Source organism: Streptomyces sp. NBC_00878, assembly GCF_026341515.1.
In the GTDB taxonomy this organism is placed as follows: Bacteria; Actinomycetota; Actinomycetes; order Streptomycetales; family Streptomycetaceae; genus Streptomyces.
Map to the genome: position 1 here is coordinate 10,031,079 of NZ_JAPEOK010000001.1, position 57,096 is coordinate 10,088,174.

Genomic DNA, 57,096 nt, shown 5'->3' on the forward strand with positions numbered 1-57,096 from the left:
ACCGCCCTGGCCCGCGCCCTGCACGCCGAGACGGCCCGCGCCCGCGCCCGTCCGGCGACCGGGGTGCGCACCCTGATCGACCTGCGAGACCTGCGCTTCATCGACGTCGGTGCGCTGCGCCTGCTGGTCTTCACGGGCCTGGACCTGTCCGCGTCCGGCGGCACCCTCGTCCTCCACGGCGTCGCCCCGCACATCCAACGGCTGATGCGGGTCACCGGCTGGGACCGCATCCCCGGACTGCGCGTCGAATAAGGGGACTTGGCGGAAGAAGCCGCGCGGTGAATACAGCGACCTGGTCACTCGGACCCCGCGGGCTCCGTGCAGTACGGGAACGTCAGAGCGCGGTGTAGACGGCGTCTATGAGCGCCATCTTCCGTGGGTCGTCGACGATGTTCGGGCCCATGCGATTCATGACGTAGCCCAGCGAGACCCCCGTCTCCGGGTCGGCGAGACCGCAGGAACCGCCGAAGCCGTCATGTCCGAAGGCCCTCGGATTCGGACCGTAGGAGCGGCTGGGCCCGCTGAGCAAGTGGCCGAGGCCGAACTCCGTCTCGTTCTCGAAGGCTGCTCCAAGGACCAGATCACGGCAGGCGCCCTGTCCCTCGCGGACCCGCTCGGCGGCCTCGGAGGACAGGACGCGCCGCGAGCCGTACGCCCCCCGCCCGGCGAGGATCCCGTACAGCGCGGCGACCGCGCGGGCCGTGCCGTGTCCGTTGGCGGCGGGGATCTCGGCGGCCCGCCACGCCGCCGTGTTGGCCTCGGCCGCGCCCACCGGCGGATTGGCCAGGGCGGCCACCGCGACCGGAGCCAACTGGCCGAAGGCCGCGCCCTGTTCACTGGACGCCGCGGCCGGCGGATGCACCAGCTCGGCCGCGCGTCCGGCTTCCTTCTCCGGCAGCCCGATGGCGAAGTCGATGCCCAGCGGCCCGGTCACCTCCCGCTCCAGGAACGCGCCCGGCAGCAACCCCGAGACGCGCCGCACCACTTCACCGACCAGGAACCCGTACGTGAGAGCGTGGTAGCCCGAGGCCGTCCCCGGCTCCCACCAGGGCTCCGTCGCCGCGAGCCGCTTCGTGGTCAGCTCCCAGTCGCAGAGCTGCTCCAGCGAGTGCGGCTCACGCAGCCCCGCCAGCCCCGCCCGGTGTGACAGCAGATGCCGTACGAGCACCGACTCCTTGCCCGCCGCCGCGAACTCCGGCCAGTAGGCGGCCACCGGCGCGTCCAGGTCGAGCAGTCCGCGGTCGGCCAGGATGTGCGCGCACAGCGCCGTGGGTCCCTTCGAGGTCGACCACACGTTGACGAGCGTGTCCCGCTCCCATGGGAGCGTCCGGGCCGAGTCCGCCCAGCCGCCCCACAGGTCGACCACGGTCTCGCCGTTCAACGTGACGCTCACGGCCGCGCCCAGCTCGTCGCGATCCCGGAAGTTCTCCTCGAACGCGGCACGCACCGCCTCGAAGCGTGTCTCGCAGTGGCCCTGAATCTGGGACATGGGTCCTCCGTCTTACGCCGAAACGCAGGGCGCGGAAGGGGCACCCGGCTTCCCCGAACATACCGACTGGTCGGACCGGCGGGAAGGGGTTGGTCAGAAGCGCTGCGGCAGCCAGGCCAGCTTGACCGCCTCCTGGTAAGGGCCGCCGCCCTCGTGGTCGTTGAAGTCGTACACCTCGATGGCCTTGTCGTCGTGCCCCCACGCGTTGAAGGCCGCGAAGATCGTCGACGGCGGGCACGTCTGGTCCTCCAGCGCCGCCGAGAACAGCGCGGGCGCCCGGCCGCGCGTGGCGAAGTGCACCCCGTCGAAGTACGAGAGCGTGCGCAGAACCCGCTCGGTGCGGCCGCGGTGCGTCTTGAGGTAGTTGCCGATCTCCCGGTACGGATCGCGGTCCGTGAGCGTCGTCGCGCGCGGGTAGTCGCACAGGAACGGCACGTCGGGCGCGACCGCCGCGAGGTCGGGCACCAGACCGCCCACCGCGATCGAGATGCCGCCGCCCTGGCTCGAACCCACCACCGCGGTGCGCGCGGCGTCGACGAGTTCATGCGAGCGGGCCGCCTCCACGGCCCGCACCCCGTCGGTGAACACCCGGCGGTAGTAGTAGTTCTCGGGAGCGTCGATACCCCGCGTCATGAACCCGGGATACGCGGGCGCGCTGCCCACCGGGTCGGGCGTGTCACCGCCGCCGCCCCACGCGCCGCCCTGCCCCCGGGTGTCCATCACGAAGTGCGCGAAGCCCGCCGAGGCCCACAGCAGATGCGTATGCGGAAGGCCGCGTCCGCCGCCGTAGCCGATGAACTCGACGACCGCCGGCAACGGATTGCTCGCCCAGGCCGGAAGCGTCAGCCAGCCCTTCACCGGGTGACCGCCGAACCCGGCGAACGTGACGTCGTACACCTTCACGTTCTTCAGATGCGTCTCGACGGCTTCGAAACGGGCCTCCAGGCTGTGCTCGCGGGCCTCCTGAAGCGTCTTGCCCCAGAAGGCGTCGAAGTCCTCGGGCTCGACCGACGCGCTGCGGTATTTCCGGAGCTGATCGAGAGGGAGGTCGAACAAGGCCATGGAAGACCGCCTTTGCTACGAATTGGGGTGCGGGTGATCACACCGTACGGCGGCGGACGGAGAGCCGCCAGGCCTTCTCCGCCGACCGGCCGGTGCTGGCTACGATGACGCCATGCCGCCTGCCGTGGACCTGCTGGTCAAGGACGCCGAACTGCTCGTCGTGGACTTGGAACGGGAGATCCCGGGCGGCTGGGTGGCCGTCACGGACGGCCGGGTCGCCGCCGTGGGCGGGCCCGGGACCGAACCGGAGGCCCGCTCGACGGTGTCCGCGGCCGGCCGGATCGTCACGCCCGGACTGATCAACACGCACCACCACATCTACCAGAACCTCACCCGCTCCTACGCGCCCGCGGTGAACGGCTCCCTCTTCGACTGGCTCACCACGCTGTACCCGCTGTGGGCCGCGCTCGACGAGGAAGCGGTCTACGTGTCGGCGTACGTCGGCATGGCCGAGCTGCTGATGGGCGGCTGTACGACCTCCTCCGACCACCTCTACGTCCACCCGCGACCGCGTCTCGTGGACGCCGAGATCCGCGCCGCGCGGGACATCGGGTTCCGCTTCCACGCCACCCGCGGTTCGATGACCCGGTCCGCGGAGGACGGCGGCCTGCCGCCCCGGAGCGTCACACAGACCGAGGACGAGGTCCTCGCCGACAGCGAGCGGCTGATCAAGGCCCACCACGACCCGGAACCGGGCGCGCTCGTCCGGGTCGCGCTGGCCCCCTGCTCGCCGTTCTCGGTCACCAAGGAGCTGATGACGGCGACCGCGGAACTCGCCGAACGGTACGACGTACGACTGCATACGCACCTCGCCGAGGACCGCGACGAGGACACGTACTGCCTGGAGACGTACGGTTGCCGGCCCGTCGAGTACTTCGAGGACACGGGCTGGCTCAGCCACCGCAGCTGGGTCGCGCACTGCATCTACCCGAACGACGCCGAACTGCGGCGCCTCGCCGGGGCGGGCGTCGGCGTGGCGCACTGCCCCAGCTCCAACATGCTCATCGGCGGTGGCACGGCCCGGGTGAAGGAGATGCGCGAACTGGGCCTGCCCGTGGGTATCGGCTGCGACGGCTCCGCATCCACGGACCACGCCTCGCTGTGGATGGAGACCCGCGGCGCGCTCCTGCTCGGCCGCTACCGGGGCGGACCCGGCGCGATGACCGCACGCGACGCCCTCGACATCGCGACTCGCGGTTCGGCCCAATGCCTGGGCCGCGCCGACGAGTTGGGGCATCTGCGGCCGGGCGCCTGCGCCGACCTGGTCGTCTGGGACCTCCACGAGGTCGCGCTCGCGGGCGCGCTGAGCGACCCCGTCGAGGCCTGGCTGCGCTGCGGGCCCGGCCGAGCCTGGACCACGGTGGTCGGCGGCCGTGTCCTCGTCGACCGGGGCGAGCCGGTGCTGCCCGGGCTGCGTGACGCGCTGCGGGAGCACGGGCGCATCGCGCGGCGCATGCAGCGACTCGGGTGAGGCTCGGCGCGTGCTGAGCACGGGCGGCGCGATTCCGTTCCGGGGTCGGCGGCCCGGTGCCACCATCGCCCGGCGCGAGACCGGGCGTGGTTCACCTCTGCCCGGGTCCGCTCAGGTGGGGTGCCGCCGCCACTCGGGCCCCGTACGCGTCCACTCCTCTTCCCACTCGGCCAGGCGATGGCGCGTGGCGACCCGCCGTACGACGACATACGTGACCAGCACACCGGCCGCGACCAGGCCTGTGGCGCAGGCACCCGCCGTCACCGTGTACTGCCAGACGGCCGTGCTGTCCGCGGGGGCGGGCACGGTCTGGCCCTCGTCGTCCAGCCAGATGTACGTACGGTCGCCGATCCTCGTGCCGGCGGGCACCCGTGCCTTGTCCGTACGCGGCGGCTCGCCCGGCTCGGCCCAGCGGACCGTCACCCGGTAGGTCGGCTGGGCTTCGCCCTCGGAGGTGGGCACCGCGGCGGGCACGTGCTGGGTGACCTCGGCGCGCACCCGGTGGCGTTCGGTGCGCTGCACCGCGGCCGTGGCCCGTGCTTCGTCGTACGCCCACCAGCCCGCGGCGATCCCGGCCAGCGGGCCGCCGACGCACAGCAGAATCGCGAGGCCCAGCGCGGTCCACGCCTCCAGTACGTCCGAGCGGCGCCGCAGCGGATTGCGCCGCCAACGCCAGCTCCGCATCAGCGTCCGCATCTCCCGGCCTCCTCACCGCTCGGCCGCTCAACAGCTCGACAGCTCGGCCGCTTGCTCGCGTGCCCGCTCTCGCCTTTCGGCACAGTTCGTGAGTTCCCGCTCTCCTCTCGCCCTCACGGGCGCCCGTCGCCCACGTTTCCACGGTCCTCTTGGTCGGGCGTCTTCGCCAGCCGCCCACGACTGATCCGCGCCCGGTGTGGAACCCGCGGAGCGTGTGTCGGAGCGGGGCGGGCGTCCTGGACGGCGAGAGGGACGGCTCGGGGTGATCAGCCGAAGCGTTCGATCCGGATGCGGTCCACCGGCTGGCCGGCTTCCACCAGCAGACGCGAGGCGTGTTCGGCGAACCCGTTCGAGCCGCACACATAGGCCTCCCAGTCACCTTCGGGCCGGTCGGCCTGGAGAGTCGCCACATGTGCGGCCGACACACGTCCCACGGGCACACCCTCCGGCGCGGTGCGGGTGAACACGGGGGTCGTCTCGGCGCCGTACTCCGACGCGTAGATCAGCTCCTCGGGGCCGCGAGCCGACACGAGCAGCCGCAGCGGCACCGACAGTCCCCGCGCGCGATGGTGGCGGACCATCGACATCAGCGGTACGACGCCGGAGCCCGCGCCGATGAGCAGGGCGGGCCGGTCGCCCGGCCAGGCGAAGAAGCCGCTGAGCGGACCGCGCACCTCCACCTCGTCGCCGGGTTTGGCGACCGTGTGGAACCAGCCGGACACCTCACCGCCGTCGACATGGTCGAGGGTGAGCTCCACGTGCCCGGTGTCGTCGGGCGGTGAAGCGATCGAGTAGTGCCGCTGGGCGACATAGCCGTCCGCCGCCCGTAGCCGCAGCATCAGGTGCTGCCCAGGCACATGGCCCGCCCAGTCCGGCACGGCGAACCGGAAGGTCGCCGCGTGCGAGGTCTCCCGGCGGATGTCGGTGAGCGTGGCGCGCTGCCAGGTGCCCGCGGTGCCGTTGGGCACGGAGATCCGGCCGGGCACGGCGAACCGGGTCGGCGGCACAAACGACGAGGACGGCGAGGACGAGGAAGACCCGGAGGCTGTGGACGCGGAGGACCCGGAGGCTGTGGAGGGTATGGAGGTCTCAGTCACCGGAGTAGCGCTGCTCTTCCCAGGGATTGCCGCGGTGGTGGTAGCCGTTCTGCTCCCAGAAGCCCGGCTCGTCGTGGTCGAGGAGCCTCAGACCCGCGACCCACTTGGCACTCTTCCAGAAGTACAGATGCGGCACGATCAGCCGAGCCGGGCCACCGTGCTCGGCGGGCAGCGGCCCGTCCCCGTACTCCCAGACGATCCAGGCGCGCCCGCCGGTGAGGTCCGCCAGGGGGAGGTTGGTCGTGTAGCCGGTGTGCGCGTACGCGACGGCGTGCGTGGCCTCCGGTGCCGGGCGGACCGCGTCGAGGAACGCGTCGAGCGACACGCCCCCGAAGCGCACCCCGAACTTCGACCAACTCGTCACGCAGTGGATGTCGCCCTCGTACGCGGAGGGCGGCAGTGCGTGCGCCTCGTCCCAGCCCCAGGTGCGCTCCTCGGCGACCAGGCCGTCGACCGTGAACGTCCAGTCCGCGGGCGCCAGGTCCGGCGTGACCTCCGCGGACAGGACGGGCCAGTCGTCGCCCGCGTCGTACTGGCCGGGCGGCAGCCCGTCGTTCAGGACGCGCGGGCGCCCGGTGAAGCCTCGGGTGACGTTCATACGGGAGGTGCCTCCAGGCCTGCCGATCGGCGGCCCTTGATCGTTGCGTACGCCGTCCACGGTACCGGGCCCGCCGGGGAGACCCGCCCGGGATCATTGCGGCCGCATGAACACTCCAGGGTCCTGGGAATAGCTTCCCCTCGATCTGTCTTGCCGCTAGGGCCAGGCGTCGCCCGACGGACGGGAAGGTGACGACAGGCCCCAGAGCCCACCCGGTGCGAAGGAGAGTGACGGAGCAATGCCCAAGGCGTACGTCTTCACCCAGTACGGCGGCCCCGAGACCGAAGCCCTTGTCGACCAGGACCGCCCGAGCCCCGGACCCGGCGAGCTGCTGGTCGCCGTACGAGCGGCGGGTGTGAACCCGGTCGACTGGAAGCAGCGCACCGGTTACCAGCGTCCCGGCCAGCAGCGGCGACCCGTGCCCGCGGTGTTCGGCAACGAGGCCGCCGGGGTCGTCGAGGAGGTCGGCGAGGGCGTCACCGGCTTCGCGGTCGGGGACGAGGTCTTCGGCAACCCGGTCGCCGGGGCGTTCGCCCAGTACGTGCTGCTGCCCGTGACGGTGACCGCGCACAAGCCGGCCGGGGTCTCCTTCACGGACGCCGCGGCCCTGCCGGTCGCCGCGGCGACCGCGTACGACGGAGTCCGCCAGCTGGACCTGGCGGCCGGTTCGACCCTCCTCGTCACGGGAGCGGGCGGCGGTGTGGGCGTCTCGGTGGTCCAGATCGCCCGCGCCGACGGCGTGAACGTCATCGGTGTCGCGAGCGCGGGCAAGAAGGACCTGGTCGAGTCGCTCGGGGCCGTCCACGTGCCGTCGGGCCCGGACTTCGTCGACGGTGTACGGGCTGTGGCGCCCGACGGCGTGGACGCCGTCTACGACCTGGTCGGCGGCGCGGTCCTCGAAGCCGCCTCCGAACTGGTCGCGGACCGGACGAAGCTGATCACCGCGGGCGGCAAGGACATCGTGGCGCGGCTCGGCGGCGCGCCCGTCGCACGGGCCCGTACGGCCGCGGTGCTCGAACAGGTGGTCCGGCTCGTCGCCGACGGAGCGCTGGACCCCTTGGTGACACAGACCTTCCCCCTCGAACGGGCCGCCGAGGCACTGCGTACCGTCGAGGAGGGCCACGCGCGCGGCAAGGTCGTGATCGAGGTCGCCGAATGAGCGGTGCGCGGCACCCGCTGGACAATCCCGCGCTCGCCTCACTGACCGGCCCGCACGCGCACTTCGCCGAACGCCGCGGTCGTGTGCTGCGCTACCCCGTTGACGTGTCGCCCTGGCTGGCCCTGCCGGACGAGCCCGACGCCGACGACTGGGCGGACCTCGCGGCGCTCGTCGGACCGGGTGAGGAGCTCGCGCTGCCCTGCTTCGGCGGGCAGCTCCCGGCGGGCTGGGACGTGACGCTCAGCGTGGACGGTGTGCAGTTCGTGTTCGACGGGCCCGCCGCACCGGACCCGGAGGCCGTGCCGCTCGGCCCGGCCGACGTACCGGAGATGCTGGACCTGGTCGAGCGCACCAGACCCGGCCCGTTCGTGCCGCGCACTCCCGAACTCGGCACGTATCTCGGGATACGCCGGGGCGGCGCCCTCGTCGCCATGGCGGGGGAGCGGTTGCATCCACCGGGCTGGACCGAGATCAGCGCGGTCTGCACCGACCCGGACTTCCGCGGCGAAGGCCTCGCCGGCCGGCTGACCTTGGCCGTCGCCCACGGCATCCGCACCCGGGGCGAGACCCCGTTCCTGCACACCGCCGCCGGCAACACCGCGGCCATCCGGCTCTACGAGTCACTGGGCTTCCGACTACGACGCGGGACGACGTTCCTGTGGGCGCGAGTTCCCGAGCGGTTGGGGAACCGGCAGACGTCGGGGGTCGCGTAACGGCGGTGGCCGGCGTGAGCCCGCACGGCATGTGCCCGCACGGCGTGAGGCGGCGGGCATCACAGGCTTGAAGGCGTTGGGGCGGCGGGTCTGAGGGCGTGGTGGGTTGCACGGCTACGCCCTTCGGCTCAAGTGCCCGCCGCCATGCCTCAGCCGCGCGCAGGCAGGACACTCCCAAGTGGTTGCCTGATGCGACTGGAGGTGGCCCGGGCGCGCGGCGAGGACGGTCGGGAACCGGGCACCGACCGGACTCGGCGCCGTGTAATGTTGCTGTCCGGCTGTGGACGGACCCAGCCGTGAACGGACCGAGGAGGTGAGCCCCATTACCGCTGTGTCAGCGCGGGTGCTCTCGCCTCAGGACCTCACCGGCATCAGGTGACCTAGAGGGCGCCCTTCGGCTTCCCGAAAGGCTCTCGGCTTCCATGCCACCTTCCTACGTACATGTCGTCACCGTGCTCCGCTCCGCGGGCTGTGTCTTCGCCGAGGACGAGGCGCGACTGATCCTCTCCACCGCCCGCACGCCCGCCGAACTCACCGCCATGGTGGACCGCCGCGTCGCGGGCCTGCCCCTCGAACACGTCCTGGGCTGGGCCGAGTTCAGCGGTCTGCGCATTGCCGTTGAACCCGGCGTCTTCGTGCCCCGCCGCCGCACCGAGTTCCTGGTCGAGCAGACCGTCGCCCTCGCTCCCGAGGCCCCCGTCGTCGTGGACCTGTGCTGTGGCTCGGGCGCGGTGGGTGCGGCGCTCGCCGCCGCGCTACCCGGCGCCGAGCTGCACGCCGCCGACGTCGACCCGGCCGCCGTGAAGTGCGCGCGCCGGAACGTCGGCGCGGGCGCTCGCGTCTACGAGGGCGACCTCTTCGAGCCGTTGCCGCACACCCTCCGAGGACGCGTCGGCATTCTGGCCGCCAACGTGCCGTACGTGCCCACCGACGAGGTCGGGCTGCTGCCGCCGGAGGCCCGTGACCACGAACCTCTCGTGGCGCTCGATGGGGGAGGAGACGGGCTCGACATCCTGCGTCGGGTCGCGGTGGAGGCGCCGCGGTGGCTGGCGCCGGGCGGGAGTCTCCTCGTCGAGACGAGTGAGCGCCAGGCGGGCCTGGCCGTCGAGATCATTGCCGGTGCCGGGCTGATACCGCGGCTGGAGGTCTCGGAGGAGTTGTACGCGAACGTCGTCATCGGCACGAAGGCTCTCTGAGGGGCGCGGGACTGAGGCTGCGGGTTGTTCGTGGCTGGTCGCGCCCACGAGGCGGAGCCGCATATGTCACAGCCCCGCGCCCCTTTGGGGCCGCCATTGTGCAACTAGTTGCAAAAAGCCCCCTCGTCGTCTACAAACAAGACAGACGACACCGCGTACGGAGGGCCCCATGAGCCGTTACCCGCATCTGCTGAACCCGCTCGACCTGGGCTTCACCACGTTGGCGAACCGCGTGCTCATGGGCTCCATGCACGTCGGCCTGGAAGAGGCCGAGCGGGGCTTCGAGCGAATGGCGGAGTTCTACGCCGCCCGTGCGCGCGGCGGCGTCGGCCTCATCGTCACCGGCGGCATCGCCCCGAACGAGGCGGGCCGCCCGTACGAGGGCGGTGCCAAGCTGACCACCGAGGCGGAGGCCGAGGAGCACGCCGGGATCACCGCCGCGGTGCACCGCGAGGGCGGGAAGATCGCGATGCAGATCCTCCACTTCGGGCGGTACGCCTACCACCAGGACCTGGTCGCCCCGAGCGCACTCCAGGCGCCGATCAGCCCGTACCCGCCGCACGCGCTCACCGACGACGAGGTCGAGCGGACCGTCGACGACTACGCCAGGGCCGCCCGCCTCGCGCGGCAGGCCGGCTACGACGGCGTCGAGATCATGGGCTCCGAGGGCTATCTCATCAACGAGTTCATCGCCACGCAGACCAACAAACGCGAAGACCGCTGGGGCGGTTCGTACGAGAACCGCATGCGGTTCCCCGTCGAGATCGTCCGCCGGGTGCGGGAGGCGGTCGGCGAGGACTTCGTCATCATCTACCGGCTGTCGATGCTGGACCTGGTGCCGGGCGGATCCTCGTTCGACGAGGTGATCACGCTCGCCCAGGCAGTCGAGGCAGCCGGAGCCACCATCATCAACACCGGTATCGGCTGGCACGAGGCCCGGATCCCGACCATCGCCACCTCGGTGCCGCGCGGCGCGTACGCCTGGGTCACCAAGAAGGTCATGGGCGCCGTGTCGATCCCGCTCGTGACGACGAACCGCATCAACACCCCGGAACTCGCCGAGGAGTTGCTCGCCGAGGGCCACGCCGACATGGTGTCGCTGGCCCGCCCGATGCTCGCCGACCCTGACTTCGTGGCCAAGGCAAAAGCCGGGCGCCCCGAGGCCATCAACACCTGCATCGGCTGCAACCAGGCCTGCCTCGACCACACGTTCAGCGGCAAGATCACGTCGTGCCTGGTGAACCCGAGGGCCTGCCACGAGACGGAGCTCGTCCTCTCACCGACCCGCCTGCGCAAGCAGGTTGCCGTGGTCGGCGCCGGCCCGGCCGGACTCGCCTGCGCGGTCAGCGCCGCCGAGCGTGGCCACGACGTCACCCTCTACGACGCCGCGCACGAGATCGGCGGCCAGCTCAACGTGGCCCGCAAGGTCCCCGGCAAGCAGGAGTTCGACGAGACGATCCGCTACTTCCGTACGCAGCTCGAACTGCACGGCGTGGACGTGCGGTTGAACACCCCGGTCACCGCCGAGGACGTCTCCGCGTACGACGAGGTCGTCGTCGCCACGGGAGTCAGCCCGCGCACCCCCGAGATCCCCGGCGCCGACCACCCCAGCGTCGTCAGCTACCTCGACGTGCTGCGCGACGGCGCGCCGGTCGGCGACCGTGTCGCGATCCTCGGCGCGGGCGGCATCGGCTTCGACGTCGCCGAGTACCTGACCGACAGCGGCGACAAAGCGAGCGAGGACCCGGCGACGTACTTCCGGCACTGGGGCGTCGACATGGAATACCGGGCGCCCGGCGGCCTCGGCACCCCCGAGCGGCCCGCCCCGCCGCGCACCGTCCACCTCCTGCAGCGCAAGACGTCCAAGGTCGGCGCGGGCCTCGGCAAGACCACCGGCTGGATCCACCGCGCCGAACTCAGGCACCGAGGCGTCACCATGGTCCCGGGCGCCCAGTACGACCGCATCGACGACGCCGGCCTGCACGTCACCGTCGACGGTCGGAGTTCCGTCCTGCCGGTCGACACGATCGTGCTCTGCACGGGCCAGGAACCGCGCCGCGACCTGTACGAGGCGCTGCGCGCCGACGGCCGCAGCGTGCACCTCATCGGCGGCGCCGACGTGGCGGCCGAACTTGACGCCAAGCGCGCCATCAAGCAGGGCACGGAGCTGGCGGCGACGCTGTAGAAGCCCTACGGCCCGTCCTTAGGATGACTCCATGTCACTCCCGCACGCGATCCTCACCGCTCTGCTCGAAAAGCCGTCGTCCGGGCTCGAACTGACCCGGCGCTTCGACCGGTCGATCGGCTACTTCTGGTCGGCGACGCATCAGCAGATCTATCGCGAGCTGGGAAAACTGGAGGCCCAGGGGGACATCAGGGCCCTCCCGTCGCAGCAGCCGGCCCGGGGCCAGAAGAAGCGGTACGAGGTCCTGCCGGCGGGCCGCGCCGCACTGGCCAGGTGGACCGCCGCGTCCCAGGACCCGAAGCCGCTGCGCGACACGCTGCTGCTGCGACTGCGGGCCGCGGCGGTGGTCGGCACGGAGGGCATCGAGACGGATCTGCGGCGCCATCTCGACCTGCACCAGCGGCAATTGGCGGAGTACGAGGAGATTCAGGAGCGCGACTTCCCGCCCGGCAAGGACGCGCCGCAGGACCGCCTGCAGCATCTCGTCCTGCGTGCGGGGATCGACCTGGAGACCTTCTGGACCCGCTGGTTGACGCACGCGCTGGAGGAGTTCGAGCGGCTGCCCGCGGCGGACCCGGCGTCCTGACGGTCGAGGTTTGCGACGGTCGGCACGGGACCGGGATTCGGGTGGTCGGCAGCGGCCCGGCTGCCCCGTCGAGACCGGTGTTCCGGCCATCGAGAACGGGGTGCCGGGCCGCCGCCGTGCTCACAGCCGGTGCGGCTTGGCGCGTCGGCGCAGGGCCCAGACCGCGGCTCCGACGCCCACCGTCACCAGGACACCACCCGCGGCGTAGGTGACGGCGCCGTAGTCCTTCGTGGCGCCGCCGATACCGCCCATGACTCCGCGCGACGGTGACGCCGTCGCAGTGGGTGTCGCTGTCCTTGTTGCCGTCGCCGTCGCGGAGATCGTGGGACTGGAGACGGGGGAGACGGTGACGGACTGGGTGCCCGCCGTCCTGCCGTCGGCGCAGACCACGATGACGGTATAGGTGCCGGTGGTGACGCTGGACCAGGCCGCGGACTGGCTGCCGCTGGTCCCGGACAGGGTCACCTGGCGCCCCTGGGCGAAGTTGGCCTGACCGCTGGAGAGCAGTGAGGCGTTGCCCATCGAGCCGTTGGCTCTGGTGGCGCAGTCGGTGGTGGTCACCTGCACCGTCGTTCCACTGGTGGTCACGTTGATGACCGTGTTCACCGCGGCGGCCTCTCCGGCGGTGAGGGTCAGCGGCAGCGCGGCGGCGGCCGCCACGGTCAGGCCGGAGCGGACGAGCATCTGAGTAATACGCATAGGACTGCCCTCCGACAGCACGGTTGGCGGTACATCCCATGCGCCGCCGAGGATTGGGAACGTCCGTGTGCCTTCGGACCGAGCCAATGCGACGATCACCGGTTCCGCATGCGGGCCAGGACCGGGCAGGTGACGAATTCCTTCGTCCGGCCGACCGACGACGGCGTGCCACAGGCCGACCGGCGACCTCCCGTAGGCGGAGCGGTCTCCCACAGACACCCGCCATACCGCAGCACTACAGCGCCACCGCCCCGCCCTACGGCCGCGCCGCTCCCGTCGTCACCGTCCGCTCCGCCGAGAAGGCGCCCCACGTCCCGTCCGGCAGCTTCGCCCTGATCCGCACCCGCTGGGTGACCCCGGCCTCCCGCCCCACGTAGAAGCTGTACGTGGCCTTGTCGCGCGGGGCGGTCCCGCCCCAGACGAGCGAGGTGGTGGGCTGCCGGTCGAGCTGGATCTGATACTCCGTGATCACCCCGTCGAGCAGCTCGGAGTTCGGCGGAATCCAGGCGAGGTCGAGGTAGTACGCCCCGTCGGTGCGGTGCGTCGTCGCCCGGAAACCGGTCGGCGCCAGGCCCGAGCCCGACCCCGTGTCCGTGCCCTTTCCGTCGTCGGAGCCAGGGGAGGTCGTGATCCGTACGGCCTCGCTCGCGGGCGAGACGTTGTCCGCCGCGTCACGCGCCCGGACCGTGAAGGAGTACCGGGTGCCCGGCCGCAGCCCGGTGACCACGGTCGCCGTCTGTGCGCCGCCCACACTGTGGATCTTCGTATCGCCCTGATAGACGTCGTACGAAGCCACGCTCCGGTCGTCCGTGGACTTGTCCCAGGACAGCTGGGCGGCCCGGCTCCCGGCCGCCTTGCCGTGGGGGCGTTTCGGGGCGCTCGGGGCGCGTTCGTCGGCGGCGGTCGCGGCCGGCGTGGCGGCCCGCACCCGCTCGCTGGGCGGTCCGAGCCTCCCGTCGGTGCCCCGCGCCCGTACGGAGAAGGCGTACATGGTCGACGGCTTGAGCCTGGTGATGTCGACCATGTGGTCCGAACCCGGCACTTCCTTCACCTTGGTGGTGCCGCGATACACCTCGTAGTGGGCGACCTTGGGCTCCCCGGTAGCCAGGTTCCACATGACGTGCACGCTGGTGGAGCTGCCCGCCGCCGCGGTGACGCCCGCCGGGGCCCCGGGCGGTCGGCCGGCCCCGTCCGAGTCCTGGCCGCCCCAGCCGCAGGACACCGCCATGAGCAAAGCGCCGGGGACCGCCACGGCTCGCAGGAGTACGCGTCGCACAGCTCTGCCCTCCCTTGAACGGGATTGGTCCGGACCAATATGGCCTGGTCGGCGTGCCCACATCAAGAGGGCCGTGTTCGCGGTATCGATCGGACGTTACGTATGCTGATGCTCTTGGCGGCTGAACTCGCCTTTGTCGCAGGGCAGTTCACGCCGACGGTGCGGAACGCTGTCGTCGCTGATCCCGCGCCGGCGAGGGCGGCCGGGCGGCCGGAGCCGACATCGGCTCCGGCCGCCCGGCCCCCGACGAAACGTCACCGGGCCTGCTCCGTACGGCCCCCCAACGGTGGCCGCGTGCTCGAACCCCCACCAGATTGGGCTGAGTGTTCGTCAGTACCCGTCCAGGAGAGGGTCTCTTATCGTGCATGCCCAGTCCCGGTCGCTGACGCTGGCCGCGGCCGGTGCTGCCCTGCTCACCTCCACCACGATCGCCGCCGTCGCTCCTTGGCCCGGAGCCGTGCACGAGCGCGCGGGAAACGAGGGGAACGCGGGGCGCGCGGGAAACGCGGGGCCGCAAGGGAATCCCGGGCGGGAAGGGAACGCGGGGCCGGAGGGGGATCCCGGGCACGACGGGAGGAGCGTCCGGGCCGCGGACCTTCTGGCCGTGGTGCGCGACTGCGTTCCCGTCTCACGCGGCTTCTTCCGCAGAGACGACGGGGCGCCCGCGGACATCCCCGTCTGCGGCAAGTACGGCGCGGTCTTCTGGAAGGCCGACATGGACATCGACTGCGACGGCCGCCCGGGCCGGTACTGCAACCAGACCACCGACCCGTTCTTCTCCGACACCACGTCCTACCGGCAGTCCGACGGCCGCTATCTCAGCGCCGAGACGCTTCCGTACATCGTCGTGCCCGCCGCGAGTGACATCTGGAACCACCACGCGCACAGCGTCCGGCGCGGCACGGTCGCCGCCGTGATCCACGGCGACCGGGTGCAGTACGCGGTCGTCGGCGACGTCGGTCCCGGGGACGTCATCGGCGAGGCGTCGTACGCCACGGCCCGGGGCCTCGGTATCCGTCCCGACCCCAGCGGTGGCGGGGCGGCCTTCGGGGTCACGTACATCCTGTTCGAGAACTCCAGCGCGTCCCCCATCGAGAACCCCCGGGCGGCCGTCGCCGTGGGCGAGCGACTTGCCCGGGAGTTCGTCCGGCGGAACCGGGCGATCGCGGCCCATGAGGACGCCCGGCTCACACCTTCCGATCACACCTTCCGATAGCTGTACGCCTCCGCGGCGGCCGCCTCCACCGCCGCCAGGTCGGCTCCCGTGGACGCCGTGACGACCGCCGCGACCGCGCCCTCGACGAAGGGCGCGTCCACCAGACGGGTGCCCGCCGGGAGTTCGTCGCCCTCCGCCAGCAGGGCCTTCACGGTGAGAACCGCGCTGCCGAGGTCGGTGAGGACGGCGACACCGGCGCCGCGGTCCACGGCGGCGGCCGCGGCGGAGATCAGCTCGGCACTGGTGCCGAAGCCGCCGCCCTCGATACCGCCCGCGGGCGCCACCGGAGCGGTCGTACCGCCGCCGGCGAGCCCCGTCGCCAGTTCGGCGACCGAGGCGGCCACCGCCGCGCTGTGCGACACGAGCACGATGCCCACCAGCTTCTCCACGCTCAGCTGCTCCCCGCCGCCCGGCGCATTCGGCACGTCACTCACCGGCCGCCTCCGCGAGCGCCGCGATCAGGAGGGCCGAGGAGGTGGCACCCGGGTCCTGGTGCCCGATGCTGCGCTCTCCCAGGTAGCTCGCCCGGCCCTTGCGGGCCTGCAACGGCGTCGTCGCGAGGGCGCCCTCCTCGGCGGCGGCCCGCGCCGCGGCGAAGGACTCGCCGAGCGCGTCGACCGCGGGCACCAGCGCGTCGATCATGGTCTTGTCGCCGGGCGCGGCCCCGCCGAGCTGCATCACCGCGTCCACACCGGTACGCAGCGCCTGAGCGAGCTCCTGCTCGCCGACCTCGGCCGCGTCACCGAGCGCCTTGCCCGTGCGGCGCAGCAGTGTCCCGTACAACGGCCCCGACGCGCCGCCCACCGTCGAGATCAACTGCCGTCCGGCGAGCATCAGGACGGCACCGGGCGTGTCCGGCGCCTCCTTCTCCAGCGTGGCCGCCACGGCCGTGAAGCCGCGCCGCAGGTTGCTGCCGTGGTCGGCGTCGCCGATCGGCGAGTCGAGGGCGGTGAGCCGTTCCGCCTCGCGGTCCACGGACGCGGTGGTCGCCGTCATCCAACGGCGGAAGAAGTCGGCGTCGAGCACTGGATCTCCTTGCTGGGTAAGGGAGTTGACCGGTCGTACCGGCGCTGGGGCGGGGAGCGTCACAAGCCCCGGCGTCACACGCCCCAGCGCAGGCCCGCCGTACGTACCGGCGCGTCCCACAGCCGCAGCAGTTCCTCGTCGACCTGGCACAGGGTCACCGAGGCGCCGGCCATGTCGAGCGAGGTGACGTAGTTGCCGACCAGCGTGCGCGCCACCGGGACCCCGCGCTCGGTCAGTACCCGCTGCACCTCCGCGTTGAAGCCGTACAGCTCCAGGAGCGGTGTGGCGCCCATGCCGTTCACCAGGACCAGGACGGGGTTGCGGGGGTGCATGTCCTCCAGGATCGCGTTCACCGAGAAGTCGGCGATCTCCCGTGAGGTCATCATGGCCCGCCGCTCCCGGCCCGGCTCACCGTGGATGCCGACGCCCAACTCCAGCTCCCCGGGCGGCAGATCGAAGGTGGGGCTGCCCTTGGCCGGAGTGGTGCACGCGCTCAGCGCGACACCGAAACTGCGCGCGTTCTCGTTGACCTGCCGGGCGAGTGCCTCCACCCGCTCCAGCGGCCGGCCCTCCTCGGCCGCCGCGCCCGCGATCTTCTCCACGAACAGCGTGGCACCGGTCCCGCGGCGGCCCGCGGTGTAGAGGCTGTCGGTGACCGCAACATCGTCGTTGACGAGGACCTTCGCGATCTGGATGCCCTCGTCCTCGGCCAGCTCCGCCGCCATGTCGAAGTTGAGTACGTCACCGGTGTAGTTCTTCACGATGAACAGCACGCCGGCGCCGCTGTCCACGGCAGCCGCCGCCCGCACCATCTGGTCCGGCACCGGGCTCGTGAACACCTCGCCGGGGCAGGCCGCCGACAGCATCCCGGGGCCCACGAACCCGCCGTGCAGCGGCTCGTGCCCCGAACCGCCGCCCGACACCAGCCCCACTTTCCCGGCCACCGGAGCGTCCCTCCGTACGATCACCCGGTTCTCGACATCCACGATCAGCTCGGGATGGGCGGCCGCCATGCCTCGCAGTGCGTCCGCGACAACGGTCTCCGCGACGTTGATGAGCATCTTCATGGATACCTCCTGGTGAGACGTGCATCTGTGCTTCCGGCCTGCGTATTGCCTGGTCGGATACGGTAAGGGAAGCTTTCGGTCTTGGCGATCGGTGGCGGTTGAAAGCGGGGGCCGGCGGGGCTGATGCCGAGCCGATGCCGACCTTGCTGACAGGTCGTCAGGCCCATGTGTTGGATGGATCCGCAGTCCTGACAGCCTGCTCTCGGAAGTATCAGCCTTGGGGCGGCGATGGTCACGTGTGCCGGCGCTCTTGGGTGTCCGGGGGTCGCAGGGCCCCATTCCTCACGCCGACCTCGGCCGGCCGGAGCCGTCCCGGGACGATGTGCCTCTGCTGTGTGCAACCCGGCGCTGATGTGGCCGAGGAGCACCTGTGAGGCAGTTGTTTACATCGTGTAAAGGTGCATGTCGCCCTCGCGCTATGCCTGTTCAGGCGTGAACGACAAGACCTCATTCCGGACAACTATTTGTTCAGGCCATGACACTGGCGGCCTTTCAGTGTGAAGATCTCCACGCCGCGCGGCACGACCCCCCATGCACGTTCTCCCTGGATGGCTGACCACCATCGGGATTTCCCACACGGCTGCCATCGAGCGGCCGGAAGGAGCAGGAGTGCCGAGATCCTTGCGTCCCCGCAGACCCAGACTGTCTCGTAGTCCCCAGCGCGTCACGGGAAGCGCGCTGTTTGTCGTGACCGCCCTCATCGCCGCCGCGGCCACGCCGGCGACCGGAGCGTCCGCCCAGCCGAACCAGGCCCAGGCCCCGGCCCGGATCGCCGCGGAGACCAGGGCGGGCGCGGCTCCCGTCCCGCTCACCCCCGCTCAGCGCAGCAGCCTGCTGAAGTCCGCGGCGAAGTCCGCCACCGTCACCGCCGGTGCCCTCAAGCTGGGCGCCGAGGAGAAGCTGCTGCCGAAGGACGTCATCAAGGACGCCGACGGCACCGTCCACACCCGCTACGAGCGCACCTTCGCCGGACTCCCCGTCCTCGGCGGTGACTTGGTGGTCCATCAGCGCGGCGCCGGCCGGACCGTCAGCAAGGCGACCGACGCTCCGGTATCCGTGTCGACGACCGACGCCACGGTCGCCGCGTCGACGGCGAAGAAGTCGGCGCTTGCCGCCGCCAAGGCCGACGGCACCGGGCAGGTAAAGGCGGACGGAACACCGCGACTGGTCGTCTGGGCAGGCGACGGCGCGCCCGCCCTGGCCTGGGAGTCCGTGGTCACCGGCGTCGAGGACGACGGCTCTCCGCGCGAGGTGCATGTCGTCACCGACGCGAAGAGGGGTAAGAAGCTGCGGGAGTTCGAGACCGTCCACCCCGGCGTGGGCAAAGGCCAGTTCAACGGCGAGGTGAACCTCGGCAGCACCCGCAACGGAGACGTCTTCGAACTGACCGACACACAGCGCGGCGGCCACAAGACGTACGACCTGGGCGGCACCACGACCGGCACCGGCACGCTCTTCACCGACGCCGATGACATCTGGGGCGACGGAGCCCCGTCCAACCGCCAGACCGCCGCCGTGGACGCCGCGTACGGTGCCCAGCAGACCTGGGACTTCTACCACGACCAGTTCGGCCGCAACGGCATAGCCAACGACGGCGTCGGCGCCTCCTCCCGGGTCCACTACGGGAACGGCGTGGTCAACGCCTACTGGGACGACGACTGCTTCTGCATGCTCTACGGAGACGGCAAGGACAACGCGAACCCGCTGACCGCGCTCGACGTCGCCGCCCATGAGATGACCCACGGCGTCACCAGCGCCACCGCGGACCTGTACTACTACAACGGCGAGTCCGGCGGCCTGAACGAGGGCAGCAGCGACATCATGGCCGCCGCCGTGGAGTTCTTCACGAACAACCCGAACGACGTACCCGACTACGAGGTCGGCGAACGGATCGACATCAACGGCGACGGCACCCCGCTGCGCTACATGGACCAGCCCTCCAAGGACGGCGACTCACAGGACTACTGGTCCACCGCCACCGAAGGGCTCGACCCGCACTACTCCTCCGGCGTGGCGAACCACTTCTTCTACCTCCTCGCCGAGGGCAGCGGCCAGAAGACCGTCAACGGCGTCGGCTACAACAGCCCCACCTACGACAGCGAGCCGGTGCCCGGCCTCGGCCTGCACAACGCCACGAACGTCTGGTATCGGGCGCTGACCACCTACATGACGTCCACCACCGACTACGCGGGCGCCCGCGTCGCCACCCTCCAAGCCGCCGCCGACCTGTTCGGCCGGTCCAGCGAGGCGTACGAGGCCGTCGGCAACACCTGGGCAGCGGTGAACGTGGGCCCGCGCTTCGTTAATCACGTCGCGCTGCCGGTGCCCTCCAAGCAGGAATCCGCGACCGGTCAGCCCGCCACGCTGAGGATCGCGGCGGACACCAGCCGTCCGGGCAGCCTCACGTACGAGGCCACCGGCCTGCCCGGCGGCCTGGCCATCGACCACGAGACCGGCGTGATCTCCGGCATCCCGGCCGAGGCGGGGGAGTTCACCCCGACCGTGACCGTGAGTGCCGCAGACGGATCCGCAGCCGAGGCCGATTTCACCTGGAGTGTCATCGCTTCCGGTGGCGACTTCTTCGTCAACCCGGGCGACGTGCGGGTCCCCGACCTGGGCGATCCGGTCGAGTCCCCGCTCATCGTGACCGGTCGCACCGGCAACGCCCCGAGCACCCTCCAGGTCTCGGTGGACATCGTCCACACCTACCGCGGCGACCTGGCGATCGATCTGGTCGGCCCCGGCGGCACGACGTACCGGCTGAAGAACGTCTCCGGCGACTCCGGCGACGACATCCACACGACGTACACCGTCGACGCCTCCGCCGAACCGGCCGACGGCACCTGGAAGCTCCGCGTCCAGGACCTCTACTCGGGCGACACCGGCTACATCGACAGTTGGAAGCTGACCTTCTGACCAGCGGTCCCGGGTCTGTGGTGCCGGTGGGTATCACAGACCCGGAAGGCGGGTTGTGGCTGTCCGGCTACCGCAGACTCAGCCCCACAGCGGAAAGAGCGCCAGATGTCGTACGCCGCGAGTCGCGGGTGGGGGCAGGGATTCATCGGGCCGCCAGCGCGTCGAGGACCGGTCCTCCCGCCAGACCGAGTCCGAGGGAGACCGCTGTGGCCGCGTACGCGACGACGCGTGCCGTGCGGTCCCCCTCCGTGCGGCCCGGGGAGGCGCCGCGGGAGACCGTGGGCACGATCCAGCGCAGGTAGTAGAACAGGGACGCCACGGTGTTGACGGCGGCGAGGACGGCGAGCCACGCGTAGCCGCCGTCGAACACGGCGGCGAACGCCTGGAGTTTGCCGAGGAACACCGCGGTGGGTGGCGTGCCGACCAGGCCCAGCAGGCAGATGACCAGGCTCGCCGCCAGCAGCGGGCGGTCCTTCGCGAGCCCCCGGTAGTCGTCCACCGTGTGGGCCCGGGGGAGGGCGCAGACGACGGCGAACGCCCCGAGGTTGGTGACCGTGTAGGCCGCGAGGTAGTACAGGAGCGCCTGTTGCGCGAGGTCCGAGCGGTCGACCACGGCCACCGGCATGAGCAGGTAGCCGACCTGGCTGATCGTCGAGTAGGCGAGCAGCCGCTTCACGTCCTGCTGGAAGAACGCGCCGAGGTTGCCCAGCGTCATCGACGCGGCGGCGAGCACGGCGATCAGCGCCGCCCACGGCAGCGGGCCGCCCGCGAAGGCCGCGTCACCGACCCGGAAGAGCGCGGCGAGCGCCCCGATCTTGGGCAGGGTGGTGAGCAGCGCGGCGACCGGCGCGCTGCTGCCCTGCACGGCATCGGGCACCCAGAAGTGCGCCGGCACGCCGCCCGCCTTGAACAGCACCCCCGCCAGCAGCCCGATCGCACCGACGGCGACCAGCGGCTCCGGGGCGTCGCGCAGCGCGTCACCCAGCATCGGGTACAAGGTCGCGCGCCCGGCCGCGTAGAGGACGGTGACACCGGCCAGCAGGAGTACGCCGAGCAGGGCACCGACCACGTAGTACTTGAGGGCGGCCTCGGTGCCCGGACCGTCCTTGCGGAACCCGGCGAGCGTGTACGCGGGGATGCTCGCCAGGAGATACGCGGCGGCGAACAGCAGCAGGTCCTGGGTGCCGGACATCATCAGCGCGCCCAGGGCGGCCAGTTGCACCAGGACGTAGAACTCGCTCTCCCGGGGATCGCCTCGCAGGGGGCGGAAGGAGACACCGAGGACGAGGAGCGTGCCGCCGAGGACGACGATCCGGGACGCGCCGGTCACGGTATCGACGGCGAAGGCTTCCCCGAAGGCCGTCGTGGCGGGCTCGGTGGCCGCCACCGACGCCGCGACGATCCCCGCCACGCACGCGACGACCGCCAGCAGCCCGACGGCCCACTGCCGGGCGCGCGGCAGCCAGGACCCGAGCAGCAGCCCGAGTACCGCCGAGGCCGCCAGCAGCACCTCGGGCAGTAGATCGAGTGGGTTCTCGTTCATCTCGGTCATCGGGCGAGCAACTCCAGGACCGAGCGGGAGGCCGGTTCGATGACGTCCAGCAGGAAGCGCGGTGCCACACCGAGGACGACGGCCAGGACGAGCAGCGGAACCACGGCGAGGCTCTCGTGCACCCGCAGGTCGGCGAACGCACGCGGGGTACCCGGCGCGTCGGGCAGCCGCAACGGCCCCGTGAACACCTGGCGCAGCGCCCGCAGGAACAGCCCGGCCGTGAGGACGATGCCGAGCACCGACAGCGCCGTGGCCAGCGGCTGAGGCCCGAGACTGCCCGTGAAGATCTGGAACTCGGCGATGAAACCGGAGAAGCCCGGAAGCCCCAGCGAGGCGAAGGCCGCGACGCCCGTCATCGCGGCGAACACGGGCGCCACGGCGGCGAGTCCGGAGTAGGCGCCCATGTCGTAGGTGCGTCCGCGCTCGTGGAGCACCCCCGCGAGGAGGAACAGCGCGCCGGTCAGCAGCCCGTGGCTCACCATCTGGGTCACGGCTCCGGTGACGGCGAGGGAGCGCGCCTGCTCGGAGCTGTCCGCCGTTGCGGCCGCCGCGCCGACGGCCAGTACGACATAGCCCATGTGATTCACGGAGGTGTACGCGACCATCCGCTTGAAGTCGGTCTGCGCGAGCGCGACCAGCGCCCCGTGGAGGACCGAGAGCACGCCGATGACGACCAGCACGAGGGCGTACCGGCGCCAGGCCTCGGGCAGCATCGGCATGGCGATCCGTACGAACCCGTACGTGCCCATCTTCAGCAGCACCCCGGCCAGGATCGCCGAACCGGCGGCGGGCGCCTCGACATGCGCGAGCGGCAGCCATGTATGGAAGGGCACCGTCGGGGTCTTCACCGCCAGACCGACCACGACGGCCAGCAGCACCACAGCCCCGTACGCGGACCGCCCGGCGAGCGGGTTCTGCTCGGTCAGCTCGACCATGTCGAAGGTGTGCGGCGACGCGGCGAGATACAGGCCGATGAAGCCGAGCAACAGGGCGAGCGACCCGATGAACGTGTAGAGGAAGAACTTCAACGCGGCACGGGCGGCCTGCCGATGACCCCATCCGGCGATGACGAAGTACATCGCCACGATGGACAGGTCGAAGAAGACGAAGAACAGGATCAGGTCGAGGGCGACGAACAGCCCGAGGCAGGTCGTCTCGAGGAAGAGGAACAGCGCCGCGAACTCACGGATCCGGCGGTTCTCGCGCAGCGAGTAGACCGCGCAGGTGAGGAACAGCAGACAGGTCAGGGCGAGCAGCGGAAGCGACAGGCCGTCGACGCCGACGTGGTAACTGACCCCCGCGCCCGGAATCCAGCGGGCGCGTTCCTCGAACTGCATTCCCCCGCCCGGCTCGTACCCTGCCCACACCGCGATGACCAGGACCAGTTCGACGGCCGACGCCGTCACCCAGACCGCGCGGAACACGGCCGGTGCCGTACGGCGGGGCAGCGCGAACAACAGCAACGCGACGGCCGTGGGCGTGAAGACGAGGGCGGTCAGCAAACGGATCACCTCACGAGGACGAGGACGACGGCGAGGACGGTGAAGGCGGCGACCGCCTGGGCGAGGTACTGGTGCAACTGTCCCGTCTGCGGGCGGCGGGCCCAGCGGCCGAGGGCACGGGTTCCGGCGGCGACCGCGCCGACCGTCCCGTCGACGGCTCGTTCCACGACGTCGTCCGTCCAGCGGGCGAGCCGGACGGCGGCGGAGGCCGAGCCGTCGACGGCACGGTCCAGGACCCGGTCGTCGAACGCCGCGGCGGCGCGCGCCAGTCGCATCGTGGGCGCGACCAGGAGGACATGAGCCGCGCGTTCGAGGCCGAGCCAGTCGGCGAACCCCGACGTCACCCGCGCCGCCAAGGGCAGCGGGCGCGCGCCCCAGCCCCAGGCTGCCGCGGTGGCCAGGAGAGCCAGACCGGCGGAGAATACGAACTCCCAGGCATGTGGGGCGGGTTGACCGGAGACGGCGAGGACACGGCTCACGCTGTCGCGTACCGGAGGGAAGGCCGGAACCACCAGCGCCACGCAGGCGAGGGCCGGCAGGACGAGAGACCCAACGGCACCGGCCGGGATGTGCCGGGCTTCGGGGCGCGCCACCGCCGGACGCCATACGAACCACAACGCCTTGGCGCTGTAGACCGCGGACAGGAGGGCAGCGGCAAGCCCGGCCGCGTACAGCCAGGGACTGCGCTCCAGGGCACCGGCGAGCAGTACGTCCTTGGCGGCCCAGAGGGAGAGCGGCGCAAGCCCGGCCAAGGAGAGCGCGGCCACGGTGAAGGCCATGCCGACCGTACGGTGATGGCGGGCCGCGCCGAGGAGCGCGGGCAACTGCTGGGTGCCCAGCGCGTTCAGCCAAGCGCCCGCCGCGAGAAACAGCAGACTCTTCGCCGCCGCGTGAGCGATGAGCTGGAGCGTGCCGCCGGTCGTGGCGCCCGCCCCTGCCGCCAGGACCATGAAGCCGATCTGCGCACAACTCGACGCGGCCAGCAGCTGTTTGAGGTCGGTCTGTGCGACTGCGACGAGCCCGAGGAGGACGGCTGTGGCCGCCCCCGTCCAGGCGACCACGTCGTCGCCCCAGCCGGAGGCCTCCAGCAGCGGCCCGGTCCGCAGCAGCAGGTACGCGCCCGCGACGACCATGGTCGCCGAATGCAGCAGGGCCGAGACCGGACTCGGGCCCCGCATCGCCTTCGACAGCCAGAAACTGAAAGGCAGTTGGGCCGACTTGCCGAGGGCGGCGACGACCACGCCCGCGGTGATGAACGACAGCCACGGCTCCTCGGCCCGCGCGAGGCCGTCGAGCGAGAGCGACGAGTTCCGACCGCCGCCGCTCGCGAGGGCCGCGCCCGCCGCCAGATAGAGGCCGAGGTCCGCGGTCCGGGTCGTGAGGAAGGCGGTGTCGGCCGCACTCGTACGCTCCGGGTCCCGCCACCAGTACCCGATCAGCGCCCATGAGGTGGCGCCCATGACCTCCCAGCCCATCAGCAGGACCGGGAGAGTGGCGGCGGTGACCGTGACGAGCATGCTCCCGGCGAACAGCAGCATCAGCCCGAAGAACCGCGCCCGCGCCTCACCCGCGCCGAACTCCGCCGCGCTGAAGAGGAGTACGACGAGGGTGACCGCGGTGACCGTGACCGCCAGCAGCCCCGACAGACCGTCCACCGCGAGTCGCATCGGCAGACCGTCAAGGAATGGTGCCTGCGCGCTCGGATGCCGGAAAGCCGCGGCGACGGCGAGTCCCACCGTGGTGGCCGCGACCGCGAGCGCCACGCCCGGCGACGCACGATCGGCCCGCCGCCCCACCACCAGGAGCAGCACACCGGCGCCGAGGGGCAGGGCGACCAGTGCCCACAGCAGAGCGCTCATTCCTTCAACTCCGCAGCCATGTCGGTCATGTCGATCTCCCGCGACCGGAACAGGGCGGTGACGACGGCGAACCCGATGGCCATCTCCAGGGCCATCGCCGTGACCGCCACCACGATCAGGACCTGCCCCTCGGACGCCGCCGGAGCGATGTAGTGCCACGCGGCCGCGGCAGCCAGGATGACCCCGCCGAGCATCAGCTCAAGGCCCATCATCAGCATCACGATGGACTGCTGGGTGAGGGCACCGAACAGGCCGACGCTGAACAGCGCGGCGGCCAGCAGCAGAAACAGCTCCAGACTCACCGGCCGACACCACCCCGTACGGGATCGTCCGCGCGCCGCGCCCGCAGATCGTCTCCGAACCGGTCGTACCGTCCGCGGCGGGTGGCCAGCACGACGGTGGCGACGATCGTCGCGAACAGGGCCATGCCCAGGGTCATCATGGTGAGCATCTGCGGGCCCATAAGCGACATACCGAGTTCCATGGTGGGGTCTGCCGGAGCCCTGCCCCGGCGGGCGGGCCAGGGCGCGAGCAGGATCCCGGCCGCCAGCAGCGCGAAGACCAGGCCGCAGACGACGGCCGCGCCCTTCTTGTTGTGGATCATCGTCATCGGCATGAGCCCGGCCGGGTTCATCATGTACATCACCATGAAGACCGCCATGATGGCCATCTCGATCGTCATCATCAGCACGATGACGATGCCCAGGTAGTCCAGTCCCAGCAGGACGACCAGCCCGCCCACGCACAACAGCGAGGCCAGCAGGGAGAACGTCGCCCGCGCCATGGAGTCGAAGCGGAACACCATCACTCCGCAGACCACCGCAAGGACGGCCAGTACCCAGAAGACCGCGACATCCATCGCCGTACCTCACCTCGCTTCCGTCAGGGAACTCACCGGTTCAGCACCACCACGGCCACGACCAGCGCCTGCACGATCGCCAGCGGGGTCAACACGACCCAGGCCAGCTCCAGATAGCGCTCCGTACGTACGGTCGGAATCGCGCGCCGGACCCCCACCAGGAAGGCCAGGACGGCGGCCGTCTTGAGTACGGTCCACGCCCAGCCGGGCAGCAGCGGCCCGTGCCCGCCGCCCAGGAAGAGCGGCACACTGAACGCCGCGGCCACGACCAGCAGCAGCCACCGGCCACCGAGGAACAGCACCCGGTCCGCGCCCGACAACTCGCCGCCCGCGCCACCCGCCACATCACCTCCGGCGGGCTGGTCGAACGGCCCCCAGAACGCCATCGCCATGGCACTCAGCAGATAGATCCCGAAGGCCACCGGCATCCACACCACGAACCACAACCCCGCCTGGGCGTCCACGACTTGACCGACCCGCAGCGACTCGGCGCCCAGCGCGGCCGTGGTGATGGCCAGCATGTGCGGCAGCTCGTACGTCAGCCCCTGGGCGAGGAAGCGGTAGCCGCCGATGAGCGAGAGCGTCGAGTTCGGCCCCCAGCCCGCCAGCCAGACCGCCGCCCACGCCAACGCCTCCATCGCGTTGAACCAGACGATCCCTTCCGGCAGATCACTCACCGACCGGAAACCGAGGGGCAGTACGACGGCGGCCAGGACGGCGGCGACAGGGAGGAGAGCCGCTCCGATGCGGGCCAGAGGCAGGTCCGACGCCCGGGTCCGCCGAGGCTGCTGGACCAGTTGCCGGAGGACCTGGCGACCGGGCTCCGCCGCGCGGACCGCCGCCTCCCGCAGCGAGCCGGGCCGCCCGTACCGGGCTCCCGCCGCGAGCAGGGCGTCGAACCCGGCCGTCACCAGGGCCACCCCGACCAGCAGAGCGGGCAGCACGAGAACCGCCCACAGCGGAGCGCGCTCACCCATGGTTGCGGTCACCCATGGCTGTGGACCGTTCCGGCCGCCGGTACGTGAGTCGGCTCGTCGAGGTCCGGATCCAGGCTTGCGACGATGATCCGCGCACAGGCGAACTCCGTTCCTTCGAGCAGCGGGGGGAGGCTGTCCAGCAGGGCCCTCGACGGAGGCACGGCCGCGTCGAGTCTCCCGCGGGGTCCGACGGGTTCGGCCGCGTCGAGAACCTCGGTGGCCCCGCAGGCCGCCGCACTCCGTCCCACCGCGTCGAGCCACACGAGCATGCGGCTGTACGCGTCCCCGTCGGCGACCAGAGCCGGTCCTGTCACCCCACGGTGACGCGCGTGCTCGGCGGACAGCGCCCCGAGCCCCGTAGTCAACCATCGCAGCGTCCGCGAGCGCTGGGCCCGACGGATCAACGGGCGTACGAGGGAGGTGAGTTCGGCGGCATCGTCACCGGCCAGGGCGCGATCCCGTACGTATCGCGTCCGTGCGGCCATGTCGTCCCAACCGGTCACGGCGAAGAACCTGCCCAGGCTGTCCAGGTGGGCCGCGCAGAGCCGTCGTGCCGCCTCGCCCTGCGAAACGTGCTCACCGTCGGCGGCACGCAGCCATGGTTCGTCCCAGAAGGGCGGACGGGGTGACGGGGGAGCGGCCACCGGTTCGACGGTGACCTGTTGCACGACGTCGCCCTGGAGAGCCAGGCGCAGGATCAGCCCCGCGGGCCAGTCGGCGAGGACGGGCCCGAGCGGCACATGCAGTACGTCGAGGCGCAGACCGTCCCGGTCGTCGGCCCGGTCCGCCATGGGAAGTCCCTCGATGAGGCCGCCCATGTCGTGCCCCGCGTGATCGTGATGGCCACCGTGCATGTCGTGACCGCCGTGGTCCGAATGCGGAGCGGTATCACTGTTCTGTTGGTGCTCGTGGTGCTCGTGGTGCTCGTGGTGCTCGTCGTGCTCGTCACGGGCGTGGTGGGTGTGGTGGCTCTCGTGCTCTCCGCGCTGAAGGTCCGCGAGCCCGCGGTCCAGAGCGTCGGCGACCCGCTCGGGATCCGTGATCCGCACTTGGGCCTTGGGTGCCGGAATGCCACGCCATAGACCTGCGACGACTCCGTCGCTCTCCTCGCCCTCGCTCCCGAGGTCGCCGGCGATGACCAGCAGGTCAGCCTCCGCCGGCCCGCTCACACACGACCAGCCACGACGTGCCAACTCCGCTTCCACCGCGAGCCGTTGACGCGTGGCACCGGCGGACACCGCGAGGAGGACGCCCGGCCGCGACACGGCAGCCCGCGCGAGTGCGCGTCTCAACTCCACCGGAACGCCCCCTCGCGCCAGGCGTACGCGACCCCCGCGAGCAGGATCCCCAGGAAGAGGAACATCTCGACGACGGCGCTGGTGCCGACGGCCGAGACGACCTTCGTCCACGGGTACATGAAGAGCATCTCCATGTCGAAGGCGAGGAAGACCATCGTGACGGGGTACCAGCGCACGTGGAACCGGGAGAGCGGGTGTTCCTGAGGTTCGAGTCCGCCGCTGAACGGGCCGGTGTGCACGGGCTCGCGGACCGCCCGCAGTGCGACGGACAGGCCATGGAGCAGTACGACGGCCGCGACGATCAGTACGAGGAGTACGAGTACCGGTTGCCAGTCCGATGTCTCCACTGTCTCCACGCGGGTCCCTTCCCGGCGACCGCTCTCGGACGGTCACCACGCCAGGCAGCATGTCAGCCGTCCGTGGAGGACGGAACGCACGACACCAGCTGCCTCCTCTTGCCCATACTCGGATGTCAGTTCGCCGCGCGGAACGAGCGCAGGCGCAGGGAGTTGCCGACGACGAACACCGAGGAGAAGGCCATGGCCGCTCCGGCGATCATCGGGTTGAGCAGGCCCGCCGCGGCGAGCGGCAGGGCTGCCACGTTGTAGGCGAAGGCCCAGAAGAGGTTGGACCGGATGGTGCCGAGGGTGCGACGGGCGAGACGGATGGCGTCGGCCGCGGCGCGCAGATCACCCCGTACGAGCGTCAGGTCGCCGGCCTCGATCGCGGCGTCCGTGCCGGTGCCCATGGCGAGGCCCAGGTCGGCCTGGGCGAGGGCGGCCGCGTCGTTGACGCCGTCGCCGACCATCGCGACCGAACGGCCCTCGGCCTGGAGCCGCTTGACGACGTCGACCTTGTCCTGCGGGAGCACCTCGGCGATGACGTCCTCGGGCGCGATGCCGACCTCGCGGGCGACCGATTCGGCCACGGCCCGGTTGTCGCCGGTCAGCAGGATCGGTGTCAGGCCAAGGGCGCGCAGCCGTGTGATCGCCTCCGGGCTGGTCTCCTTCACCGCGTCGGCGACTTCGAGGACCGCTCGCGCCTTGCCGTCCCAGGCGACCGCGATGGCGGTGCGTCCGGCCGCCTCGGCCTCGGCCTTGGCCCGCGTCAGGTCCTCGGGCAGTTCCATGGCCCAGTCCGCGAGCAGCCGCTCGCGGCCGACGAGGACGGCGTGACCGTCGACGACGCCCTGCACACCGAGACCGGGTACGTTCGCGAAGTCCTCGGGCGTGGGCAGGGAACCCAGCTTCTCCAGTGCCCCGTCGGCGACGGCGCGGGCGATCGGGTGCTCGGAGGAGTGCTCCAACGCGCCTGCCAGGCACAGGACTTCGGCCTCGTCGGTGGTGTCGGCGGTGTGCACGGCCAGCAGGGTCATACGGCCAGTGGTGACCGTGCCGGTCTTGTCCAGGACGATCGTGTCGACGCGGCGCGTGGACTCCAGGACCTCGGGGCCCTTGATGAGGATGCCGAGTTGGGCGCCGCGGCCGGTGCCGACCATGAGCGCGGTCGGGGTGGCGAGGCCGAGGGCGCACGGGCAGGCGATGATCAGTACGGCGACGGCGGCGGTGAAGGCGGCCGTCAGCCCGGCCCCGTTGCCCAGCCAGAAACCGAGGGTGCCCAGCGCGAGAGCGATCACGACCGGTACGAACACGGCGGAGATGCGGTCCGCGAGGCGCTGGGCCGAGGCCTTGCCGTTCTGCGCGTCCTCCACCAGTTTGGCCATCCGGGCGAGTTGGGTGTCGGCGCCGACCCGGGTGGCCTCGACGACCAGACGGCCCCCCGCGTTGATCGTGGCGCCGGTGACCGGGTCGCCCGTGGAGACCTCCACCGGCACGGACTCACCGGTGAGCATCGAGGCGTCCACCGCCGAGGAACCCTCGACGACCGTCCCGTCCGTGGCGATCTTCTCGCCCGGGCGTACGAGGAAGCGGTCGCCGACCTTCAACTCGGCGGTCGGGACGGTCTGTTCGCGGCCGTCGGGACGCAGTACGGTGACGTCCTTCGCGCCCAGTTCGAGCAGCGCCTTGAGCGCCGCGCCCGCCTTCCGCTTGGAGCGGGCCTCGAAGTACCGGCCGGCCAGGATGAAGGCGGTCACACCGGCGGCGGCCTCCAGATAGATGTTCCCGGCGCCGTCCCCGCGGGCGATCGTCAGCTCGAAGGGGTGCGTCATGCCGGGCGTGCCCGCGGTGCCGAGGAACAGGGCCCACAGCGACCACAGGAACGCGGCGGAGGTGCCCACCGAGATCAGCGTGTCCATGGTGGCCGCGCCGTGCCGCGCGTTGGTGAACGCCGCCCGGTGGAACGGCCACCCGGCATACGTCACGACCGGCGCCGCCAGCGTCAGGGACAGCCACTGCCAGTACTCGAACTGCAGGGCCGGGACCATCGCCATCGCGACGACGGGCACCGAAAGCACCACCGCGGTGACCAACCGCTCGCGCAGCGACCGTAGTTCGTCGTCCGCGCCCGACGCCCGGTCACCGCTCTCGGGCTCGGCGCGTGCGGGCACCGGCTCGTGCGCGGTGTACCCGGTCTTCTCGACGGTGGCTATCAGGTCCTGGACGGAGACGTCACCGTCGTAGGCGACCTTGGCCTTCTCGGTGGCGTAGTTGACGGTGGCGGTGACCCCGTCCATGCGGTTGAGCTTCTTCTCGATACGCGCCGCGCACGAGGCGCAGGTCATGCCGCCGATGGCGAGCTCTACCTCGGCGCCGGTCGTCGTGGTGGTCACGGGCTGCTCCTCGTACGGGGTGGGTGGCCAGGACCCGGTGCTGCCGGGGCCCGGCCGATGCGGGGGAGGACCAGGGGTCAGGCCCGGCCGGTCAGCTCGTAGCCGGCCTCGTCGACGACCTCGGCGATCAGCGTGTCGTCCGGCTCGGCGGCGCCGACGACGGTGACCCGACCGGTGTCGAGGTCGACGTCGACCCCGGTCACGCCGTCCAGCTCGCCGATGACCTTGGTGAGCGTGGCCTTGCAGTGGCCGCAGGTCATGCCCGAGACGGCGTAGGTCGTGGTGACGGTGGTGGTGACGCCCTCGGTCGCCGTGGCGCTGTCGGCGGTGGTGGTCGAGCAGGAGCCGTCGGTGGAGCAGCAGGACGAGGACATGGGTTCCTCCTGGTGAATGTGGTCGATCCGGATACGGGGCAGGGGTATCTGTGCCGAGATCCTGTATACCCCTCTAGGGTATCTGGCGCAAGTGTTGCAGTCGCCTTGACTTGATACCCCCTAGGGGTATGGTGAAGTGCATGGAGAGGCGTCGCGCCCCAAGCCGTCGGCCCCGTTTCCCAGAAGATGACCTCAGGAGATGACCATGCACACCGGAGTGAAGATCACCGCGTTCGCCGCCGCACTCGCCGCGACCTTCGGCACCGCGTACGGCGTGGGCCAGGGCATCGACCCCGTCGTCGCGGACCGCGAGCCCGCGAGCCACGACACCCACGCCGCATCGTCACCAGAGCCGGAGGGGGGCGGGGGCCGCGCGGAGCGGGAGTCTGCGTCGGAGGGGCAGTCGCCTGCGGCCGGCGGACTGCAGATCTCCGAGAACGGCTACACCCTCGACCTGAAGACTCCCCGGATCGAAGCCCGGCAGCGCACCGACCTGCGCTTCGCCATCCAGGACGACAAGGGCCGCCCGGTGACCTCGTACCAGCGCGAACACGAGAAGGAACTCCACCTCATCGTGGCCTCACGCGACCTGGTCACCTACCGTCACCTGCACCCCACGCGCGCCGCCGACGGCACCTGGAGCATCCCCGTCGAGCTGCCCCGGGCAGGCGGCTACCGGGTCTTCGCCGACTTCACTCCGGCGGGGAAGGGGGCCGAGAACCTCACTCTCGGCGCCGACCTCGCGGCCTCGGGCCCGTACGAGGCGCAGGGCCTGCCGGCGGCGAGCGCGACGGCCAAGGTCGACGGATACGAGGTCAAGCTGGCGGGCGGCCTGCGACCGGGCGCGGCCGGGGAAGTGGAGCTGAACGTCTCCCGCGACGGCAAGCCCGTCACCGACCTCCAGCCCTATCTCGGTGCCTATGGCCACCTGGTCGCCCTGCGCTCCGGCGACCTCGCGTACCTCCACGTCCACCCCAACGGCGAACCCGGCGACGGGAAGACCGCGCCCGGCCCCGGCATCTCGTTCACGGCCACCGCGCCGAGCCCGGGCTCGTACCGCCTCTTCCTCGACTTCAAGCACCAAGGCGTGGTCCGGACCGCCGCGTTCACCGTGCGGGCGGGTGAGGCGTCGGGCGGCGACGGCGACCAGGGCGAGACCGCCGAAGAGACCTCGGGTGGGCACGGGCACTGAACGGAACCGGCTCAGCTGAAGGGTGGCGTCCGAGGAGCGGCGTCATGACGTGTCCTGGACCGGTAGGCGCAACCGGAGTTCGTAGCCGCCGTCCGTCGTCGGGCCGGAAGTGACGGTACCGCCGAGGAGTTCGGCCCGCTGGCGCAGGCCGACGAGCCCGTGGTGGGCGCCGGGCAGGGGGAGCGCGGGGCGGGTGGGCGAGGCGTTCGTGACAGTGGCGTGGACCGTGTCGTCCGCGTGGTGGACGTGGATGGCGGCGGTGGCGCCGGGTGCGTGCTTGCGAACGTTGGTCAGTGCTTCCTGGACGGTCCGGTAGACGGCGCGCTGGACGGTCGCCGGCAGATCGTCGGGCAGGTCCGTGCGCAGGTCGGCCTCGATGCCGCTGGTGTCGACCAGCCGCTGGAGATCCGCCAGGGACGGCTGGGGAGTCAGCTCCGTGGGACGGCTTCCGGAAGCGCGCAGCACGCTGACCATGTGCCGCAGCTCGTCCAGTGTCTGCACGCTGAGCCGCCGGATCGTGGCCGCCGCCTCCCTCGCCTCCGCGTCCTGCGTGCCCACCTGGAGCACTCCGGCCCGTACCGCGATCAGGCTGACCTGATGGGAGACCACGTCGTGCATCTCCCGGGCCAGCTGCGCGCGTTCCTTCGCCAGCACGCTCTGGGCCAGCAGCAGGCGCTCGTGCTCCCGCGCCTCGGATATCTCGGACAGCCGCAGGGAGAGTTCGCGTCCGGTCTGGACGAGCTGGCCGAGGAAGACGGGAGCGACGCCTGTGGCCAGGCTGTAGGTGACCATGAGCAGGTCGGAGGCGTCCGACAGATCGGCGAACTCCGGCGAGGGCCATGACCACTCGGTGATGTCGCAGGCCGCGAAGGCCATGGCGCAGGCGGCCAGCAGGACGCGACGGCGGGTGAGGCAGGCGAGCGTGTACAACGCGATCAGGGTGGCCAACACCGCGTCGCCGACCAGTGTCGCCGGCAGCGCGAGCAGGAAGGTCGGCAGTGGCAGACGGCGACGGAGTGCGAGAGAGAAAGCGGCGAGCAGGGCGCAGACCATGCGCCCTGGCTCTCCGCTGTCGAAGTGGATCCAGACGTCCAGCAGGCAGACCGCGATGAGCGCGGCATCCGTGAGTGGAGCGGGCACCCGGCGGGATCTCATCCGGGCTCCCGGTCCCGCGAGGGACTTCATCCGGGCTCCCCGTCCCGCGAGGGACCTCATCCGGGCTCCCGGTCCCGCGGCGGCCTGAGCAGACCCGCGCGTTCGGCGAGCAGGGCCGCCTGGACGCGGCTGCCCACCTCCAACTTGGAGAGGACGGCGCTCACATGGTCCTTGACCGTGCCGATGCTCAGGTGCATCCGCGCACCGATCCCGGTGTTGGACAGTCCCTCGGCGATGAGGACCAGAACGGCACACTCGCGCTCGGTCAGCCGGGCGACGCAGCGGGCGGCCGCCTCGTGAGGGCCGTTGTCCAGATAACCGTCCACCACGGTCCGGGTGACCCGGGACGACAGGACGACGCCGCCATCGGCCAAACTGAGTACCAGCAGCGGCAGTTGCACCGGATCGGTGTCCTTGAGCAGAAACCCGGCCGCCCCCGAGCGCAAGGCCGTCGCCACGTACTCGTCCATGTCGAACGTCGTGAGCATGGCCACCGTGGGCGGCTGCGGCAGCCGGCGCAGTTCGGCCAGGACGGTGAGCCCGTCCACGTCCGGCATCCGGATGTCGAGCAGTACGACATCGGGGCGGAACTCCCGCGCCGCGTGGACCGCCTCGCCGCCGGGAACCGCCGCCACCACCTCGATACCGTCCGCGGAGTCGAGGATGTGCCGAAAGCCCGTACGGATCAGTGCCTCGTCGTCGACCACCAGTACCCGGATCACCTGCGCTCCCCTCACCCCGGGGCCGCCGTTGGAGTCCCTACGACGCCCGGGGGCGCCCGCCGGTTCCCATGCGTCGGCGCGCGCCGGGCGACGGGGGCGGCTCCGGCCGGTCGGCGGGGCAACTCCGGCCACCTGCCGGATGTGTCCCGGCCCGGGTGTGCCTGACGCTGATGGGCATGACACAAGACGCGCCATCGGCCCCACCGTCTATGTCCCCGGCGACATCCAATTCGCCGGGTCCCGCCGCGGAGAAAGGCGGTCCTCCCGTCATCGTCCCCGCGCCGTCGGCGGGGCGGCTCATCGGTATCGATCTGGCCCGCGGACTCGCGGTCCTCGGCATGTACGCGGCCCATGTCGGCCCGGAACCGTCGGTGGGCGGGCCGCTGGGCTTCGTCCTGGAGCTGGCGCGCGGGCGTTCCTCCGCGCTCTTCGCCCTGCTCGCCGGTTTCTCGCTCGTGCTCATCACCGGCCGCGCACGCCCCCGCACGGGTCGCGCCGGACGGCAGGCAGTGGGCAGGATCGTCATCCGCAGTGCGGTCCTGGTCGTGCTGGGCTTCGCACTGACCGCGCTGGACACCGACGTCGAGGTGATCCTCGCCTTCTACGGGCTGATCTTCCTCGTCGTGCTTCCGCTGTACCGGCTGCGGGCCCGCACACTCGCGATCATCGGCGCCGCGAGCGCGCTGGTCATGCCTCAAGTGCTGTACGTGATCCGCCAGTCGATCGACAACGGGGACCGGGCCGACACCGTCATCCGCTGGGACCCGCTGGCGCGGATCAGCGACACGGACGGCCTGGTCGAGCTGTTCTTCACCGGCGAGTACCCGGTGCTCACCTGGATGCCGTTCATGATCGTCGGGATGGCGGTGGCCCGGCTCGACCTCGGCCGGGCCAGGATCCGTACCCGACTCGCCCTGGTCGGCGGCGGGTTGGCCGTACTCGGCTACGGCCTCTCATGGCTGGCCCTGCGGCTCGTCCCGGACGCGTACGCCACCGTCGCAGCCGCCACGGACGGAGACTCGGCGGCCTCGGCCTGGTGGTCCGACACCGTCGGCTATCCCACGGACGGCGCCCCGGCCGCCTGGCTGCTGGTGGCCGCGCCGCACAGCCAGACGACCTTCTCCATTCTCGGCAACACCGGCGTCGCGCTTCTCGTGGTGGCCGCGTGTGTCGCCGTCACGGCCCGGATGCCCCGCGTCACGCGGCTGGCCACGCCCGTCGCCGCGGTCGGCATGATCTCGCTCACCGCCTACGTCCTGCACATCCTCGCCATCTACGTGGTCGGCATGGAGGAGGAGACCGTTCCGGCGCTGGTCGCGCTGCTCGTCTTCATCGCGACCGCCCTGCTCCTGGCGACCGTCTGGACACGACGCTTCCGCCGCGGCCCTCTGGAGTACCTGCTCCACGCCACCACGCGCGTCACCCGCCACATCAGGTGACGTCCGGATCAGCGCGGCTCCCGTACCGCCCGCTCCGACCGGGGGTACGGGAGTTGGCGCTCAGGGCCGGCTCGCCGCGAAGAACGGCATGCTGTCGAGCGGGACGATCTCGACGTTCTTGCCGGTGCGCGGGGCGTGGACGGCCTTGCCGTCGCCCACGTACATCCCGTTGTGCTGGTTGTCGTTGTACCAGTAGATGATGTCGCCGGGTCGCAGGTCCGACCGGGAGACCTTGCGGCCGGCGTCGTACTGCTGCTTGACCGTGCGCGGCAGCGACACACCCGCCGCGCGCCAGGCGGCACCGGTCAGGCCCGAGCAGTCGAAGGAGTCGGGCCCGGTCGAGCCCCACTCGTAGGGCTTGCCGAGCTGCGCGTACGCGAAGTCGAGCGCCGCCTCGGCGCGACCGCTCGCCGGGCCGTTGTACGTGGCCGCCGCGTCACTGCTGCCCGACGCCCTGTCCGCGCGCTCCTGTTCGGCCTCCATGCCGGCGCGCTGCCCGGCCGTCAGGCTGTTGAGGAGCGTGCGGGCCTCGGCGAGCTTGCCCTGGATCTCGTCCTTCGTGTCCGCCGCCTTGGCGCGCGTCTCCTCCAGGGACTCCAGCCGCTTCGTGACGGTCGCGCGTTCCTGCGCGAGTTCCCGCTGCGCGCCCCGCATCGCCCGCAGGGCATCGGCCTGCCGGTCGCTCGTACGGCCCAGCAGCTCGGCCTGGTCGAGATAGGAGTCCGGGTCGCCGGAGAGGAAGAGCTGGACGCTCGGGTCGATCCCGCCGTTGCGGTACTGGGCCGCCGCCAACGGGCCTATTTCCTCGCGCAGTTCGTTGATCTCCTGCTGCTTGCGGGCCAGCCGGTCCCGGGCACGGTCGGCCTCGCGGCGCAGCTTCTTCTCCTCCTCGCGGATCCGGTTGTACTCCTCGGTGGGAGCCTCCGCCTCTTCGTAGAGCTTCTCCACCTGCTTGCGCACCTCGTCCACCGAGGGCTTGGGAGCGGCCTGGCTCTGCGTCGGCAGGAGGCTGACGGCACCGGCGGCGACGCCGAGGGTGGCTATCCGGGCCCGGCCGGGCGGCTTGGGCCGACGGTGCGTTCCCATCGTGGGGTGACTCCTCTGTGCGTGCGCCAGGTGACACTCAAGTGCTTTAGAACTTAGTTGCTTAGTAGTCGGCATCGCAAGCGAACGCGAACATCACGAGCGAGCACGCGTGACGGACGTCCCCCGCGGCGTCGGTCAGCCGAGTCCGGGCGGGCAGGCGACCAGGAGCGGCAGCAGCGGAACCGCCACGGCCGCCGCGGCCACGGAACTCCACAGGGCGGGGTGCGGCGCCTGACACGGGCCCAGGATCCGCTGCACCCGGATGAGCGCGGCATGGCCGCCCACGGCGAACGCGCCCTTGGGGACGCGGGCCGCGACCATCTCGTACATGGCGGTGGCCAGCGCGTCGCGGGAGTGGCTGCGCAGGGCCCGGTCGTCCGCGATCATCTCCAGCAGGAGCGCGGTCTGCTCCCGGGCATGGCGGGCCAACGGCAGCCGACGGAACACCGAGTGGAACGCCTCCATGGCGGCCAGGGCCAGATGGTGGCGGCCCGCGACGTGGGCCCGCTCGTGTTCCAGTACCGCGCCGAGCTGGTCCGGCGTGAGCCGGCGAACGGCCGCGTCGCTGACGACGATCCGCGGATGCCGGCCGGGCAGGCAGTAGGCGGCGGGGGTGTCGTACGGAAGGACCGTGGCGCACAGCCGGGCCGAGCGCCGGCCCACCAGGTCCAGGGCCTGCCGATGGCGACCGCGCGCCCGCCGGGCCCGTACGACGTGGAAGGCGAAACTCGCCGCCAGGGCGGTCCCGATGGCGGCGGGCAGTGCGACGGCGAGGCGGTGCGTCGCGTCGGGATCGGGCGGGCCCCCGTCCAGGTGCAGCCCGCACGCGTGCAGGAAACCGACCAGCCCGGCATGCAGATGCTCGGTCGGCATGGCGAGGTTGTACACGGTGAGCGCGGCGCCGATCGCGAACGAGACCGTCAGGGCGTGCCACACCACCGCCGCCAGGGCGGGGGCCCGGTGCGGCCAGCCGCTGCGCAACAGCAGATGCGGGGCCGCGATGCCGACGAGTGCCGTGTAGGCAGCCAGGACGGGTGCCGCGTTCATGACTTGGCCTGTCGTCCCACGGTCCGCAGGGCCTTGCGCAGGGCGGAGACCTCCTCGTCCGACATGTTCTCGACGAAGTGCACCAGGGCCGCGGGCCGGTCCTTGCTGGCGCCGAGACCGTCCTCCATGAGCGCGGCGGCGTACGCCTCGCGGCTGCGCACCGGGGTGTACAGCCAGGCGCGGCCCTGCTTCCCGCGCAGCAGCCAGCCCTTGTTGTAGAGGATGTTGGTCACGGTCATCACCGTGGTGTACGCGACGGGGCGCGACCTGTTGATGTCGTCGACGACCTCGCGGACCGTCGCCGGACGGCCCCATATCCAGAGGCGGTCCATGATCTCCGCCTCCAGGTCCCCCAGCCGTCGCATGGCTCTGACTTCCCTTCGCCGTCGAGTACGCAGTGCCATAGTAGACGGCGGGCGTGTCAGGCTTCCCGGGCGGAGGGCCCGGTGTGCGGTGCTTGGCATGGCCTTGATACCCCGGGCAGGTATCATCCCCCGGTGTCTGCTCCAGTGGCACCTGAGACGCAAGGGACCCATGGCCAGTGTCTGCGATGAGGCGGTGAACCGCCTCGGACAGCTCGCTCGACCGCGCTCGACGTCGCGGTTCGGCGGCGGGCTGCTCCTGTGCGCGCTGCTCCTCGGGCTGGTCGGTATGCACGGCCTCGGGCCGGTTCCCGCGGGCGGCGCCGCCTCAAGTCATGGTCATGGCGCGATGCCGACGGCCGCGCCCATGCCTGCGCCCATGCCTGCGCCCATGGCCGCGCCCATGGCCGCGCCCTTGAGTGTCATGGCGTCGACGCCGGACTCGTGCGAGCACGGCGAGGGCGGCTCCAACGGGCACGCCGAGCACGCGGATCCCACGTGTGCGTCCGTGTCAGTCGCCGGTTCGCCCGCGGTGGTGCCCGTGCTGCTGCCCGATGTGGCGGCCCGCGTCGGCGTGCCACGGGCCGGTACCGCTCCGACCGGAAGCGGTCCCGACGGCGGCCGGGCGCCGCCCGCACTCTCCGAACTCCAACTCCTGCGGATCTAGAGCGGCCCGCGAGGCGTCGCACGCCATACGGCGCGGCGCCGTGCATCGGCATGCCCTGCATCCGTTCAACCCCAGGAGTTCCACCATGACCGCGCACCGCACGCTCGTCCGCCGTACCGCCCTCGCCGTCACCGCGGGAGTGGCCGCTCTCGTCCTCGCCGCCTGTGGCGGCAGCGGCGACGGACACGACATGGGGTCCATGGAGTCCGACTCCAGCCCCACCGGGTCCGCCTCGGCCAAGGCCGGCGACTACAACGACGCGGACGTCGACTTCTCCAAGGAGATGATCCAGCACCACCGTCAGGCCGTGGACATGGCCGAACTGGCCGCCGGCCGCGCCTCCTCTCAGGAGGTCAAGGACCTGGCCGCGAAGATCAAGGGGGCACAGGACCCGGAGATCAGGACCATGTCCGGCTGGCTCACCTCGTGGGGCGAGGAGGTTCCCAAGAAGATGTCGGCGGAGATGTCGGGCGGCATGGACCACGACATGTCCGCCGCCATGCCCGGCATGATGAGCGGCCAGGACCTGGACAAGCTGGAGAAGGCCTCAGGTACCGAGTTCGACAAGACGTTCCTCACGATGATGGTCGAGCATCACGAGGGTGCGATCGAGATGGCCAAGACCGAGAAGACCGACGGCAAGTACGGTTCCGCCACCAAGCTCGCGGACGACGTCGTGACGGCCCAGACAGCCGAGATCAAGCAGATGAACGAGATGCTCGGCAAGAGCTGACGCGTCGCCGGAAGCGCATCGCCTGGAACGCGCCGACTGGAGCGCGTCGGCGAAAGGCGGTGGGCCGACGGGGTCTTGCCCTCTCGGCCCACCCGCCGCCGCGATGCGTACGGGACGCCGCGGTGCCCACAGGACCGCGGGGTGCTTATGGGACGCCGCGCTGCATACGCGCCCGGCGCGGGCGCCGTTCGCGAGGGGACCGTTTGCGCGGGGGACCCCGTCCGTCGATCTTCGGCGGCATACGCGTGAACGGCCGCCTGCGTTCACCCGTATCCCTTGTCGTACGCCCGGCCGCTCGCGCGGGCGGGAACAGCCCGGATACGGAGAGGTACGTGTCACAGCAGCCACAGCGAGGACGAACCGGCCGCGCCTTCACTGCTCGTGGGGTGCGCAGCGTCGCCCTGATCGGCAGCCTGGCCCTTCTCCCCCTGGCCACGGCCTGCAGCGGGGGCGAGGACGACACCGCGGTGGACAACAAGGCATCGACCAGCCCCGTGGTAGCGGTCGTGGCACCGGCGAAGGTCGAGGTCATAGCCAACCTCACCGGCTGCAAGGTCAAGATCCGAACCGACGCGGACGAACTCCGCGAGGGCGTCTGCCACACCCCCGAGGGCGACTACCTCATCACGACCTTCCCCGAGGAGAAGTACAAGCTGACCTGGCTGGACAGCGCCGCCATCTACGGGGGCAAGTACCTCGTCGGCCCGCGCTGGGCCATCAGCGCCAAGCCGAAGATGCTCGAGCCGCTGCGGGCGAAAGTCGGCGGCACCATCCAGGACTTGACGGTCACGTCCACGCCGGGACCTGCCCCGAGCGCGTCGTAGCGGCGGCAGCCGGATTCTGCGCTTGTTGTAGTTGTAGAGCGGCTGCCGCACCCTGTAAGGCAGTTCGGTGCGGCTGCCGACACGAGTCGGCTCAGGGGCGTGCGCGGGCCGGTCGTACAGGGCGTCCTGCAGTTCCACGCGTCCGCTTCCTCCGGCGACGGCCCACGCGGGCAAGGGAGTTCGGCAGGCGTACGTGGCGGTCGCGGACGGCGTCCGCTTCATCCGCGGCCACCGCCTCATCGTGGGCCTGGTGCTCATCGACGTCGCGGCATGGTCTTCACCATGCCGCAGGCCCTGTATCCCGTCCTGGCCGACGAGCAGTTCGGCGGCGGCCCGGTCCCTGCCCGGTGCGGGGGTGCCCGGTGGGGGAGTTGGCTGGATGCGTTCTGCGCGAAGCGTTGACTAGAAAGCGCTTGCCCCTTACGTTTCCCGTTCAGCAGCGTGACCCGCCGCCGGCATCTCGTATATGAGATGCCAGATGCCGCATGTGGTACGGCCTGGGGGCGTGCACTCTCCAGGACGGCGCCACGAGCCGCATGCGGCTGCGCTGCATTCGCAAGGCGATCCAAATGGTGTACGTCGTTCACATATCTGATGAATGGACGCTCTCGAAGGGACGCACCCGCATGCGTACTCGCCCCCCACGCACACCCCCGAGGAGACGGCTCCTCCCCGCGGCCGCAGTCGCGGCAGTCGCTCTCGCCACCGCACTCGGCACCGCCGTCGTTCTGCCGCAGTCCGCGGGTGCCGCCGAAACCTCCCCCATCGGCTTCGGTGCGGGCACCACGGGCGGCGGTGGTGCGAGTGCCGTCACCGTCTCCACGCTCGCCGCGTTCAAGACGGCCGTCACCGGCAGCACGGCCAAGGTGGTCAGGGTCAACGGCCTGATCTCGCTGACCGGTCAGGTAGACGTCGGCTCCAACACCACGGTGCTGGGCGTCGGTTCGTCGTCCGGCTTCACCGGCGGTGGGCTGCGGCTGAAGGAAGTGACGAACGTCGTCATCCGCAACCTCAACATCAGCAAGCCGCTCGCGCCCTCCGACGGCGTCACCGTGCAGAAGTCCACGAAGGTGTGGATCGACCACAACTCCTTCTCGGCGGACCGCGACCACGACAAGGACTACTACGACGGTCTGCTGGACATCAACCACGCCTCCGACAACGTCACCGTGTCCTGGAACACCTTCAAGGACCACTTCAAGGGCTCGCTCGTCGGTCACAGCGACAACAACGCGACCGAGGACACCGGTCACTTGAAGGTCACGTACCACCACAACCACTTCAGCAACGTCTACTCGCGCATCCCGAGCCTGCGCTTCGGCACCGGTCACTTCTACGACAACTACGTCGAGGGTGCCGACACCGCCGTGCACTCCCGCATGGGCGCGCAACTGCTCGTCGAGAACAACGTCTTCCGTACGACGAAGATCGCGGTCACGACGAACCGCAGCAGCGACGTGGACGGCTACGCCAACCTGCGCGGCAACGACCTCGGCGGAGCCGCCACCGAGGTCTCGCAGTCCGGCACCTTCACCACCGCTCCGTACAGCTACACCGCCGAGCCCGCCTCCTCCGTCGTCGCCTCGGTGACGAGTGGTGCGGGCGCCGGAAAGCTTTGACCGACCCCCACGATCCGGCGACCCCCACAATCCAACGACCCCCACAACCGGAAGAAGGCACAGGGACATGACTTCTCCAGCGACCCCGCGCGCCCGTCGACGCGCGCTGACCGGCAGTCTGGCCGCACTCGGCCTCTCATCTGTCATGATCACGACAGTCGGAGCGCCGCCGGCGAGTGCCGCCACCTGGCCGACGGCCACCGGCAGTACACCCGTGAGTTCGACCATCGCGGTCTCGGGCGTCAGGGACGGCGGCATGGTGCGGTACTACGGAAGCGGTGATCTGGCCGGTAGCGGCCAGGAGGAGGGCCAGGACCCGATCTTCAGGCTCGCCGCCGGCGCGACCCTGAGGAACGTCATCATCGGCGCGCCCGGCGCCGACGGCATCCACTGCGAGGGCAACTGCACCCTGCAGAACGTGTGGTGGGAGGACGTCGGCGAGGACGCCGCCACCTTCCGCGGCGGCTCGACGTACACCGTGACCGGCGGCGGCGCCAAGAAGGCGGCCGACAAGGTCTTCCAGCACAACGGGCCCGGCACCCTGAACATCTCCAACTTCGCCGTCAGCGAGTTCAAGACGCTGTACCGCTCCTGCGGCGACTGCTCCACGCAGTACACACGCAGGGTGAACCTCAGCAACATCGAGGTCACCGGCACGGGGTCCACCGCGCGGCTCGTCGGCATCAACGTCAACCGGAGCGACGTGGCGACGCTGCGAGGCATCACGATCCTGAATGACTCCGGTCGAAAGGTCATCCCCTGCCAGAAGTACAACAACAACACCGCGGTCGGTACGGGCCCCGACAGCACCAACTGCCTGTACGCGACGTCGGACATCACCTACAGGTGAGCCGACACCGGTGAGCCCACGCTGGTGAGCCGACACGGGTGAGTCGGCGCCGGGCCGCCGGGCGTGTGTGCGCCACCGACCGGCGGCCCGCGCGCGTCGCGAACTCCGTCAGCCGACGTCGAAGAGATTCGGCAGGCGGAGGAAGTGACGGATGCGGTCGTGGCGCTTGAGCGCCTCGAACTCGGGGGCCCGGTACAGCGGGGTGACGGTGCAGCGCTCGGCGGCCGAACCGATCCCGTCCAGCAGGGCGTTGACGGCCTGGCGGGCCGAGGTGTTGGCGCCTTCCATGGTGGCCAGATCGATGGGCACGGCCACGTAGTCGCCGGACAGGAAGAGGTTGGGGATCTTCGTGGCCGACTGCGGACGGTGGTGGAAGGTCCCCGTCGGATGGATGAGCAACTGCTCCTCGTTGACCGGGTTAGGGGTGCCGAGCCCGTCCACGGCCGGATCGAGGAACCAGGAGTGCAGCACGGAGTCCTTCAGGACCGTACGACCGGTGTCGTTGAGCGCCGCCTTCAACTGCGCCCACACCTCGCGGGCGACTTCGGCGCGGGTGCACTGCTTGGCCGTCTTGCCGTACAGGATGCCCGGCCGGTCCCACTCGGAGACGTCCACGGACAGACAGTCCGCGACCGTGCCGTCGCCGAAGTCCTTGGGGAAGTCATGGCCCGGCCAGTGCTGGGCCTGGGCGATCGCGGTCAGTGACCAGGGGGAGTCGATGAGGTCGAGGTGACCGTGCAGGATCGGCGTACGTTCGGTCAGATAGAACTGGATGCCGGTCATCCAGTCCGTCTCCAGCAGGTCGCACTCGGCCAGTTGAGGGTCGGCGGCGCGCACGGCGGAGTTCCAGGTACGCCGGGCGTGCTCGACCGGCATGGCCGAAATGTAGTGGTCGGCGGTGACGGTACGGCGGGCGCCCGCCGGGTCCTCCATGACCGCCCTGGCGATTCGGCCCGAGTCCAAGGTCAGGTCTCGTACGGTCCAGCCGAGGTGGAACTCGACTCCGAGTGACTTCAGGTATGTCACCCAGGGGTCGATCCAGGCCTCGTTGGTGGGCGCGTTGAGGATCCGGTCCAGCGGTCCGTCCGCGCCCCGCCCCAGAATGTTGAAGGCGAAGGCCTCCAGCAGGGTGGCGACCGTACGGGTGCTGGCCTCCTCCGCCTTGGTGGCCACGATGTTGCGGGTGATGCCGATGGCGAGGATCCGCTGGTAGTCGTACGACATCCGTCCGGCCCGTACGAACTCCCACCAGGGCATCTGCTCCCAGGTGTCGTCGCGGCGTTCGTCGCAGCTGGTGAGGAAGACGAGGAAGCGGTTGGCGAAGTAGAGGGCCTCGTGGAGGGGGAGGTTGAAGGCGGTGTCCAGGACCGAGGTGAGGGCGCGGCGGATCTCGTCGGGGGTGAGTTCGGCCGGGGTGTTGCCGGGCCAGGGGAGCGGGATCCGGATGTCCTCGCGGCCGCCCGAGCGGGCGAACAGCATTTCCTTGGGGGCGACGAGGTTGTCGTGGACACCGTTGGGGTTCCCGGGGAAGGGGATACGCCGCATGGTGTCGGGCAGATTGTGGTAAATGCCGGGGATGAAGCGGAAGCCGTGCTCCCCGGGCAGGGGTCCGCGACCGCCCGTGCCGCTGCCCGGTACGTCCATGCTGCGGGCCTTGCCGCCCAGGGCCTTGCGTTCGTAGACCGCGACCTGGAAGCCGCGTTCGGCGAGTTCGTGCGCGGCCGTGAGCCCGGCGACGCCCCCGCCCAGTACGGCCACGCTCTGCGGGGCGGCGCCGTTCTGGGCCGCGGCCCGCTGGGGGGATCCGAGGGCTACCGCGCCACCGGTGGCCGCGGCCGTGCCCAGGAACCCTCTGCGTGTGGTGCCGCCCATCGCTACCCCTTACCGTTGGTAACCATCGGCGCACGAGGATATGAGCGACACACCGATCCCGGAAGCGGACCGACGGATCTTGGGTCACTTTGGCTTGATGCCGCATCACTTCGGCGACGCCCGACGGGGTGTGCGACGAAGGCGGTCCGTCAGTGAGCGGCCTGTCAGCCTCTGCCGCAGGCCGCTCACCCCGGTGCGAGGAGTCGGATGAGGAGTCAGATGAGGAGTCAGATGATGAACGTGGGCTGTTCGGCGATGCCGAGCAGGCTGCGGCCGTATATCTCCCGGCCGAGATCGGGGTTGGCGACGCCATGACGTGAAGCGGTGCCCAGGTCGCGCCAGATCCGCTGGAGCGGGTTGGCCAGGGCGAAGGCGCTCGCGCCGGACACGGAGACCAGGCGGTCCACCGCCTCGCGGCTGCGGATCGCCGCGACCGCGGTGTCCATACGGACCCGGGCGCGCTCCGCGACCGTGAGCTGCCGGGCCTCGGCGGCGGCGTGGTCGAGATCGTCGGCAGCCCGGTAGGCGTGCAACTGGGCGGTGTCGACGAGGGAAGCGGCGTCGGCGACGGCGAGCTGGACGCTCGGCGAGTCGGCGAGACGCTCGTAGACCGTCAGGGACATGGGCTTGCGGGCCGCGGTCGCGAGGGTCAGGTCCAGAGCGGCACGGGCCATGCCGAGCATGGGGGCGACGACGGTGAGGGCGAGCATCGAGGCGGCCGCCACGGCGTTCCGGGGCTCGCCCTCGTAGCGGGTGGCGTATGCGCCGGCCAGGACGCCGCCCATGTTGAGCGTCCGGTGGGCCGGCACGATCACCTGGTCGGCGACGACGGTGTTGCTGCCGGTACCGGCCATGCCCGCCACGTGCCAGGTGTCCTCGACCGTCACGTCCTCGACCGGTACCAGGGCGATCAACGGCGGCTGGTCCGCGGCGCTCGGAGCGATCGCCATGGCCACCCATCGCGCGTGATCGATACCCGAGGCCCAGCCCCACCGGCCCGATATGACGAGATCGCCGCCCTCGTTGGTGACCGCGGAGCCCGACGGGGTCAGTGACGCGGCGACCGCGGTGTCGCGGTCCTGGCCCCAGACCTCGTCACGGGCCCGGTCGTCCGCCATCGAGGCGATGAGGCTGCCCCCTGTGTAGATCATCGCGACCCAGCCGGCGGACGCGTCGCCACGGGCCAGTTCGGCCGTCACCTCCATGCAGGTACGTACCCCGGCCCCGAAGCCGCCGAAGGCGCGGGGGGTGCCGAGGCGGAACATCCCCGCCTCGCGCAGGGCACGGGCAGCGTCGTCCGACACGCGGCGAAGCCGTTCGCTCTCCTCGGCCTGCCCGGCGAGAATGGGCACGAGCTTTGTGGCCGTTTCCGTCAACTCGGCGCGGACGCCGGCCTCATCGGCCGACGAAGGGGCGAACGGGGACAGGTTCACGGCAGTGCTCCACTTGGGTGCGGGGATCGATGACGGACGCGATGCCGTGGGCGGCCGGCAACGGCCGAAAGAGGCTCACCGCGTCGACAGCAGAATAGGAAGTGAGCGACAGGCGCCGAAAGGAACATCGGTGCCACGACGGGGGACACGCGTGACACAGGCACAGACGCAGACACAGGCGCAGTCGCAATCGCAGACGATCGGCGCAGCGGGGTGGCGGCAGCGGGTGTCCATAGACGTTCCGCTGCGTCATCCCCACCGGCAGGACCTCCTGCACGAGCAGTGGCGGCGCGGGCTCGGCCACCTCGCCCATGTACGGCAGCTGCGCCTGCCCGACGACCGCACAGGCGGCGTCCACCGCACCCGTGTGGAGCGTCGGTTGGTCGGCGAGGTCGCCGTCAGCCGGCAGTTCAGCGACCCCATCGAGGGCACCTCGGGCAGCGGGGCCATCGACGGCCGGGCCGATTTCGTCGCCGTCCACATCATCAGGAGCGGAAGCCTGCGCATCGAGGACAGCGGCCGGAGGGCTGATCTGGGCCCTGGCACCCTCTGCGTCCGTGACCTCCACACCTTCTGGCAGTTCGCGTACACGGTGCCGACCGACTGCCGGGTGCTCATCCTGCCCAGGGCCGGTCTGCTCGACCATCTGCACCGAACCCGGCTGCCGGCCCTGACCGTCGCCCCCGCCGCGGCCCCGGAGTCGCGGCTGCTGCTCGCCCATCTCGACGCCGCCTGGGCCCTCGCGGAGCAGCTCGGTCCGGAGGCGACGCATGCGGCCGGCGAGGCGATGGCCATGCTGCTGACCGGACTCATCCGGACACAGGCATCCATCGCGACCCCACCCCAGTCACTGCGGACGGCGGCCACTGCGTACGCCGACAGCCGGCTGAGGGACCCGGACCTGGTTCCTGCCACCATCGCCCGGGCGCTGAACGTGTCCGTCCGCACGCTCCATCGTGCCTTCGCCGACGGCGAGACCGTCATGGCCTATGTACGACGCCGCCGCCTCGAAGGCGCCCGCCGCGAACTCGACCGTCCAGGCAGCCCGTTCACCGTCGCCGACGTCGCGGCACGCTGGCAGTTCGCCGACCCCAGCCACTTCCGCCGCGCCTACCGCGGCACGTATGGACAGTCACCCCGGCGACAGAGTGGTGGGGCGATTGAGTAATGGCTACTCATGCCATGCCATAGCGGCACAAGGCACCCTCTGAGAGATGGAGGGGGCTGACAGCCGACTCGGCTCGTCGGGCCAGGCAATCCTTCCGGCAACAGCGAGGGGTTCATGCGCGCGCTCAGCGGAGCCGTGCACAGTCGGCATTGATCAGGAGGACGGTATGAGAGCCACATTACGTCGTAGAGGCGCCATGGCCGCGGTGGTCGCGGCGCTGAGCGCAGGGGGAATGCTTCTGACGACCGCGTCTGCGTCCGCGACCGCTTCCGCGCCCGCGTCTGCAAACGCGTCCGCGCTGCTCACGGTGGAGGTCGGGGCGGCGATCTTCAACGGCCGCAGCCTGGCCTCCGGTGAGGTCGGAATCCCGGACCTCTGGTCCGGGGACGTACTCCTCGCCACCTGCTGGAACACCGGCGAGAACCTCGGCCGCGGAAACCGCTGGTACTTCACCGTCTACGAGCGCTACAGCCGCTTCAACGGACTCGAACTGACCGCGAGCGGGTGGACGTACGCGCCGTACGTGGACAACAGCGCCGCGTCCAAATCTGTCATTACGCACTGCTGACCGGATAGGTAGCGTGCCCTTTCCCACGTGAAGTTGTTGGGCAGCGATCCAGCGCACCTCCGGTGCGCGCCGAGGGGGTGGCACATCCCGTGGCGCGCACCGGAGGTGTTTCTCGGTGTGCGCCCTGCCCAGGTCGGTCGGGCAGACAGCGATCGGAAAGGACGAGGACAGCCTTGCGCGGTGAACTCCGGTCCCCGGGGAGCCGTCAGGGTTCCCTCCGTGAACCGAGAGGGCCTGATGCCCGCCGAAGCAGCTGCTGTCACGGTCGGCCGGCGCCGGCGCGAACGCTGTGACGTGCCCCGGCGGCGGTCAGCTGCTGGAGCATGCGCATCCCTGTGTTCCGCGGCCGCATGAGGAGAGACATGACCAGGAGCCCCGAGAAGTTCGTCCTGCTGGGACCGGTGCGAGCGTGGCACGGACCGGCGGAAGTCAGGCTGGGGAGCCCGCGACAGCGTCTGGTCATGTCCGTCCTGCTGCTCCGCCGGGATCTTCCCGTTCCCGTCGATGACCTGGTCGACGCCGTCTGGGACGACCGGCCACCCGCTTCGGCCGTGAACCAACTCCACATCTACGTCCACCGCCTTCGGCGCGCGATGGAGGAGGCGGGCCGCCCGGAGTCGCCGATCGAATACGTCGGCAGGGGATATCGCCTCCAGACGCCGCCCGAGGCAGTCGACCTGGAGGTCTTCCAGACGACGATGTCCGAGGCGCAGGAGGCACGCCGCACAGAGCCCGGCCGAGCCCGCACGCTGGTCGGCCAGGCTCTCTTCCTGTGGCAGGGTGCCGCACTCGCCGACCTGCCGGGGGAGTGGGCGCAGGCCCAGCGCGTACGTCTGGACCAGATGCACCTCGACGCACTCGAGACGTCTTTACGGCTCGATCTGGATACGGGGATCCAGTACGACATGGCCGCCGAGCTGGCCGGGGTCATCGCGCAGCACCCGCTGGACGAACGCTTCCGCGAGATCTTGATGCTGGCGCTCTACCGATCGGGGCGCCAGGCGGCGGCACTGGAGGTGTACGCGGACACGCGAGCGCTTCTGGCGGAGAAACTCGGGGTCGGTCCCGGGCAGGCGTTGCAGCAGATGTACGAGCGCATCCTGCGTGCCGACCCGGGCCTGCTCGTTCCGGAGAGCGACCGGCGCCCTGCCGTCGTCACCGCCCCACGGCAACAGCCCGCCCAGGCCGCGGGAGTCGTACCGATACCCGCTCAACTCCCTTGTGACCTGCCGGTCTTCTCGGGACGCCGACGGGAGACCGACGAGGTCGTCCGGGTCGCGGAAACGGGACGGCGTCATGGCGGCGGTACCGTTCTCTGCGTCGTCGGGGGATCGGCAGGCGTGGGCAAGACCACCTTCGCCGTGCATGCCGCCCACCGCCTCGCACCGGACTATCCGGACGGGCAGATCCATCTGGACCTGCACGGCTTCGACTCCCATGAGAGTCCTGTCCCCCCGCGCCGTGCCATGCGCAGCGTGCTGGAGAGCCTCGGGGTCTCCGCCGACAGGCTGCCCGAGGACCCGGACGCACAGACAGCCCTGTACCGCAGCCTGCTCGCGGACCGACGGGTGCTTCTCCTGCTGGACAACGCACGCGACTCCCGGCAGGTGCGACCGCTCCTGCCGTCGGCTCCCGGCGCCCTCGTGATCATCACCAGCCGCGACCAACTGTCCGGGCTGCTCGTCCGGGACGGCGCACACTACCTCCGTCTCGAAACGCTGACGGCGACCGAGGCCCGCGATCTGCTCGTACGACGCCTGGGTGCCGACTGCGTCGGCGCCGACGCGGCCGCGACCGAGGCCATCGTCGAACGCGGCGCCGGCCTGCCGCTCGCCCTCGCGCTGATCGCCGGCCGTGCCGCCACCCGCGGAGCGGGCTCGCTCACCGCTATCGCCGAGGAACTCCGCGAGACAGCGGCCACGCTGGACGCGCTGGCCGACCGGGACCGCAGCCTTGACGTGCGTTCGGTCTTCTCGTGGTCGTACGAGGCGCTGCCCCCGGAAGCCGCCCGGCTGTACCGGTTGTCCTCCCTGACGCCGAGCACCGGCTGCTCGACCGCCGCACTCGCCGCGCTGGCCGACCTGCCGAAGGCTCGCGTGCGGGTCGTACTGAGCGAGCTGACGGGCTCCCACCTCGTGGACGAGTCCGACTCCGGCCGCTTCCTGTCGCACGATCTGCTGCGGGAGTACGCCGCCGAACTGCTGGCCACCCACGAGGACGCCGACGACAGGAGTGCGGCTTTCCGTCGCCTGCTGGGGCACTATCTGCGGACGGCGTACCTCGCCGCGCGAGCGATCGCGGTGAACCTGCCTTCCTTGGCGCTTCATCCCGATGCGGCGGACGCCGGGGCCGACGACGTAACCGATCCCGAGCGCGCGCTGTCGTGGTTCGCCCGGGAGGCCGAGGCGCTGACCCAGCTCGTGGGCAGGGCCGGTGCCGTGCCGGGATGCGAGACGCAGACCTGGCAACTGGCCTGGTCGCTGATGGAGTTCCTGCAACGCGAAGGCCGCTGGGACGACCAGATCACGACGCAACGCAGTGCGCTGGACGCCGCGTTGCGCGGAGGTGACGCCGTCGGCCGGTCGCACTCCCGCCGCAATCTCGGCCGGGCGTACATCCAGGCCGGCCGACTGGACGAGGCCGACGAGCAACTCGCGCGAGCCCTCGACCTGTTCACGGAGCTGGGCGACCTCGACGGCCAAGCTCGCTGCCACGGCAACCTCGCACTGGTGAAGACCCACAGGGGGGACCATCGAGGAGCCCTGCCGCATGTTCATCGGGCGGTCGAGCAGTTCGAGGCGGCCGGTGACCGGCGGTGCCAGGCCGCCGCCCTGAACAACCTGGGCTGGACCTATGCCCGGATCGGCTCCTGCCGGGAAGGGCTGAAGCACTGCCGTCGGGCACTCGCCCTGTTGCGCGATACCGGCGACCGCGTGGCCGAAGCCGCCACCTGGGACAGCCTCGGGTACATCCACCACCGCTTGGGAGAGTACGAGCAGGCCGTGGACCACTACCGTCGTGCGCTGGAACTCGACCGCCGGCTGGGCGACCTGTTCAACGGAGCGGAGACACTGGCCCATCTCGGTGAGACCCGGCTGGCCATGGGCGACCCGGACAGTGCCCGGGAGGCGTGGCAGGCCGCTCTGGCCGTCTTCCAGGAACTCGCCCCGCTGGCCGCCGCACAGGTCGGCGAACGGTTGGCCGGCCTCGAAGCCACAGCAGCGGACGCGGTGGGGAATCCCCGGGGCGGGTGACCGGGGACGCACGCTCACGGCGTGATCCCCCGCCTGATCATCGCCTCCCGCAGGGCTTTGAGCGCGAGGTGGGTGCGGGATTTGACGGTGCCGCGCGGGATGCCGAGGAGCGTGGCGGTCTGTTCCAGGGGCTGGTCGAGGTAGTGGGCGTGGAGGAGGATCTCGCGGTGCTGGAGGGTCAGGTCTGCCAGGGCTTCGCGGACGATCTTCTTGGTGAGGGCGCGCTCGGTGTGTTCGGGGCCGGCCACGTCGGCCAGCGCGGTGTCGTCGGTCTCCGGGGGGCGGGCCCGGCGGGCGCGGTGGCCGTCGATGACGAGGTTGCGTATGACGGTGATGAGCCAGGGCCGGATGCCCTCGGCGTCGGGGTCCAGGATGCCCGAGTGCCGCCAGGCCCGTAGGACGGTCTCCTGCACCATGTCCTGGGCCTGATGGGTGTCACCGGACAACAGCCCCGTCGCCACCCTCGCCATGAACATCCCGTGCTTGTCATAGAGGGCACGCACGAACGCCTCGTCACGAGCCCTGTCCCGGGTACCGCCGTCCGGATGGGCCGGATCGGGTTCCCGGATCGCCGCGCTGTGCCTCATACCTTCGTTCCCCCAGTGCACATGACTCGCACATGACGCACGAGACCTGTTGAACGTTGAATGAGGCGACCTTCCTGGATGCCACTTGCCGACGGCTTACTGCCCGCTTGCCGGACCGCGCGGCGTACCGTCAGTTGCCGGACAGCCGGAGGAAAGCGCCGTCCGACCCGGTGCGGCGGGCAACTGAGAGGGGCGGTTCACCAGTGCCTTTGCCGCACCGGTGAACCGCCCCTCTCGGCCTCCATCAGAGGGAGGCGTGTGAACCGGACGGAAGCGCGTGAACGCGGAACGCCGAGAAGTCGCGCGGCCGACAGCGACCAGACAAAACCCAGGGCGACATCGGGCATACCTGCGGCGAGGGTCTAACTCCAGCGGGCCTTCGAGCGCTTCTGCGCCGCGGTCGGGGGGAGCGAGGGCAGCGCACCGGCCTCCTCCAGGGCGGCGCGGACCGTGGCCTCCCGCAGGTCGGGGATCTTGTCGGCCCAGTCGCCGAGCAGTTCTTCCTGAGAAACGGCCTGGACAATGGACAAGGTCGCGAGAATGTCGTCCGTTTCGGCCGTGCAGGCCGGGCATTCACGCAGATGTCTGCGGACGCCTTCGGCCTCCTCGGAATCCAGGGCTGCCATGACGTAGGCAGCCAGTTGTGACGTCTCCTGCTCGCATTTCACGCTGCGGTCTCCTGGCATGGTGTCCGTTCCCGGGCGACTCGATTGCTCTACGGAGAGGCGGCCAGAAAGGTTCATGACGAAACCGAACCCCCAGGTCACGGCAGACCGGCCGGTCGGTCGAAGGCATGAGGGGTGCCGTCGACGACGGTGGTCACCGCGATACGAGCGTGCGGCCGGGGAGCTTCACACCGTGCGGCGTCAGTGCGACGCCGGGAACCGCTCGATGTTGGCCTCCACCCACGTGCGCAGGTGGGCGAGAGGACGGCAGGCGTCCTCGCCGAGCGGGGTCAGGCTGTACTCGACGCGAGGCGGCACTTCCGGGAAGATCTCACGGTGGACCAGGCCATGGTCCTCCAGACGGCGCAGGGTCTGGGTGAGAACCTTGGGGCTCACTCCCTGCAGCCGCGCCCGCAGTGCTCCGAAGCGCTCCGGCCCGTCCTCCAGGGCGCCCAGAGCGAGGGCGCTCCACTTGTTGGCCAGCAGATCGAGCATGTCGCGGCAGGGGCAGGCGGCAAGGTAGACGCTTTTGGGGTCGTCGCAGAGGTCCGCTGTCGTCGTCATACAGCAACAGTACCCGATGGGAACCAGGTGCCCTTGCGGGTAACCACTATCTATTTCGTACTGTCGCTGACGTGGCAGAAGCCACGGATCGCCCCGATCATGGCTCCTTGATTCCATGAACGTTTAGATCACACACATCTGCTGAAAGGCCGGACCGTCATGAACGACAGGCACGACACGCGCGACATCCCCGAGACGATGCCCGCTGTCGCTTATTACAAGTCGCTGCCCATCGATGATGCCGAGAGCCTGGTCGATGTCAGCCTGCCCACTCCGAAGGCGGGGCCCCGCGACGTACTGGTGCGGGTGGAGGCTGTCGCCGTCAACCCGGTGGACTACAAGCTCCGGCAGAACGTCGATCCGGGCGGTGAGCCGAAGGTGCTCGGCTGGGACGCCGCCGGAACCGTCGTCGCCGTCGGCGACGAGGTGGAACTCTTCTCGGTGGGCGACGAGGTGTTCTACGCCGGTGCGCTCGACCGTCCCGGTGCCAACTCCCGCTACCACGCGGTCGACGAGCGCATCGTCGGACGCAAGCCCGCCAAGCTCTCCTTCGCCGAGGCCGCCGCGCTGCCGCTGACCTCGCTCACGGCCTGGGAGGGGCTGTTCGAGCGGCTGGGCCTGCGTACGGGGGCCCTGGAGCAGACCGGTGCCCTGCTGATCACCGCGGCCGCGGGCGGCGTGGGGTCCATCACCGCGCAACTGGCGCGCGCCCTGACCAGCCTCACCGTCATCGGTACGGCGTCGCGCCCCGAGAGCGTCGACTTCGCGCGCCGGATGGGCGCCCACCACGTGATCGACCACCGCAAGCCGCTGACACCGCAGCTGGCCGAAGTGGCGCCGCACGGCATCGACTTCGTCTTCAGCACCACGGCGACCGATCACAACCTGACCGCGTACGCCGAGGCGCTCACCCCCTTCGGCCGGATCCTCGCCATCGACGACTTCGACTCCCTGCCCATCGGAGTGCTCAAGGCGAAGAGCATCTCCTTCCACTGGGAGTTCATGTACACGCGGTCGATGTTCCGCACGGCCGACCTGAGCGCGCAGCACCACATCCTCACCCAGGTCGCCCGCCTGATCGACGCCGGCATCCTCACCACCACGGCCACCAACGACCTCGGCCCGATCAACGCCGCCAACCTCCGCGAGGCCCACCGCATCCAGGAGACCGGCGCCGCCATCGGAAAGACCACCCTCACCGGGTTCTGATCGACGTACGAGGTTCCGCGGGCGACAGGGCCTAGCCTGACCGCCCGCGGCATCAGCTCCGTAGAACACGCAGACCCACAGGCCGAAAGATGAAAGAGGACGTCATGCACTTCCGGCTCCTCGGCCCCCTCGAGCTGGTTTCCGAGCGCGGTGCCGTCGTGCTTCCAGGCGTCCTCTCCCGTGCGATCGTCGCGCGGCTGCTCCTGGCCCAGGGAGCGGTCGTGCAGCGTGACACGCTCATCGACGACCTGTGGGCGGAGCGCGAGGCGAAGGATCCGGTCAACGCCCTCCAGGTGCAGGTGACCAAACTCCGCGCGGCCTTCGCGGCGCAGGGCGAGGGCGAGCGTCTGCTGTCGCGTCACGGGGGATACCAGGTCGTCCTGAGACCGGAGGACGAACTCGACACGGTCCCCTTCGAGGCCTCGATCCGCCAGGGACACGACCACCTGAGGGCCGGTGCCCACCAGGACGCGGAAACAGCCTTGAGACAGGGGCTGTCGTTGTGGCGTGGGCGCCCTCTGGACGATCTCGAAGGCCGGGTCTTCGGGTCGGAGCGGTCGCGCCTGGAGGACCTGCGGCTGGCCGCGCTGGAGGACGCCGCGGCGGCGGGACTGGAGTTGGGGCGGGCGGAACAACTGGTGCCGGAGCTGAAGGCGTTGGTGGCTGTTTCGCCGTTGCGGGAGCGGTTGCGCGGGCGGCTGATGCTGGCGCTGTACCGGTCGGGGCGGGTCGCCGAGGCGTTGGAGGTGTACGAGGAGGGGCGCCGGTTGTTGAGGGCGGAGCTGGGGGTTGTTCCGTCGTTGGAACTGCGGTCGTTGCACGCGGCGTTGGTGCGGCAGGATCCGTCGGTTCTGGCGTCGGCCACGGCGCAGCACATACGTGTAGGCGTCCGGCCGGCACCGGTGGAGGGCAATCTGCGGCGCCCGTTGGGCCCGTTCGTCGGGCGGCGGGGGGACCTGGAGGGGCTCTGCGGGGCGGTCACCAGGGAGCGGCTGGTCACGGTGGTGGGGCCCGGGGGAGTGGGCAAGACGCGGCTGGTACTGGAGGCCTGCGCGGTACTGCAGTCCTCGGGTGCGGGTGTGTGGTGGGTGGATCTGGCCTCGACCGATGAAGCGGGCGTTCTGCCCGCGGTCGCCGCTGCCCTGGGTCTGTCGGACGCGTCGGTCCGGCCGGATCAGCCCCCGCACGACTATGTGCGCCGACTGGCCTCGTTCTTCGCGGGACGGGATGCCGTCCTCGCACTCGACAACTGTGAGCATGTGCTGGACGCGGTCGCGCCGTTGGCGGGAACCCTGCTGGGCAGGTGTCCTTCGCTGACGGTCGTCACCACGAGCCGGGCGCCGCTGGGAACGCAGGGCGAGGTGCTCCACCAGCTCGCGCCGATGCCGGAGGCGGAGGCCGCGGACCTGTTCGCCGCGCGCGCCGTGATGATCGATCCGTCGTTCTCCGCGGATGAGGCGGGAGCGCGGGACATCCGTTCGTTGTGCCGCCGCTTGGACGGTCTGCCGTTGGCGGTCGAACTGGCCGCCGCCCACGTGCGGTTGCTGTCGGTGCGCGAGATCGAGGCCCGTCTGGACAACCGCTTCGCGTTACTGACGAAGGGGGAACGGACGGCACCGGCGCGTCACCGTACGCTGCGTGGCGTACTGGACTGGAGTTACGCGCTGCTCGACGTGACCGAGCAGCGGGTGCTGACGGAACTCGCCCTGTACGTCGGAGGCTGCTCCGTCGAGGTCGCGGAGACCGCGGTCGCACTCGACAAGGAGCGCGGGCACGAGCTGTTGCACGTCCTGGCGCAACTGGTCGACAAATCCCTCCTCTTCTCCGTGCCCACGCCCTACGGCAATCGGCTGCGCATGCTGGAGACGGTCCGTGAGTACGCGCTGGCCCGGCTCCGGGACGAGGGAAGGGCGGCCGACGCGGAGGAACGCCTCATGGCATGGGCCCTGCGCTTCGTGCGCGAGGGCGCTGACGGAGTGGCATCCGGCGACCAGCGTGAGTGGGTCAGACGGCTCACCGCGGAGACCGCCAACATCAGAGCGGCCTCGGATCTGATGATGGACACGTCGAGGACGGCTCAGGCCCTGTGGCTGGAGGCACGGCTGGGCTACTACTGGCACATCAGCGGCCGTGAGGAAGAAGGAACCGACCGCCTCCTGCGCAGCCTTCAGGCCTACGACGCCGCGGCAGGGCAGCGGTCCGCCGAGCTCACCGCGGAGGACGAACGAGCGCTGTTCTACACCCTTGCCTGGCTCGTCTGGCTCCATCACGTGGTCGGTCGGTACGCGGAGTCCCGCACCTTTATCGACCGGTTCAGGACGGCATGGCGTGAGGCGAAGAACCCCGACCTCGCTGTCCTGGGGCCCTGTTTCGAGCCGCTCCACGTCATGCTCAGCGGGCAGGACGACGTGGATGAACTCTTCGCGTCGGCAGCGGAGGGCATCGAGGGCACCGAGTTCCACTGGGACCGAGCGGT

The 57,096-nt window shown here is 70.8% G+C and carries 51 protein-coding genes (2 of these 51 running past the window's edge); 21 read left to right on the plus strand and 30 right to left on the minus strand.

The features are described from left to right. Positions 1–252, plus strand: partial view of an MEDS domain-containing protein gene (locus tag OHA11_RS43740; RefSeq protein ID WP_266506542.1) — the final stretch only. Its footprint begins 624 nt before the window's first position; the window shows 252 of its 876 coding nt (coding positions 625–876); its start codon lies off the left edge, out of view; it ends in the stop codon at positions 250–252. An 82-nt stretch (positions 253–334) separates the two neighbouring features. Here the strand turns inward: OHA11_RS43740 and OHA11_RS43745 are convergent, their stop codons facing one another. Both OHA11_RS43745 and OHA11_RS43750 read right to left on the minus strand, forming a co-directional pair. Further along, complete coding sequence (locus OHA11_RS43745; RefSeq protein ID WP_266506544.1) at positions 335–1,489, minus strand: serine hydrolase domain-containing protein; 1,155 nt, start codon at positions 1,487–1,489, stop codon at positions 335–337. Between the two features lie 93 nt (positions 1,490–1,582). Beyond that, positions 1,583–2,551 carry an acetylxylan esterase gene (locus tag OHA11_RS43750; RefSeq protein WP_266506546.1) on the minus strand — a complete coding sequence of 323 codons (969 nt, stop codon included), beginning with the start codon at positions 2,549–2,551 and terminating at the stop codon, positions 1,583–1,585. Between the two features lie 112 nt (positions 2,552–2,663). On the opposite strand from OHA11_RS43750, the gene OHA11_RS43755 reads away from it, so the two are divergent. Continuing rightward, positions 2,664–4,022: an 8-oxoguanine deaminase gene (locus OHA11_RS43755; RefSeq protein ID WP_266506547.1), complete on the plus strand. Its 1,359-nt coding sequence runs from the start codon at positions 2,664–2,666 to the stop codon at positions 4,020–4,022. Positions 4,023–4,133: 111 nt separating this feature from the next. Here OHA11_RS43755 and OHA11_RS43760 read toward each other — a convergent pair whose 3' ends face one another. The 3 genes from OHA11_RS43760 to OHA11_RS43770 form a co-directional block, all read right to left on the minus strand. Continuing rightward, positions 4,134–4,718 carry a hypothetical protein gene (locus tag OHA11_RS43760; protein ID WP_266506549.1) on the minus strand — a complete coding sequence of 195 codons (585 nt, stop codon included), beginning with the start codon at positions 4,716–4,718 and terminating at the stop codon, positions 4,134–4,136. Between the two features lie 266 nt (positions 4,719–4,984). After that, positions 4,985–5,725: a ferredoxin reductase gene (locus tag OHA11_RS43765; RefSeq protein ID WP_266506550.1), complete on the minus strand. Its 741-nt coding sequence runs from the start codon at positions 5,723–5,725 to the stop codon at positions 4,985–4,987. A gap of 82 nt (positions 5,726–5,807) precedes the next feature. After that, the gene (locus OHA11_RS43770) at positions 5,808–6,413 is read right to left on the minus strand and encodes a sulfite oxidase-like oxidoreductase (RefSeq protein ID WP_266506552.1); all 606 of its coding nucleotides are present in this window, start codon (positions 6,411–6,413) and stop codon (positions 5,808–5,810) included. Positions 6,414–6,651: 238 nt separating this feature from the next. Here OHA11_RS43770 and OHA11_RS43775 point away from each other — a divergent pair, with 238 nt between their 5' ends. From OHA11_RS43775 to OHA11_RS43795, 5 genes are all read left to right on the plus strand, one after another. Further along, positions 6,652–7,572 carry an NADP-dependent oxidoreductase gene (locus OHA11_RS43775; RefSeq protein WP_266506553.1) on the plus strand — a complete coding sequence of 307 codons (921 nt, stop codon included), beginning with the start codon at positions 6,652–6,654 and terminating at the stop codon, positions 7,570–7,572. After that, complete coding sequence (locus tag OHA11_RS43780; RefSeq protein ID WP_266506555.1) at positions 7,569–8,285, plus strand: GNAT family N-acetyltransferase; 717 nt, start codon at positions 7,569–7,571, stop codon at positions 8,283–8,285. The genes OHA11_RS43775 and OHA11_RS43780 overlap by 4 nt, the downstream gene beginning before the upstream one ends. A gap of 422 nt (positions 8,286–8,707) precedes the next feature. Continuing rightward, positions 8,708–9,481, plus strand: a complete 774-nt coding sequence (locus OHA11_RS43785; protein WP_266506556.1) for a putative protein N(5)-glutamine methyltransferase — start codon at positions 8,708–8,710, stop codon at positions 9,479–9,481. 169 nt (positions 9,482–9,650) lie between these two features. Further along, a complete protein-coding gene (locus OHA11_RS43790) occupies positions 9,651–11,666 on the plus strand; it encodes an NADPH-dependent 2,4-dienoyl-CoA reductase (RefSeq protein WP_266506557.1) in 2,016 nt (671 codons plus the stop codon). A gap of 31 nt (positions 11,667–11,697) precedes the next feature. Then, positions 11,698–12,252: a PadR family transcriptional regulator gene (locus OHA11_RS43795; RefSeq protein WP_266506559.1), complete on the plus strand. Its 555-nt coding sequence runs from the start codon at positions 11,698–11,700 to the stop codon at positions 12,250–12,252. A 120-nt stretch (positions 12,253–12,372) separates the two neighbouring features. Here the strand turns inward: OHA11_RS43795 and OHA11_RS43800 are convergent, their stop codons facing one another. Continuing rightward, positions 12,373–12,951, minus strand: coding sequence for a hypothetical protein (locus OHA11_RS43800; RefSeq protein ID WP_266506561.1), 579 nt, complete (start codon positions 12,949–12,951; stop codon positions 12,373–12,375). A gap of 256 nt (positions 12,952–13,207) precedes the next feature. Beyond that, positions 13,208–14,227 (minus strand): fibronectin type III domain-containing protein, encoded by a 1,020-nt coding sequence (locus tag OHA11_RS43805; RefSeq protein WP_266506562.1) that lies wholly within the window; start codon positions 14,225–14,227, stop codon positions 13,208–13,210. A 361-nt stretch (positions 14,228–14,588) separates the two neighbouring features. Here OHA11_RS43805 and OHA11_RS43810 point away from each other — a divergent pair, with 361 nt between their 5' ends. Further along, the gene (locus OHA11_RS43810; protein ID WP_266506563.1) at positions 14,589–15,443 is read left to right on the plus strand and encodes a glycoside hydrolase family 75 protein; all 855 of its coding nucleotides are present in this window, start codon (positions 14,589–14,591) and stop codon (positions 15,441–15,443) included. Here OHA11_RS43810 and OHA11_RS43815 read toward each other — a convergent pair. The 3 genes from OHA11_RS43815 to dhaK form a co-directional block, all read right to left on the minus strand. After that, positions 15,428–15,838, minus strand: coding sequence for a PTS-dependent dihydroxyacetone kinase phosphotransferase subunit DhaM (locus OHA11_RS43815; protein WP_266507852.1), 411 nt, complete (start codon positions 15,836–15,838; stop codon positions 15,428–15,430). The two genes, OHA11_RS43810 and OHA11_RS43815, sit on opposite strands and share 16 nt — an antisense overlap. 31 nt (positions 15,839–15,869) lie before the next feature. Next, on the minus strand, positions 15,870–16,469 hold the full coding sequence (gene dhaL, locus OHA11_RS43820) for a dihydroxyacetone kinase subunit DhaL (protein WP_266506565.1): 600 nt from the start codon (positions 16,467–16,469) through the stop codon (positions 15,870–15,872). Positions 16,470–16,543: 74 nt separating this feature from the next. Further along, positions 16,544–17,536: a dihydroxyacetone kinase subunit DhaK gene (dhaK, locus tag OHA11_RS43825; RefSeq protein ID WP_266506567.1), complete on the minus strand. Its 993-nt coding sequence runs from the start codon at positions 17,534–17,536 to the stop codon at positions 16,544–16,546. Between the two features lie 687 nt (positions 17,537–18,223). Between dhaK and OHA11_RS43830 the strand changes: the two genes are divergently transcribed. Continuing rightward, positions 18,224–20,452, plus strand: a complete 2,229-nt coding sequence (locus OHA11_RS43830; protein ID WP_266506569.1) for a M4 family metallopeptidase — start codon at positions 18,224–18,226, stop codon at positions 20,450–20,452. Positions 20,453–20,594: 142 nt separating this feature from the next. Here the strand turns inward: OHA11_RS43830 and OHA11_RS43835 are convergent, their stop codons facing one another. From OHA11_RS43835 to OHA11_RS43880, 10 genes are all read right to left on the minus strand, one after another. After that, the gene (locus OHA11_RS43835) at positions 20,595–22,004 is read right to left on the minus strand and encodes an NADH-quinone oxidoreductase subunit N (protein ID WP_266506571.1); all 1,410 of its coding nucleotides are present in this window, start codon (positions 22,002–22,004) and stop codon (positions 20,595–20,597) included. Beyond that, the gene (locus OHA11_RS43840; protein WP_266506573.1) at positions 22,001–23,506 is read right to left on the minus strand and encodes a NuoM family protein; all 1,506 of its coding nucleotides are present in this window, start codon (positions 23,504–23,506) and stop codon (positions 22,001–22,003) included. The genes OHA11_RS43835 and OHA11_RS43840 overlap by 4 nt, the downstream gene beginning before the upstream one ends. Positions 23,507–23,511: 5 nt before the next feature. Continuing rightward, positions 23,512–25,365 (minus strand): NADH-quinone oxidoreductase subunit L, encoded by a 1,854-nt coding sequence (locus tag OHA11_RS43845; protein ID WP_266506575.1) that lies wholly within the window; start codon positions 25,363–25,365, stop codon positions 23,512–23,514. After that, positions 25,362–25,667, minus strand: coding sequence for an NADH-quinone oxidoreductase subunit K (locus tag OHA11_RS43850; protein WP_266506577.1), 306 nt, complete (start codon positions 25,665–25,667; stop codon positions 25,362–25,364). Before OHA11_RS43850 ends, OHA11_RS43845 begins: the two co-directional genes overlap by 4 nt. Further along, complete coding sequence (locus OHA11_RS43855) at positions 25,664–26,224, minus strand: NADH-quinone oxidoreductase subunit J (protein WP_266506579.1); 561 nt, start codon at positions 26,222–26,224, stop codon at positions 25,664–25,666. The genes OHA11_RS43850 and OHA11_RS43855 overlap by 4 nt, the downstream gene beginning before the upstream one ends. Positions 26,225–26,256: 32 nt before the next feature. After that, complete coding sequence (locus OHA11_RS43860) at positions 26,257–27,201, minus strand: NADH-quinone oxidoreductase subunit H (protein ID WP_266507853.1); 945 nt, start codon at positions 27,199–27,201, stop codon at positions 26,257–26,259. 8 nt (positions 27,202–27,209) lie between these two features. Beyond that, positions 27,210–28,499 (minus strand): hypothetical protein, encoded by a 1,290-nt coding sequence (locus OHA11_RS43865; protein ID WP_266506581.1) that lies wholly within the window; start codon positions 28,497–28,499, stop codon positions 27,210–27,212. After that, positions 28,490–28,846 (minus strand): NADH-quinone oxidoreductase subunit A, encoded by a 357-nt coding sequence (locus OHA11_RS43870; RefSeq protein ID WP_266507854.1) that lies wholly within the window; start codon positions 28,844–28,846, stop codon positions 28,490–28,492. Before OHA11_RS43870 ends, OHA11_RS43865 begins: the two co-directional genes overlap by 10 nt. Before the next feature lie 125 nt (positions 28,847–28,971). After that, positions 28,972–31,230 (minus strand): cation-translocating P-type ATPase, encoded by a 2,259-nt coding sequence (locus OHA11_RS43875; RefSeq protein ID WP_266506583.1) that lies wholly within the window; start codon positions 31,228–31,230, stop codon positions 28,972–28,974. Between the two features lie 77 nt (positions 31,231–31,307). Next, positions 31,308–31,604, minus strand: coding sequence for a heavy-metal-associated domain-containing protein (locus tag OHA11_RS43880; protein WP_266506585.1), 297 nt, complete (start codon positions 31,602–31,604; stop codon positions 31,308–31,310). A gap of 205 nt (positions 31,605–31,809) precedes the next feature. Here OHA11_RS43880 and OHA11_RS43885 point away from each other — a divergent pair, with 205 nt between their 5' ends. Further along, complete coding sequence (locus OHA11_RS43885) at positions 31,810–32,796, plus strand: hypothetical protein (RefSeq protein ID WP_266506587.1); 987 nt, start codon at positions 31,810–31,812, stop codon at positions 32,794–32,796. A gap of 42 nt (positions 32,797–32,838) precedes the next feature. On the opposite strand, the gene OHA11_RS43890 is transcribed toward OHA11_RS43885, so the two are convergent. After that, positions 32,839–33,951: a sensor histidine kinase gene (locus tag OHA11_RS43890; RefSeq protein ID WP_266506589.1), complete on the minus strand. Its 1,113-nt coding sequence runs from the start codon at positions 33,949–33,951 to the stop codon at positions 32,839–32,841. A gap of 56 nt (positions 33,952–34,007) precedes the next feature. After that, positions 34,008–34,673, minus strand: a complete 666-nt coding sequence (locus tag OHA11_RS43895; protein ID WP_266506591.1) for a response regulator transcription factor — start codon at positions 34,671–34,673, stop codon at positions 34,008–34,010. A gap of 209 nt (positions 34,674–34,882) precedes the next feature. Between OHA11_RS43895 and OHA11_RS43900 the strand changes: the two genes are divergently transcribed. Continuing rightward, positions 34,883–36,112, plus strand: a complete 1,230-nt coding sequence (locus tag OHA11_RS43900; RefSeq protein ID WP_266506593.1) for a DUF418 domain-containing protein — start codon at positions 34,883–34,885, stop codon at positions 36,110–36,112. A 60-nt stretch (positions 36,113–36,172) separates the two neighbouring features. Here the strand turns inward: OHA11_RS43900 and OHA11_RS43905 are convergent, their stop codons facing one another. The 3 genes from OHA11_RS43905 to OHA11_RS43915 all read right to left on the minus strand — a co-directional run bounded on the left by OHA11_RS43905 (position 36,173) and on the right by OHA11_RS43915 (position 38,610). Further along, entirely contained in the window at positions 36,173–37,198 is a 1,026-nt protein-coding gene (locus tag OHA11_RS43905) for a C40 family peptidase (RefSeq protein WP_266506595.1), read from the minus strand. Between the two features lie 135 nt (positions 37,199–37,333). After that, positions 37,334–38,245 (minus strand): M56 family metallopeptidase, encoded by a 912-nt coding sequence (locus tag OHA11_RS43910; RefSeq protein ID WP_266506597.1) that lies wholly within the window; start codon positions 38,243–38,245, stop codon positions 37,334–37,336. Continuing rightward, positions 38,242–38,610 (minus strand): BlaI/MecI/CopY family transcriptional regulator, encoded by a 369-nt coding sequence (locus OHA11_RS43915; protein ID WP_266506599.1) that lies wholly within the window; start codon positions 38,608–38,610, stop codon positions 38,242–38,244. Before OHA11_RS43915 ends, OHA11_RS43910 begins: the two co-directional genes overlap by 4 nt. A gap of 169 nt (positions 38,611–38,779) precedes the next feature. On the opposite strand from OHA11_RS43915, the gene OHA11_RS43920 reads away from it, so the two are divergent. From OHA11_RS43920 to OHA11_RS43940, 5 genes are all read left to right on the plus strand, one after another. Then, positions 38,780–39,274 (plus strand): DUF6153 family protein, encoded by a 495-nt coding sequence (locus OHA11_RS43920; RefSeq protein ID WP_266506601.1) that lies wholly within the window; start codon positions 38,780–38,782, stop codon positions 39,272–39,274. An 85-nt stretch (positions 39,275–39,359) separates the two neighbouring features. After that, positions 39,360–40,007, plus strand: coding sequence for a DUF305 domain-containing protein (locus OHA11_RS43925; RefSeq protein WP_266506603.1), 648 nt, complete (start codon positions 39,360–39,362; stop codon positions 40,005–40,007). Positions 40,008–40,393: 386 nt separating this feature from the next. Continuing rightward, positions 40,394–40,831 (plus strand): hypothetical protein, encoded by a 438-nt coding sequence (locus OHA11_RS43930; RefSeq protein ID WP_266507855.1) that lies wholly within the window; start codon positions 40,394–40,396, stop codon positions 40,829–40,831. Positions 40,832–41,457: 626 nt separating this feature from the next. After that, entirely contained in the window at positions 41,458–42,450 is a 993-nt protein-coding gene (locus OHA11_RS43935) for a polysaccharide lyase family 1 protein (protein ID WP_266506605.1), read from the plus strand. A gap of 67 nt (positions 42,451–42,517) precedes the next feature. Beyond that, positions 42,518–43,300, plus strand: a complete 783-nt coding sequence (locus OHA11_RS43940; protein ID WP_266506607.1) for a pectate lyase — start codon at positions 42,518–42,520, stop codon at positions 43,298–43,300. A gap of 108 nt (positions 43,301–43,408) precedes the next feature. Here the strand turns inward: OHA11_RS43940 and OHA11_RS43945 are convergent, their stop codons facing one another. Then, a complete protein-coding gene (locus OHA11_RS43945) occupies positions 43,409–45,172 on the minus strand; it encodes an FAD-dependent oxidoreductase (protein WP_266506609.1) in 1,764 nt (587 codons plus the stop codon). A gap of 227 nt (positions 45,173–45,399) precedes the next feature. After that, positions 45,400–46,605, minus strand: coding sequence for an acyl-CoA dehydrogenase family protein (locus OHA11_RS43950; protein WP_266506611.1), 1,206 nt, complete (start codon positions 46,603–46,605; stop codon positions 45,400–45,402). Between the two features lie 151 nt (positions 46,606–46,756). Between OHA11_RS43950 and OHA11_RS43955 the strand changes: the two genes are divergently transcribed. The 3 genes from OHA11_RS43955 (at position 46,757) to OHA11_RS43965 (ending at position 51,595) form a co-directional block, all read left to right on the plus strand. Beyond that, a complete protein-coding gene (locus tag OHA11_RS43955; RefSeq protein ID WP_266506613.1) occupies positions 46,757–47,773 on the plus strand; it encodes a helix-turn-helix domain-containing protein in 1,017 nt (338 codons plus the stop codon). A gap of 166 nt (positions 47,774–47,939) precedes the next feature. Beyond that, positions 47,940–48,341, plus strand: a complete 402-nt coding sequence (locus OHA11_RS43960; protein WP_266506615.1) for a hypothetical protein — start codon at positions 47,940–47,942, stop codon at positions 48,339–48,341. A gap of 362 nt (positions 48,342–48,703) precedes the next feature. Further along, entirely contained in the window at positions 48,704–51,595 is a 2,892-nt protein-coding gene (locus OHA11_RS43965) for a BTAD domain-containing putative transcriptional regulator (protein ID WP_266506617.1), read from the plus strand. Positions 51,596–51,609: 14 nt separating this feature from the next. Here OHA11_RS43965 and OHA11_RS43970 read toward each other — a convergent pair whose 3' ends face one another. From OHA11_RS43970 to OHA11_RS43980, 3 genes are all read right to left on the minus strand, one after another. Further along, a complete protein-coding gene (locus OHA11_RS43970) occupies positions 51,610–52,182 on the minus strand; it encodes a sigma-70 family RNA polymerase sigma factor (RefSeq protein WP_266506619.1) in 573 nt (190 codons plus the stop codon). A 362-nt stretch (positions 52,183–52,544) separates the two neighbouring features. After that, positions 52,545–52,850, minus strand: coding sequence for an anti-sigma factor (locus OHA11_RS43975; protein WP_266506621.1), 306 nt, complete (start codon positions 52,848–52,850; stop codon positions 52,545–52,547). Positions 52,851–53,048: 198 nt separating this feature from the next. Next, entirely contained in the window at positions 53,049–53,411 is a 363-nt protein-coding gene (locus tag OHA11_RS43980) for a helix-turn-helix domain-containing protein (RefSeq protein WP_323186743.1), read from the minus strand. A gap of 198 nt (positions 53,412–53,609) precedes the next feature. Between OHA11_RS43980 and OHA11_RS43985 the strand changes: the two genes are divergently transcribed. Beyond that, a complete protein-coding gene (locus tag OHA11_RS43985; RefSeq protein ID WP_353962978.1) occupies positions 53,610–54,620 on the plus strand; it encodes a zinc-binding alcohol dehydrogenase family protein in 1,011 nt (336 codons plus the stop codon). Between the two features lie 89 nt (positions 54,621–54,709). Next, positions 54,710–57,096 carry the 5' portion of a BTAD domain-containing putative transcriptional regulator gene (locus OHA11_RS43990; RefSeq protein WP_266506625.1) on the plus strand. 760 nt of this gene lie beyond the right edge of the window, so only the first 2,387 of its 3,147 coding nucleotides appear in the window; its start codon is at positions 54,710–54,712; its stop codon lies off the right edge, out of view.

Excerpts from the sequence above, each read along its gene's own strand:
- OHA11_RS43745 (WP_266506544.1), bottom strand. The coding sequence starts at position 1,489 with ATGTCCCAGATTCAGGGCCACTGCGAGACACGCTTCGAGGCGGTGCGT.
- OHA11_RS43750 (WP_266506546.1), bottom strand. The coding sequence starts at position 2,551 with ATGGCCTTGTTCGACCTCCCTCTCGATCAGCTCCGGAAATACCGCAGC.
- OHA11_RS43755 (WP_266506547.1), top strand. The coding sequence starts at position 2,664 with ATGCCGCCTGCCGTGGACCTGCTGGTCAAGGACGCCGAACTGCTCGTC.
- OHA11_RS43760 (WP_266506549.1), bottom strand. The coding sequence starts at position 4,718 with ATGCGGACGCTGATGCGGAGCTGGCGTTGGCGGCGCAATCCGCTGCGG.
- OHA11_RS43770 (WP_266506552.1), bottom strand. The coding sequence starts at position 6,413 with ATGAACGTCACCCGAGGCTTCACCGGGCGCCCGCGCGTCCTGAACGAC.
- OHA11_RS43775 (WP_266506553.1), top strand. The coding sequence starts at position 6,652 with ATGCCCAAGGCGTACGTCTTCACCCAGTACGGCGGCCCCGAGACCGAA.
- OHA11_RS43780 (WP_266506555.1), top strand. The coding sequence starts at position 7,569 with ATGAGCGGTGCGCGGCACCCGCTGGACAATCCCGCGCTCGCCTCACTG.
- OHA11_RS43785 (WP_266506556.1), top strand. The coding sequence starts at position 8,708 with ATGCCACCTTCCTACGTACATGTCGTCACCGTGCTCCGCTCCGCGGGC.
- OHA11_RS43790 (WP_266506557.1), top strand. The coding sequence starts at position 9,651 with ATGAGCCGTTACCCGCATCTGCTGAACCCGCTCGACCTGGGCTTCACC.
- OHA11_RS43795 (WP_266506559.1), top strand. The coding sequence starts at position 11,698 with ATGTCACTCCCGCACGCGATCCTCACCGCTCTGCTCGAAAAGCCGTCG.
- OHA11_RS43800 (WP_266506561.1), bottom strand. The coding sequence starts at position 12,951 with ATGCGTATTACTCAGATGCTCGTCCGCTCCGGCCTGACCGTGGCGGCC.
- dhaK (WP_266506567.1), bottom strand. The coding sequence starts at position 17,536 with ATGAAGATGCTCATCAACGTCGCGGAGACCGTTGTCGCGGACGCACTG.
- OHA11_RS43835 (WP_266506571.1), bottom strand. The coding sequence starts at position 22,004 with ATGACCGAGATGAACGAGAACCCACTCGATCTACTGCCCGAGGTGCTG.
- OHA11_RS43845 (WP_266506575.1), bottom strand. The coding sequence starts at position 25,365 with ATGAGCGCTCTGCTGTGGGCACTGGTCGCCCTGCCCCTCGGCGCCGGT.
- OHA11_RS43855 (WP_266506579.1), bottom strand. The coding sequence starts at position 26,224 with ATGGATGTCGCGGTCTTCTGGGTACTGGCCGTCCTTGCGGTGGTCTGC.
- OHA11_RS43860 (WP_266507853.1), bottom strand. The coding sequence starts at position 27,201 with ATGGGTGAGCGCGCTCCGCTGTGGGCGGTTCTCGTGCTGCCCGCTCTG.
- OHA11_RS43880 (WP_266506585.1), bottom strand. The coding sequence starts at position 31,604 with ATGTCCTCGTCCTGCTGCTCCACCGACGGCTCCTGCTCGACCACCACC.
- OHA11_RS43885 (WP_266506587.1), top strand. The coding sequence starts at position 31,810 with ATGCACACCGGAGTGAAGATCACCGCGTTCGCCGCCGCACTCGCCGCG.
- OHA11_RS43890 (WP_266506589.1), bottom strand. The coding sequence starts at position 33,951 with ATGAGATCCCGCCGGGTGCCCGCTCCACTCACGGATGCCGCGCTCATC.
- OHA11_RS43900 (WP_266506593.1), top strand. The coding sequence starts at position 34,883 with ATGTCCCCGGCGACATCCAATTCGCCGGGTCCCGCCGCGGAGAAAGGC.
- OHA11_RS43905 (WP_266506595.1), bottom strand. The coding sequence starts at position 37,198 with ATGGGAACGCACCGTCGGCCCAAGCCGCCCGGCCGGGCCCGGATAGCC.
- OHA11_RS43910 (WP_266506597.1), bottom strand. The coding sequence starts at position 38,245 with ATGAACGCGGCACCCGTCCTGGCTGCCTACACGGCACTCGTCGGCATC.
- OHA11_RS43915 (WP_266506599.1), bottom strand. The coding sequence starts at position 38,610 with ATGCGACGGCTGGGGGACCTGGAGGCGGAGATCATGGACCGCCTCTGG.
- OHA11_RS43920 (WP_266506601.1), top strand. The coding sequence starts at position 38,780 with ATGGCCAGTGTCTGCGATGAGGCGGTGAACCGCCTCGGACAGCTCGCT.
- OHA11_RS43925 (WP_266506603.1), top strand. The coding sequence starts at position 39,360 with ATGACCGCGCACCGCACGCTCGTCCGCCGTACCGCCCTCGCCGTCACC.
- OHA11_RS43935 (WP_266506605.1), top strand. The coding sequence starts at position 41,458 with ATGCGTACTCGCCCCCCACGCACACCCCCGAGGAGACGGCTCCTCCCC.
- OHA11_RS43940 (WP_266506607.1), top strand. The coding sequence starts at position 42,518 with ATGACTTCTCCAGCGACCCCGCGCGCCCGTCGACGCGCGCTGACCGGC.
- OHA11_RS43945 (WP_266506609.1), bottom strand. The coding sequence starts at position 45,172 with ATGGGCGGCACCACACGCAGAGGGTTCCTGGGCACGGCCGCGGCCACC.
- OHA11_RS43960 (WP_266506615.1), top strand. The coding sequence starts at position 47,940 with ATGAGAGCCACATTACGTCGTAGAGGCGCCATGGCCGCGGTGGTCGCG.
- OHA11_RS43965 (WP_266506617.1), top strand. The coding sequence starts at position 48,704 with ATGACCAGGAGCCCCGAGAAGTTCGTCCTGCTGGGACCGGTGCGAGCG.
- OHA11_RS43970 (WP_266506619.1), bottom strand. The coding sequence starts at position 52,182 with ATGAGGCACAGCGCGGCGATCCGGGAACCCGATCCGGCCCATCCGGAC.
- OHA11_RS43980 (WP_323186743.1), bottom strand. The coding sequence starts at position 53,411 with ATGACGACGACAGCGGACCTCTGCGACGACCCCAAAAGCGTCTACCTT.
- OHA11_RS43985 (WP_353962978.1), top strand. The coding sequence starts at position 53,610 with ATGCCCGCTGTCGCTTATTACAAGTCGCTGCCCATCGATGATGCCGAG.